This is a genomic window from Mesorhizobium sp. G2-6-1 (genome assembly GCF_055809095.1).
Map to the genome: position 1 here is coordinate 403027 of NZ_CM147896.1, position 57671 is coordinate 460697.

50 protein-coding genes, 7 pseudogenes and 1 riboswitch (2 of these 58 only partly in view) are annotated in these 57671 nt (G+C 56.3%); of the genes and pseudogenes, 17 read left to right on the plus strand and 40 right to left on the minus strand.

Annotation, left to right across the window (positions count from 1 at the left end; all coding sequences use genetic code 11):
- The 4 genes from AC0L7S_RS01900 to AC0L7S_RS01915 form a co-directional block, all read right to left on the minus strand.
- Window positions 1-688 carry the 5' portion of a hypothetical protein gene (locus tag AC0L7S_RS01900; RefSeq protein WP_473472821.1) on the minus strand. 542 nt of this gene lie to the left of the window's left edge, so 688 of the gene's 1230 nt are visible here — the first part of the coding sequence; the start codon lies at window positions 686-688; its stop codon lies beyond the left edge, outside the window.
- 40 nt (window positions 689-728) lie between these two features.
- Window positions 729-935, minus strand: a complete 207-nt coding sequence (locus AC0L7S_RS01905) for a helix-turn-helix transcriptional regulator (RefSeq protein ID WP_473472822.1) — start codon at window positions 933-935, stop codon at window positions 729-731.
- Window positions 936-1034: 99 nt separating this feature from the next.
- On the minus strand, window positions 1035-1535 hold the full coding sequence (locus AC0L7S_RS01910) for a hypothetical protein (RefSeq protein ID WP_473472823.1): 501 nt from the start codon (window positions 1533-1535) through the stop codon (window positions 1035-1037).
- A complete protein-coding gene (locus AC0L7S_RS01915; RefSeq protein WP_473472824.1) occupies window positions 1532-2590 on the minus strand; it encodes a tyrosine-type recombinase/integrase in 1059 nt (352 codons plus the stop codon). Before AC0L7S_RS01915 ends, AC0L7S_RS01910 begins: the two co-directional genes overlap by 4 nt.
- A gap of 563 nt (window positions 2591-3153) precedes the next feature.
- On the opposite strand from AC0L7S_RS01915, the gene AC0L7S_RS01920 reads away from it, so the two are divergent.
- Complete coding sequence (locus AC0L7S_RS01920; RefSeq protein ID WP_473472825.1) at window positions 3154-4263, plus strand: pyridoxal phosphate-dependent aminotransferase; 1110 nt, start codon at window positions 3154-3156, stop codon at window positions 4261-4263.
- On the opposite strand, the gene AC0L7S_RS01925 is transcribed toward AC0L7S_RS01920, so the two are convergent.
- The gene (locus tag AC0L7S_RS01925; RefSeq protein ID WP_473472826.1) at window positions 4203-4856 is read right to left on the minus strand and encodes a histidine phosphatase family protein; all 654 of its coding nucleotides are present in this window, start codon (window positions 4854-4856) and stop codon (window positions 4203-4205) included. The genes AC0L7S_RS01920 and AC0L7S_RS01925 overlap by 61 nt on opposite strands.
- Before the next feature lie 299 nt (window positions 4857-5155).
- Window positions 5156-5304, plus strand: a riboswitch (adenosylcobalamin (AdoCbl) riboswitch).
- 4 nt (window positions 5305-5308) lie between these two features.
- Between AC0L7S_RS01925 and AC0L7S_RS01930 the strand changes: the two genes are divergently transcribed.
- The 7 genes and pseudogenes from AC0L7S_RS01930 to AC0L7S_RS01960 all read left to right on the plus strand — a co-directional run bounded on the left by AC0L7S_RS01930 (window position 5309) and on the right by AC0L7S_RS01960 (window position 12480).
- Complete coding sequence (locus AC0L7S_RS01930) at window positions 5309-5518, plus strand: CbtB domain-containing protein (protein WP_473472827.1); 210 nt, start codon at window positions 5309-5311, stop codon at window positions 5516-5518.
- A gap of 114 nt (window positions 5519-5632) precedes the next feature.
- The gene (locus AC0L7S_RS01935) at window positions 5633-6373 is read left to right on the plus strand and encodes a CbtA family protein (RefSeq protein ID WP_473472828.1); all 741 of its coding nucleotides are present in this window, start codon (window positions 5633-5635) and stop codon (window positions 6371-6373) included.
- 2 nt (window positions 6374-6375) lie between these two features.
- Window positions 6376-6981: a hypothetical protein gene (locus AC0L7S_RS01940; RefSeq protein ID WP_473472829.1), complete on the plus strand. Its 606-nt coding sequence runs from the start codon at window positions 6376-6378 to the stop codon at window positions 6979-6981.
- Between the two features lie 149 nt (window positions 6982-7130).
- Window positions 7131-7772 carry a TetR/AcrR family transcriptional regulator gene (locus AC0L7S_RS01945; protein ID WP_473472830.1) on the plus strand — a complete coding sequence of 214 codons (642 nt, stop codon included), beginning with the start codon at window positions 7131-7133 and terminating at the stop codon, window positions 7770-7772.
- Window positions 7741-8903, plus strand: a pseudogene (locus tag AC0L7S_RS01950) (isovaleryl-CoA dehydrogenase). Before AC0L7S_RS01945 ends, AC0L7S_RS01950 begins: the two are co-directional and overlap by 32 nt.
- A gap of 1 nt (window position 8904) precedes the next feature.
- Complete coding sequence (locus AC0L7S_RS01955) at window positions 8905-10512, plus strand: carboxyl transferase domain-containing protein (RefSeq protein WP_473472831.1); 1608 nt, start codon at window positions 8905-8907, stop codon at window positions 10510-10512.
- A 14-nt stretch (window positions 10513-10526) separates the two neighbouring features.
- Window positions 10527-12480 (plus strand): annotated as a pseudogene (locus AC0L7S_RS01960) (acetyl/propionyl/methylcrotonyl-CoA carboxylase subunit alpha).
- A 64-nt stretch (window positions 12481-12544) separates the two neighbouring features.
- Here AC0L7S_RS01960 and AC0L7S_RS01965 read toward each other — a convergent pair.
- The 3 genes from AC0L7S_RS01965 to AC0L7S_RS01975 form a co-directional block, all read right to left on the minus strand.
- A complete protein-coding gene (locus AC0L7S_RS01965; protein WP_473472832.1) occupies window positions 12545-13621 on the minus strand; it encodes a D-alanine--D-alanine ligase family protein in 1077 nt (358 codons plus the stop codon).
- A gap of 174 nt (window positions 13622-13795) precedes the next feature.
- The gene (locus AC0L7S_RS01970; protein WP_473472833.1) at window positions 13796-14920 is read right to left on the minus strand and encodes an ABC transporter substrate-binding protein; all 1125 of its coding nucleotides are present in this window, start codon (window positions 14918-14920) and stop codon (window positions 13796-13798) included.
- A 400-nt stretch (window positions 14921-15320) separates the two neighbouring features.
- Complete coding sequence (locus AC0L7S_RS01975) at window positions 15321-15587, minus strand: sel1 repeat family protein (RefSeq protein WP_473472834.1); 267 nt, start codon at window positions 15585-15587, stop codon at window positions 15321-15323.
- A 700-nt stretch (window positions 15588-16287) separates the two neighbouring features.
- On the opposite strand from AC0L7S_RS01975, the gene AC0L7S_RS01980 reads away from it, so the two are divergent.
- Window positions 16288-16629, plus strand: coding sequence for a DUF2147 domain-containing protein (locus tag AC0L7S_RS01980; protein ID WP_473472835.1), 342 nt, complete (start codon window positions 16288-16290; stop codon window positions 16627-16629).
- Between the two features lie 70 nt (window positions 16630-16699).
- Here the strand turns inward: AC0L7S_RS01980 and AC0L7S_RS01985 are convergent, their stop codons facing one another.
- The gene (locus AC0L7S_RS01985; RefSeq protein WP_473472836.1) at window positions 16700-17422 is read right to left on the minus strand and encodes a glutathione S-transferase family protein; all 723 of its coding nucleotides are present in this window, start codon (window positions 17420-17422) and stop codon (window positions 16700-16702) included.
- Window positions 17423-17594: 172 nt separating this feature from the next.
- Here AC0L7S_RS01985 and AC0L7S_RS01990 point away from each other — a divergent pair, with 172 nt between their 5' ends.
- From AC0L7S_RS01990 to AC0L7S_RS02005, 4 genes are all read left to right on the plus strand, one after another.
- On the plus strand, window positions 17595-17753 hold the full coding sequence (locus tag AC0L7S_RS01990) for a hypothetical protein (protein WP_473472837.1): 159 nt from the start codon (window positions 17595-17597) through the stop codon (window positions 17751-17753).
- A gap of 27 nt (window positions 17754-17780) precedes the next feature.
- Window positions 17781-17975 (plus strand): hypothetical protein, encoded by a 195-nt coding sequence (locus AC0L7S_RS01995; RefSeq protein ID WP_473472838.1) that lies wholly within the window; start codon window positions 17781-17783, stop codon window positions 17973-17975.
- Between the two features lie 78 nt (window positions 17976-18053).
- Window positions 18054-19556, plus strand: a complete 1503-nt coding sequence (locus AC0L7S_RS02000) for an AMP nucleosidase (protein ID WP_473472839.1) — start codon at window positions 18054-18056, stop codon at window positions 19554-19556.
- A gap of 113 nt (window positions 19557-19669) precedes the next feature.
- Window positions 19670-20761: an endonuclease/exonuclease/phosphatase family protein gene (locus AC0L7S_RS02005; protein WP_473472840.1), complete on the plus strand. Its 1092-nt coding sequence runs from the start codon at window positions 19670-19672 to the stop codon at window positions 20759-20761.
- Window positions 20762-20788: 27 nt separating this feature from the next.
- Here AC0L7S_RS02005 and AC0L7S_RS02010 read toward each other — a convergent pair whose 3' ends face one another.
- The gene (locus AC0L7S_RS02010) at window positions 20789-22468 is read right to left on the minus strand and encodes an electron transfer flavoprotein-ubiquinone oxidoreductase (protein ID WP_473472841.1); all 1680 of its coding nucleotides are present in this window, start codon (window positions 22466-22468) and stop codon (window positions 20789-20791) included.
- A gap of 192 nt (window positions 22469-22660) precedes the next feature.
- Here AC0L7S_RS02010 and AC0L7S_RS02015 point away from each other — a divergent pair, with 192 nt between their 5' ends.
- Both AC0L7S_RS02015 and AC0L7S_RS02020 read left to right on the plus strand, forming a co-directional pair.
- On the plus strand, window positions 22661-23362 hold the full coding sequence (locus AC0L7S_RS02015; RefSeq protein WP_473472842.1) for a hypothetical protein: 702 nt from the start codon (window positions 22661-22663) through the stop codon (window positions 23360-23362).
- 37 nt (window positions 23363-23399) lie between these two features.
- Window positions 23400-24242: a uracil-DNA glycosylase gene (locus AC0L7S_RS02020; protein ID WP_473472843.1), complete on the plus strand. Its 843-nt coding sequence runs from the start codon at window positions 23400-23402 to the stop codon at window positions 24240-24242.
- 62 nt (window positions 24243-24304) lie between these two features.
- Here the strand turns inward: AC0L7S_RS02020 and AC0L7S_RS02025 are convergent.
- Window positions 24305-25196, minus strand: a pseudogene (locus AC0L7S_RS02025) (DMT family transporter).
- A gap of 211 nt (window positions 25197-25407) precedes the next feature.
- On the opposite strand from AC0L7S_RS02025, the gene pepN reads away from it, so the two are divergent.
- Together pepN and AC0L7S_RS02035 are read left to right on the plus strand one after the other, a co-directional pair.
- Window positions 25408-28053, plus strand: coding sequence for an aminopeptidase N (gene pepN / locus AC0L7S_RS02030; RefSeq protein WP_473472844.1), 2646 nt, complete (start codon window positions 25408-25410; stop codon window positions 28051-28053).
- Between the two features lie 222 nt (window positions 28054-28275).
- Window positions 28276-30588, plus strand: a complete 2313-nt coding sequence (locus AC0L7S_RS02035; protein WP_473472845.1) for a PAS domain-containing sensor histidine kinase — start codon at window positions 28276-28278, stop codon at window positions 30586-30588.
- A 205-nt stretch (window positions 30589-30793) separates the two neighbouring features.
- Here AC0L7S_RS02035 and AC0L7S_RS02040 read toward each other — a convergent pair.
- The 29 genes and pseudogenes from AC0L7S_RS02040 to AC0L7S_RS02180 form a co-directional block, all read right to left on the minus strand.
- Window positions 30794-33759, minus strand: a pseudogene (locus tag AC0L7S_RS02040) (bifunctional [glutamine synthetase] adenylyltransferase/[glutamine synthetase]-adenylyl-L-tyrosine phosphorylase).
- A pseudogene (locus AC0L7S_RS02045) lies at window positions 33760-35213 on the minus strand (sensor histidine kinase). It lies immediately after the preceding pseudogene.
- Between the two features lie 6 nt (window positions 35214-35219).
- The gene (locus AC0L7S_RS02050) at window positions 35220-35894 is read right to left on the minus strand and encodes a response regulator transcription factor (protein WP_473472846.1); all 675 of its coding nucleotides are present in this window, start codon (window positions 35892-35894) and stop codon (window positions 35220-35222) included.
- 190 nt (window positions 35895-36084) lie between these two features.
- The gene (locus AC0L7S_RS02055) at window positions 36085-37620 is read right to left on the minus strand and encodes a DegQ family serine endoprotease (RefSeq protein ID WP_473472847.1); all 1536 of its coding nucleotides are present in this window, start codon (window positions 37618-37620) and stop codon (window positions 36085-36087) included.
- Between the two features lie 237 nt (window positions 37621-37857).
- The gene (locus AC0L7S_RS02060) at window positions 37858-38325 is read right to left on the minus strand and encodes a cytochrome c-type biogenesis protein (protein WP_473472848.1); all 468 of its coding nucleotides are present in this window, start codon (window positions 38323-38325) and stop codon (window positions 37858-37860) included.
- Window positions 38322-40312, minus strand: a pseudogene (locus AC0L7S_RS02065) (heme lyase CcmF/NrfE family subunit). The gene AC0L7S_RS02060 and the pseudogene AC0L7S_RS02065 overlap by 4 nt, the downstream one beginning before the upstream one ends.
- Before the next feature lie 14 nt (window positions 40313-40326).
- A complete protein-coding gene (ccmE, locus tag AC0L7S_RS02070) occupies window positions 40327-40770 on the minus strand; it encodes a cytochrome c maturation protein CcmE (protein ID WP_473472849.1) in 444 nt (147 codons plus the stop codon).
- Window positions 40771-40773: 3 nt separating this feature from the next.
- Window positions 40774-41910, minus strand: coding sequence for a c-type cytochrome biogenesis protein CcmI (gene ccmI, locus AC0L7S_RS02075; RefSeq protein WP_473472850.1), 1137 nt, complete (start codon window positions 41908-41910; stop codon window positions 40774-40776).
- A 92-nt stretch (window positions 41911-42002) separates the two neighbouring features.
- On the minus strand, window positions 42003-42434 hold the full coding sequence (locus AC0L7S_RS02080; protein ID WP_473472851.1) for a hypothetical protein: 432 nt from the start codon (window positions 42432-42434) through the stop codon (window positions 42003-42005).
- Window positions 42435-42533: 99 nt separating this feature from the next.
- Complete coding sequence (locus AC0L7S_RS02085; protein ID WP_473472852.1) at window positions 42534-43910, minus strand: ATP-binding protein; 1377 nt, start codon at window positions 43908-43910, stop codon at window positions 42534-42536.
- Between the two features lie 46 nt (window positions 43911-43956).
- The gene (locus AC0L7S_RS02090) at window positions 43957-44622 is read right to left on the minus strand and encodes a response regulator transcription factor (RefSeq protein ID WP_473472853.1); all 666 of its coding nucleotides are present in this window, start codon (window positions 44620-44622) and stop codon (window positions 43957-43959) included.
- 75 nt (window positions 44623-44697) lie between these two features.
- Window positions 44698-44997 (minus strand): hypothetical protein, encoded by a 300-nt coding sequence (locus tag AC0L7S_RS02095; protein ID WP_473472854.1) that lies wholly within the window; start codon window positions 44995-44997, stop codon window positions 44698-44700.
- A gap of 291 nt (window positions 44998-45288) precedes the next feature.
- Complete coding sequence (locus tag AC0L7S_RS02100; RefSeq protein ID WP_473472855.1) at window positions 45289-45495, minus strand: hypothetical protein; 207 nt, start codon at window positions 45493-45495, stop codon at window positions 45289-45291.
- Window positions 45496-45532: 37 nt separating this feature from the next.
- Window positions 45533-49429, minus strand: coding sequence for a baseplate multidomain protein megatron (locus tag AC0L7S_RS02105; protein ID WP_473472856.1), 3897 nt, complete (start codon window positions 49427-49429; stop codon window positions 45533-45535).
- A 60-nt stretch (window positions 49430-49489) separates the two neighbouring features.
- A pseudogene (locus AC0L7S_RS02110) lies at window positions 49490-49944 on the minus strand (NlpC/P60 family protein).
- Window positions 49944-50834 carry a DUF2163 domain-containing protein gene (locus AC0L7S_RS02115; RefSeq protein ID WP_473472857.1) on the minus strand — a complete coding sequence of 297 codons (891 nt, stop codon included), beginning with the start codon at window positions 50832-50834 and terminating at the stop codon, window positions 49944-49946. The pseudogene AC0L7S_RS02110 and the gene AC0L7S_RS02115 overlap by 1 nt, the downstream one beginning before the upstream one ends.
- A complete protein-coding gene (locus AC0L7S_RS02120) occupies window positions 50831-51481 on the minus strand; it encodes a phage distal tail protein, Rcc01695 family (protein WP_473472858.1) in 651 nt (216 codons plus the stop codon). Before AC0L7S_RS02120 ends, AC0L7S_RS02115 begins: the two co-directional genes overlap by 4 nt.
- 8 nt (window positions 51482-51489) lie before the next feature.
- Window positions 51490-52065, minus strand: coding sequence for a phage tail tape measure protein (locus tag AC0L7S_RS02125; protein WP_473472859.1), 576 nt, complete (start codon window positions 52063-52065; stop codon window positions 51490-51492).
- Window positions 52058-52249, minus strand: coding sequence for a phage tail assembly chaperone (locus AC0L7S_RS02130; protein ID WP_473472860.1), 192 nt, complete (start codon window positions 52247-52249; stop codon window positions 52058-52060). The genes AC0L7S_RS02125 and AC0L7S_RS02130 overlap by 8 nt, the downstream gene beginning before the upstream one ends.
- A 44-nt stretch (window positions 52250-52293) precedes the next feature.
- Window positions 52294-52422, minus strand: coding sequence for a hypothetical protein (locus tag AC0L7S_RS02135; protein WP_473472861.1), 129 nt, complete (start codon window positions 52420-52422; stop codon window positions 52294-52296).
- The gene (locus AC0L7S_RS02140; RefSeq protein WP_473472862.1) at window positions 52395-52634 is read right to left on the minus strand and encodes a gene transfer agent family protein; all 240 of its coding nucleotides are present in this window, start codon (window positions 52632-52634) and stop codon (window positions 52395-52397) included. Before AC0L7S_RS02140 ends, AC0L7S_RS02135 begins: the two co-directional genes overlap by 28 nt.
- Entirely contained in the window at window positions 52631-53047 is a 417-nt protein-coding gene (locus AC0L7S_RS02145; RefSeq protein WP_473472863.1) for a phage major tail protein, TP901-1 family, read from the minus strand. The genes AC0L7S_RS02140 and AC0L7S_RS02145 overlap by 4 nt, the downstream gene beginning before the upstream one ends.
- Before the next feature lie 50 nt (window positions 53048-53097).
- Window positions 53098-53508 (minus strand): DUF3168 domain-containing protein, encoded by a 411-nt coding sequence (locus AC0L7S_RS02150; protein WP_473472864.1) that lies wholly within the window; start codon window positions 53506-53508, stop codon window positions 53098-53100.
- Window positions 53509-53676: 168 nt separating this feature from the next.
- Window positions 53677-54012: a phage head closure protein gene (locus AC0L7S_RS02155; protein ID WP_473472865.1), complete on the minus strand. Its 336-nt coding sequence runs from the start codon at window positions 54010-54012 to the stop codon at window positions 53677-53679.
- Entirely contained in the window at window positions 54012-54581 is a 570-nt protein-coding gene (locus AC0L7S_RS02160) for a head-tail connector protein (protein WP_473472866.1), read from the minus strand. Before AC0L7S_RS02160 ends, AC0L7S_RS02155 begins: the two co-directional genes overlap by 1 nt.
- A 104-nt stretch (window positions 54582-54685) precedes the next feature.
- Window positions 54686-55942: a phage major capsid protein gene (locus tag AC0L7S_RS02165; RefSeq protein WP_473472867.1), complete on the minus strand. Its 1257-nt coding sequence runs from the start codon at window positions 55940-55942 to the stop codon at window positions 54686-54688.
- A complete protein-coding gene (locus AC0L7S_RS02170; RefSeq protein ID WP_473472868.1) occupies window positions 55939-56634 on the minus strand; it encodes an HK97 family phage prohead protease in 696 nt (231 codons plus the stop codon). The genes AC0L7S_RS02165 and AC0L7S_RS02170 overlap by 4 nt, the downstream gene beginning before the upstream one ends.
- On the minus strand, window positions 56624-56977 hold the full coding sequence (locus AC0L7S_RS02175; protein WP_473472869.1) for a DUF6107 family protein: 354 nt from the start codon (window positions 56975-56977) through the stop codon (window positions 56624-56626). Before AC0L7S_RS02175 ends, AC0L7S_RS02170 begins: the two co-directional genes overlap by 11 nt.
- Before the next feature lie 107 nt (window positions 56978-57084).
- A protein-coding gene (locus AC0L7S_RS02180) for a phage portal protein (RefSeq protein ID WP_473472870.1) crosses the window boundary here: on the minus strand, window positions 57085-57671 show its final stretch. It continues 592 nt past the right edge of the window; only the last 587 of its 1179 coding nucleotides appear in the window; the start codon falls outside the window, past its right edge; its stop codon occupies window positions 57085-57087.

The following is a 57671-nucleotide window of genomic DNA, read 5'->3' on the forward strand; positions in this document are numbered from 1 at the left end:
GGCACCTCATTGCGAATTGTTGCAGTTGTTTCCGGTTGGCCAGCGTTAGCGTGACATGCCGATCAAAGCGTGTCCCCACTTCGTTCTTCCAAGTCTCTTCTATAATATTTCTTCCTCGAAATCCTTGTGTAGAGCTTTCGGGATCGAATGCGGTATCGCTCAGCGAACCGCTTTGCTTTTCCTTGTTTCTTTCCTTGTTATCTTCTCTCTTTTCACAGAGATGCGCAGATTTGCGCATCGGTGCTGCGCGTTCCGACCCATCGCCTAGTTGCGCATCTCTGCTTGGCAAAGGTGCGCTTATCGGAGGCGCGCGCCTCCTGTCGCGTACCCGATTTGACCCGACAGCGCCTGCGTAAACGGCCATCACCCCAGTACGGATGAGGTCAATGGCTTTGTCGGTAAGACGCAGATGGGTGATGCGGTGGCGGCCAAAATGGGCCTGCGTTGTCTCAATCAGGTCGCTCCGACGCAGACTGGTAATGGCACGCCGGTATTGATCGGTTGACAGGCCGGTTTCCTGACACCACACGTCAGCCCTTTTGGCGATCCAAATGCGACCATCATCGAAAACGTCGATGCTGGCCTTCTCCATCCAATAATTCGCTCGATAGAGAACAGCACCAGCCGCTATGGTGCTTGCCATTCGATTGCACACACCTTGCAACGGATTTTGTTTCGGCGTTTTCATTTCCTGACCTCCTGTCGATGGTTTGCCGTGGCGATAGCGATCATTGTGCCGTTGACAGCCGCTCTCGCTCGTCCATCCACGCTGACAGTTCGGCGAGCCTGTAGATGACGATCCGACGACCAAGCTTCACATAAGGTGGCCCGTCGCCCCTCATCCGCATTTTCGCCAGCGCCGAAACAGATAGTCCGAGGTATCTGGCGGCAGCGGTAGTGCGCAGGTTCTGTGCAATTGAAGTTTGGTAATTCATTTGAGGGCATCCTCGCTGTTGATGATGCCGTGGAGGTCACCAGAGGTTCCGCCACATATCTATCGCAATCGCGGGACTAATTTTGCGAAAGATCGCCCGTCAGCTCCTGCATGTAATCGAGTTCGACAATTGAAGAAGGGGAGGAGCCTCATCGCCGTAGAGGGCGATCTGGAAGTTATATTCGAGGCCCCAGCAGAACATCTCCATTCCGGGCTGCATGAGCAGCTTCTTAACAGCGTAGTACGAGCGTCGGACGGTGGTCCAATCAGCATGGTTGTCGCCGACGAGATATTCGCTGGCCATATGGAAGGGGACCAAGCCTTTGTGTCCTGCGGCACGATACCGGCGAACAAGGACGTAGCGGACGTAATCGCGCTGCAACGAGATGAGATTGTGCCACGCGCCATCTGGTCCCCCGACGGGTTTCGAGCGAAACCGATCACGTAGGGCATCGTATGTTTCTTTCGCCATCTGGCTCGCGTTCTTCGGCATGGCTGCCATCATTGCATGCAGGAGGATGTCCGCCGGGGAGCCGCTGCCCTTCGCGATCTTTGCGAGAGATCGGGTAATGTCTGCGTAGTTTTTGAAGGGGCTGGTCATTGGGTCGTGCTTCCGGCCTCGGCGTTGGCCCTATCACTGCTGAACACATACGCCGCCCACTTTGTCATCAATTCCCGCCGCCGTTCCAGCAGGTCGGATCGCGCGTAGGCCAGCTCGGTCTTGTCACCCACCTTGTGCGCCAGCGCCATCTCTGCAATCTCGCGTGGCGCAGCGTTGTTCTCGGAGCACCAATCGCGGAACGATGACCGAAAGCCATGAGGCGTGAAGCCTGACCGGCCCATGCGCTCGATCAGCTTGGCAAACGCCATGTTCGACAACGGCCTGTCGGTCTTATCGCCGGGAAAAATAAACGGCCCTACATATTCCCTGCAATTTTCCAGAACGGCCATTGCCTCCGGGGCGAGCGGTACGCGATGCTCGCGCTTCATCTTCATACGTGCCGCTGGCACAGTCCACACGCCGCTGGTCCAGTCAATTTCAGCCCATGTGGCGAGCCGTACCTCGCTGGACCGTAATGCCGTCAAGATCACGAACTGGAGCGCCTTGGCTGACACCGCACCGTCCTCGCGATCTCGAAGGGCGCAAACGAATTCGGGCACAGCCTGCCACGGCAGCGCTTCGTGATGCTTGACGCCGTGCGATTGTCTCGGGAGCGCCTTGTCGACCCCCTCCATCGGGCTATCACCGGAACGGTGACCGGCGGCCTTTGCCCAGTCGAACACCATGCGCATACGCTGCTTCAGCCGCCGCGCGGTCTCCTCCTTCACCAACCAGATGGGCATGAGCACGTCGAGGACATGGCGGCTGCTGATCTGATCAACGCGGAGGTTCCCGATGGTCGAGAAGGCATAGGTGGTCTGCGTGTTGATCCACTGATCGGCGTGCTTCGGGTTCCGCCATGTCTTGCGGTTCGCCTCCCAGACCTGCTGGGCCGCCTCCCGGTAGGTCGGGATTGTCTTGTTGCGTCGGCGCTCATGCAGCGGGTCCACGCCCTCACGTGCTGCCTTCCGCATCGCGTGGGCTAGATCACGCGCCTCGGCGAGCGTCACGACGGATGCGGAGCCAAGGCCGATGTCCTTTCGCCTACCTTGCACGGTGACGCGGAGAAGCCATTGACGAGACCCCCTTCCCGTACATGCAGGTAGAGCCCTCCGCCGTCCGCGTATCGTCCGGGCGTAATCAACTCCCGTAATTTCTTAATGCTCAGACCTGCCATGCCCCACAGTTTGCCCCACGATTGGCCGTCCATCAAGGGGAATATTGTGAAACGCAATTGCTTTCAACATGCAGCTAACTGCATGTAAATACTGATACTTACGGCTTCGTGTGGTATCTTGTGGAAAGTAGGTTGAGATGCCATCCTCTCCGCCACCAAGATAGCGTTCGCCATAATTTTAATATAACATATTGTTTATAAATAGTTTTTTAGTTTAGACATAGAGATTCACCAACTGTATGCCAACCCTATCCAATTGTGGTTGGCGTTCTCAACCTGTCTATCCGGGTCACGTTGCACGACGAACGCCCACGCAATCGCCCAGCGATCAACCCCTTTGCCAACGCTCTATTTCTTTGATCGAGCGTCGGGTATTAGCGAAAATCGGATTCCACTTTTCATTCCGATGTTCTAGAACCGCGATAAATCAGGCTTCTACCCATGCGCAAACGCCCTGCCCTTACACCGATTGTCGGCTTGCTGCCCGCCACCGTTCCGTTTGTCGGGCCGGAAGCGCAGGAGCGGGCGAGCGGGCGTGCCTTTCGGGCGCGCATGGGTGCCAATGAAAGCAGCTTTGGGCCTTCTCCGCATGTGATCGCCAAAATGGCAGATGCTGGGCGCGACATGTGGATGTATTGCGACCCCGACAATCACGATCTCAAAGCGGCATTGGCGGCGCATCTTGGCGTGGCCACGCAAAATGTCGTGATTGGTGAAGGCATTGACGGCCTGCTTGGCCTGATAGCCCACATGTATGTTGCACCAGGCGACGCCGTCGTGACTTCGCTCGGCGCATATCCCACCTTCAATTTCCACATTGCGGGCGTTGGCGGCAGGCTTGTCGCCGTACCTTATGAGGACGATCGCGAAAGCCTCGATGGCCTGCTGGCGGCTGTGCGCCGGGAAAATGCACCGCTGGTCTATCTGTCCAACCCGGACAATCCGATGGGGAGTTGGTGGGATCACTCGGAATTGGATCTCTTTATCGCAGCCCTGCCCGAAACCACGTTGCTGGTGCTCGACGAGGCTTATGGCGAATTGGGACCGGCCTCGGCGCTGCCCGCACTCGATGTTACGCGACCGAACATCCTGCGGATGCGCACATTCTCAAAAGCGTATGGCCTTGCCGGTATTCGCTGCGGCTATGCCATTGGCGAAGCGCGGTCAATTGCCGATTTCGAGAAAATCCGCAATCATTACGGCGTCAGCCGCATGGCGCAAATCGCCGGCGAAGCCGCCCTTGGCGATCAACCCTATCTGCAAAGCGTCGTTGCGCGTGTCGCAACCGGCCGAAAGCGAATTGCCGAGATCGCCACCGGGAACGGCCTTGTTCCTCTGTCTTCGGCGACCAATTTCGTAACAATCGACTGCGGACGCGATGGTGCATTCGCCCTCAAGCTGCTCCAGGCGCTGCTTGCACGCGACGTTTTCATTCGCAAGCCAATGGCGCCCGGCCTCGACCGCTGCATAAGGGTCAGTGTCGGCCTCGATCACGAACTCGATATTCTTGCCGAAGAACTTCCCGGCGCATTGGCCGCAGTAGCTGGCTGAACTTCGTCACGGCCTGCACGTTTCGATACGAATTGGTTGACCGCTCGAAAGGTCCAGCGATTTCCGTTGTTTGAGAATGCGATCATGCTGAAGGGTTCGATGTCGATGTTCCAGAAAGCTTGCAGCGGCGCCTCCAGCACGTGAAGCATGGCAGCGCGCATCACCGCCGCATGGGTGATTGCAACTGTATGGCCACGCTCACCCAGCAAACCATCCATCAAAGCTGCGACGCGCTGCGAAAGATCGGCAAGTGATTCGCCGCCATGCGGTGCAGCGGAACTATCCGCGCGCCATTGCACAATGGCGTGGGGCTGCGCTTTTTCGACTTCGGCAAGGCTCTTGCCCGCCCAAATGCCGAAATCCTGATCGCGCAGGGAGCCATTGTCGATCCCATCCAGCGACAATGCCTGCGTAGTCTGGCGCGCCCGACGTGTCGGGCTGGTCCATACCCGTTCGATGTGTCGCAAGCGCAAACCCAAGCCGTCCAACGGCGGCGCCGCACGCGAATTCTCCAAAGGTTCATCCAGCGGAAACGAACCATTGCGCGTTGCCGCTGTTGCACCACAGCAAATCATCGACAGGCGTGCGCTCATGAAAAATGCCTCAATGGATTCGAGCGAATTCGGTGGCACATTATAGCAATTTCAGGAAGAGCGACCTCCGATTTTCCGCCCATGATTGCCTGAAAACAAATAGTTGGAACGGCTCATTGATTTCATCAAAAGCTGAAGCGCACCAGGACCACCTCTTTTCAAGGAAATCATTGCGGTGGTGCGGGCATGGTTTGATCGTCAACATCTCACCAATTGAGGTGGCCTTATGTTCCCCAGTGGTCCAGCAAAGATCATGCGGTGTATCATCTGCAATCCGTTGACAGCCTCATAAGTGCCGGATACGGTTGTTTACGTTACGAGATTGGAAGCTGGTGAAATTCCAGCACGGTCGCGCCACTGTGATCGGCAAAATTACATTTTGCCGGAAGTCAGGCCTTCTCTCGTTGCGTACGCTTTCTATTAACGGGACGCAGCATCCCAGGAGACGCACCATGTCCGACACGACCCTCGCACCTGTCATTCACACTGCTCCGATTCCCGTCCGGGAAATTTTGCCATGGGCGATTTTTGGCGGCCTTTTGTTGATGCTTGCCATCTATTTCATTGGTGCGGAAGAAGGCGCGACGACGCTTATCAGTGGTCTGAATACGCATGAATTCGTTCATGATGCCCGCCATCTGCTCGGCTTCCCCTGCCATTAATGCAGTTTCGATTTTGATTGAGCCGGTAATCCGCCCCAATCTTTTATTTTCACGCGATTTTGGATGAGAAACGGGTTTTCGCTTTTCCTGAAATTGCTCGAAAGGCTGTAAGTCATGGTTGGCAATCTTCTCCTTCGCGGGATGCTTGTTGGCATCCTTGCCGGTTTGTTTGCGTTCGGCTTTGCCCGTATTTTCGGCGAACCACAGGTTGAACGCGCCATTGCCTATGAAGAACAGATGGCGGTGGCAGACGGCGCGCAAGCCGAGGCAGAACCCGAAGCAATCAGCAGAAGCACGCAGGCTGGTATCGGTCTGCTGGTAGGCTCGGTCATCTATGGCGCGGCCATCGGCGGCCTTTTCGCGCTCGTTTTCGCCTATGTTCAAGGACGGATCAGCACGCTGGAACCACGCGCCACGGCGGCGTTGCTTGCGCTGGCAGCATTTGTTGCCGTGGTTCTTGCGCCTGCAATAAAATATCCTGCAACACCTCCAGCAGTCGGCAGCGGCGACACGATTGCGGCGCGTACCGAGCTGTTCTTCGTCATGCTGGTGTTTTCCGTGGCTGCGGCTACCGCATCAATTGCCTTGGCGCGCCGCCTTTGGGCACAGCATGGCGCATGGAACGCCGGGTTAATCGGCGCGGCGGCCTTCGTTGGTTCGATCGCGGCGGCGCAATATGCCTTGCCGACGATCAACGAGGTGCCAGATGGCTATTCGGCTGATCTTCTATGGCGTTTTCGTACATCATCACTCGGCATGCATGCCGTCTTGTGGACTGTGATCGGGCTTGGCTTCGGTGTCGTGGCTGAGCGCAGTTTTGCAGGCCGCCGGTCCGTCAGCCGGTCAACGCGCTGACAATGATGCGGCTGCGGCGGGCCAGTTTCCTCGTTTGCACTTTAACACTGTCGTGTTTCGTCTCTGCCTCGGCCTTTGCGCATCGCTCCAGCACGGGCGGAAATGAAAGCGGGCTTGCCATTCCCGGCCTTTCGCACGGTCAAATGGCGGTGATCGCGACTTATAGAGGCGATATACTGGAGTTGGCAGAACGCCAAAACGTCACAGACGAAACCTTCAGACGATTGCTCAATTTTGGCAATATCCAGTTCACCTACTGCCTATGGGGACTGGTCCCGGCCAGCCTGCGCGACGAAAGCAGCCCATTCAATGAGTGCAGCCACGCCTATCTTTCGGCGGTCCATGCGCTTCTGCTTCATATGCGCGGCATGGAAACCAACACGGGGGCGGTCGAAGCGCTGATCTCGCGTATCGATGCCGATATGGTGCGCAAGCGTGCGTCATTCGTGCAATGCCAATTCAGCGGCGAAGCGTTCAATACCGCCGAGATCGTTTCGCCGATGTGGCGCGATGTACCATCCCACCCGCCTAGCCTCATCGCTTTTGGGCTCGTGGCCCTGTCGTTGACAGCCGGCGGCATCGGTTTGACGGGAAAGCGCCCGGCATAGAGCGGCGAAAGCGTCTGCCCCTCCCCAGCCAAGCCAAGTCGGCTTCAGGCCAACAGCCATGCTATTTATAAAACGAACTTGTGCGCGCCGATTTCCATATCTTGAATTAATTGAACGTTTGTTTTATTATTTTGCAATGTGAGGGGAAAATGGCGCGAACAACCGGTTCCGATGGCGAAAAGACTGAAGCGGCCATCCGCAATGCGGCAGTCGAACTGATTGCGCGCCACGGCTATGAAGCCGTCTCGATGCGGCAACTGGCAGCAGAGGTTGGTGTGCAGGCAGCAGCGCTTTATCGCTACTTCCCAACCAAGGAAGATCTTCTGTTCATCTTGATGCGTGAACATATGGATGCACTACTGAAGGCATGGAATGCAACGCGTCCTGCCTCGGCGGAGGCCGGTGCCCGGCTCGTTGCCTATGTCACCAATCACATCGCTTTCCATATTGAGCGGCGTTCCGCTACCCACATATCCAACATGGAATTGCGCAGCCTGTCGCACGAGCGGCTGACACAGATACTCAAGCTGCGCGCGACTTATGAAAAAGAGTTGCGTGCGATCCTGCGTGACGGCGTCGATGCCGGTGCTTTCCTCATCGAGGACACCGGGCTGACCGCCATGGCACTCATCCAGATGATGACCGGCGTCATTGTCTGGTTCCGCCCCGGCGAGCGGCTTACCGTTACCGGGGTAACAGAAACATATCTTTCAATGACAATGCGCCTCGTTGGCGCAACAATGGGCCGGGAGCAAAACCATGTACACGCACGCGCTCAACTTCGGGCTTGATGAAGACACCACAGCGTTGCGCGACCTCGTTCAGCGTTTCGCCACTGAACAGATAGCGCCACTGGCAGGTGACATCGACCGCAGCAATGAATTTCCGCCGCATCTGTGGCGAGAACTCGGGGCGCTTGGCCTTCTCGGCATCACAGCCGATCCCGATTTCGGGGGAACCGGCATGGGTTATCTCGCCCATGTCGTTGCGATGGAGGAAATCAGCCGGGCTTCAGCCTCCGTCGGTCTTTCCTTTGGCGCGCATTCCAATTTGTGCGTCAACCAGATCAACCGTTGGGCGACACCTGCGCAGAAGGAGAAATACCTGCCTGCGCTGTGTTCGGAGAGAAAATCGGCGCACTTGCGATGTCCGAGCCCGGATCCGGTTCCGATGTCGTATCAATGCGTCTGCGCGCCGAGAAGAAAAACGACCGCTTTGTACTCAATGGTACCAAAATGTGGATTACCAACGGCCCGGATGCCGAAACAATGGTCGTTTACGCCAAAACCGATCTCGACCTGAAATCACGCGGCATCACCGCTTTCATCGTTGAAAAGGCGTTCAAGGGCTTTTCGGTAGCGCAGAAACTGGACAAGCTTGGAATGCGCGGTTCCAATACGGGCGAACTGGTATTCGACAATGTCGAGGTGCCATTCGAAAATATACTGCATGAAGAGGACCGCGGCATCGAGGTTTTGATGTCGGGCCTTGATTATGAGCGCACTGTGTTGGCTGGTGGCCCACTTGGCATTATGGCGGCTTGTCTCGATGTAACGGTGCCCTACGTTCATGAGCGCAAACAGTTTGACAGACCGATTGGCGATTTCCAGCTCGTGCAAGGCAAACTCGCGGATATGTATACGACGATGAATGCCTGCCGCGCCTATGTCTATGCGGTGGCTTCGGCCTGCGACCGGGGCGAAACGACCCGCAAGGACGCTGCGGGTTGCATCCTCTTTGCGGCTGAAAAGGCGACGCAGATGGCATTGGACGCCATCCAGTTGCTAGGTGGCAATGGCTATATCAACGACTATCCGACAGGCCGGCTCCTGCGCGACGCCAAGCTTTACGAAATCGGTGCCGGCACCAGTGAAATCAGGCGTTGGCTGATCGGGCGCGAAATCATGGCTGAAGAGATATAATATGGCCGTTTTGCAATCCAAATTGTCCCCGGCAACCGAAACTTTCACGGCAAATGCGGACAAAATGCACGCCCTTGTGGCGGAAATTTCCGAAAATGCGGAAATCGTGCAGCGGGGAGGCTCGGAAGAGGCCCGCCAGCGCCACATTTCGCGCGGTAAATTATTGCCACGCGAGCGGCTGGCGCAACTGCTGGACGTTGGCTCGCCGTTTCTTGAAATCGGCCAGTTCGCTGCGTGGGAGATGTATAACGATGCAATCTCGGCAGCTGGAATGATTGCCGGAATTGGCCGCGTCGAAGGTCATGAGGTCATGATCGTTATCAATGATGCTACCGTGAAAGGCGGCACCTATTATCCGGTGACTGTGAAAAAGCATCTGCGTGCGCAAGAGATTGCGCTGCAAAACAATTTGCCTTGCATTTATCTTGTCGATTCCGGCGGTGCAAACCTGCCCAATCAAGACGAGGTTTTTCCAGATCGTGACCATTTCGGACGGATTTTCTACAATCAGGCAAATATGTCGGCAGCAGGAATCCCGCAAATAGCCTGCGTGATGGGATCGTGCACGGCTGGCGGCGCATATGTGCCTGCGATGGCCGATGAATCGATCATGGTGCGCAAGCAGGCCACCATATTCCTGGGTGGTCCCCCCTTGGTGAAGGCTGCGACCGGAGAGAATGTCACGGCTGAAGACCTCGGCGGCGCGGACCTGCACACGCGTGAATCCGGCGTTGCCGATCATTACGCGCTCGACGACAATCACGCCTTGGCGATCACAAGGCGGATCGTGAAGAACCTGAATCGAAACAAGAGCGTAGGCTTGAGTTTACAGAAACCGATTCCGCCAGTTTATCCAGCACATGACCTCTATGGCATCGTACCTGCGGATGTGCGCCAACCTTACGATGTCCGCGAGGTGATTGCCCGCATCGTCGACGGTTCCGAGTTCGACGAATTCAAGCAGAATTACGGAACAACACTGGTGACCGGCTTCGCCCATCTTTACGGTATGCCGGTCGGCATTATTGCAAACAATGGCGTTCTGTTTTCCGAATCCGCGCTCAAGGGTACGCATTTCATCGAACTTTGCTGCCAGCGCAAAATTCCACTGATCTTCCTGCAAAACATCACCGGCTTCATGGTCGGGCGCAAATACGAAGCAGGCGGCATCGCCAAGGATGGTGCAAAGCTGGTCACGGCTGTGGCCACCGCGCAGGTGCCGAAAGTGACAATGATTATCGGCGGCTCATTTGGCGCAGGCAATTACGGCATGTGCGGGCGCGCCTATTCACCGCGCTTCCTGTGGATGTGGCCGAACGCGCGTATCTCGGTAATGGGTGGCGAACAGGCTGCAACGGTGCTCGCGCTAGTCAAGCGCGAGGGCATTGAACGCAAGGGCGAAACGTGGAGCGCCGAGGACGAGGCCAAATTCAAGAAGCCGATCCTGATGAAATACGAGTATGAAGGTCATCCGCTCTATTCTTCGGCGCGCCTTTGGGACGATGGCATCATTGATCCGGCAAAATCGCGCGAAGTGCTGGGCCTCTCGCTATCTGCCGCACTCAACGCGCCGATATCCGAGACGAAATTCGGCCTGTTGAGGATGTAATGGCGATGAGCGCAATGTTCTCCAAAATCCTCATCGCCAATCGCGGCGAGATTGCCTGCCGGATCATCCGTACCGCCCGCAAACTGGGCGTCAGAACTGTCGCGGTTTTCTCCGATGCAGATGCCAAGGCCCTGCATGTGGTACTGGCAGACGAAGCGGTGCATATCGGCCCCTCTCCCGTTGGCGAGAGCTATCTGCGCGGCGACAAGATCATTGCTGCGGCAAAGATAAGCGGCGCAGAAGCCATTCATCCCGGATACGGGTTCCTGTCTGAAAACCCCGAATTTGTCGATCAAGTGATCACTGCGGGTCTGATCTTCATTGGTCCGTCGGCATCCGCGATCCGCGCCATGGGGCTCAAAGACGCGGCCAAGCGGCTGATGGAGCAGGCTGGCGTGCCTGTTGTTCCGGGCTATCACGGCGAGGCACAAGACATCGTCATTCTCGCCTCCAAGGCGAACGAAATCGGTTATCCCGTTTTGATCAAGGCGCGGGCTGGCGGCGGCGGCAAGGGCATGCGGCGTGTCGATAATCCTGACGATTTCACTGATGCTTTGTCCGGCGCACGACGTGAAGCAAAAGCTTCATTCGGGGACGACCGCGTTCTCGTGGAAAAATATGTCGACAAGCCCCGGCATATCGAAGTGCAGGTTTTCGGCGACAATTACGGCAATGCCGTTCACCTGTTCGAGCGCGATTGCTCGGCGCAGAGCGTCATCAAAAGGTGATTGAAGAGGCTCCCGCGCCTGGCATGACACCGGAACTGCGCAAGGCGATGACCGAGGCGGCGGTCAAGGCTGCAAAAGCCATCAGCTATTCGGGGGCCGGCACCATCGAATTTATCGTCGATGCCTCGCAAGGTCTCAAGACGGACCGCTTCTGGTTCATGGAAATGAACACACGTTTGCAAGTCGAGCATCCGGTAACGGAAATGGTCACAGGCATCGACCTTGTCGAATGGCAATTGCGGGTGGCTTCAGGCGAAACCTTGCCGAAACGACAGGACGAGATTGCCTTGAATGGTCATGCCTTCGAAGCACGCCTCTATGCGGAAGATGCGGCGAAAGGTTTTTTGCCGGCGACCGGTACGCTGCATCACCTTGCGTATCCCGCTTCATCACCTGATGGCACGAGCCTGCGCATCGAAACTGGCGTTTCCGCTGGCGATGCCATCTCCCCCTTTACGACCCGATGATTGCCAAGATCGTCGTGCATGGCGCAGACCGCTCCTCCGCATTAGCTGGCCTCGCAAATGTACTGGCACGGACGGAAGTCGCTGGTTCAACGGTCAATACAGCATTTCTGGCTGCACTCGTTGGCGACCCTGATTTTGCCTCGGGAGATGTGGATACAGGTCTGATCGGGCGCCATCAGGAAGCGTTGACAGCCACACCGCCTCCCTCGCGTGACATGATCGCGACCGCAGCACTTGCCGCCTCGGGTATAATCGAGCGGGAGCGTTCGGACGATCCATGGTCAACTCTTGCGGGCTACGCTCATTTCCACGGCATGGGGCGGCAACTGGACCTGAAACTGGGTGAGCGTGAAATCGACACACGCGTATCGGTGCGCCCGTCCGGGCGATATGACGTTGAGGTCGATGGCAATACGGCCTCCCTTTCGCCCGAAAGTACCGCGCGCACAGTTTATTGGCCTAGTCATGTGACTGTCTTCGAAGGCGCTGTCAGCCATACATTTGCTGTGCCCGATCCTCTTTCGCAAGCTGACGATTTCCTTACCGGGTCAGGCAGTCTGCGCGCGCCGATGCCGGGGCTTGTCAAGATCGTCTACGCGGCGAAAGGAGCGGCTGTCATCAAAGGCCAGCCATTGCTCGTCCTTGAAGCAATGAAGATGGAACACACCATATCGGCACCGCATGACGGTGTGATTGCGAACATCTCGGTGGAAGGTGCGCAAGTTACCGACAGAACCGTTCTCGTTGAATTTTCGGATGAAACGGATGGCTAGCAGGACAAAGCCCCTATGACAACCTGCACTGCCAATGCCAGGATTTTGGCCGGATGGTTCGCTGTCAAGCTGATTGGCTGCCACGGGCCAATCCGTGAGCAACCAGCCTGTCTATAACCTCGGAATAGCTGACGCCGCTGGCCTCCATCACCTTGGAATACATGCTGATGTCAGTGAAGCCGGGAATGGTGTTGAGTTCGTTGATAAGAACGCGCATGTCCGTCGTCACGAAGAAATCGACACGCGCCATGCTGTCGCAACCGAGTGTCCGAAAGGCCTTTGCGGCCATCTCACGCATTCCACTTTCAATCTCTTCCGGCAATTTCGCAGGCACTTTCAACGCCGCTCCACTCTCGTCGAGATATTTGGCGTCGTAACTGTAGAAACCGTGACTTTCGGCTGGCACGATTTCACCTGGGCGTGAAACGAAGAGATTACCTTGCGCATCCTCGATCACGCCGCACTCCACTTCGCGACCGCGAATGAACTCTTCAGCCAATAGCTTTTTATCGTAGGTAAAACCTGCTGCAAGTGCGATTTCGTAGTCTCGCTCTGTCGAGACTTTGCTCACACCTACAGAAGAACCCTGTCGCGCCGGTTTGATGAAAAGTGGAAGCCCAAGCGCACTTTGCAATTCTGCAAACACTGGCGATGTGTCGCGGTGAATTGTGACAGATCGCGCAACCGGCAAGCCAGCCTCGTTCAACAGGCGTTTGGCAATGTCCTTGTCCAAGGCAACTGCGGAACCGAGAATACCACAGCCCGCAAGAGGTACGCACGCGACTTCTGCTAACCCTTGGACAGCACCGTCTTCACCATGAAGGCCGTGCAAAACCGGAAACAAGATGTTGATCTTCGGCAATTCGTAAGGCGTTCCAACGGTCGGGATCGCGATTACTCGCCCGTGCCCACCCGACACAAGGCAAACTTGCGTACCATTGGATGGCAGCAACAATTTGCCATCCTCGAAACCGCTTAACAGCCATTGGCCTTCGCGGGTAATGAATACGGGAACAATGTCGTACTTGTCCGACGCAAGAGCACGCACGACATTGGTTGCCGATAAGATAGAGACGTCATGCTCAGCGGAGCGCCCGCCAAACAGCACGCCTATCCGCAGTCTTTTCGACGACCTAGCCATAAACCTCTCCAATGATCTCAAGAATCAAAATGGCCCGAAATTATGCAACGGGCCACCCTGCTTCGTGAGGAACTGACGATTTCATATTTTTGTCGAAGGCAAACTCACAGCACATATTGCGAAGAATTTGCCTGAAAGTGCCGTGCGTCGGGTTGGACGCACGGCACTCCAATCTCAATCCTGTGGGATCGGTGCGTATTTGCCGTCGTGCCACTGGTTGATATCGTAGCTCGCATTCTTGAGATCGCCTTTTTCGTCAAAGGTAACCGTACCGACGACCGTGTTGATCGCCTCGCCATCTTTCAGAGCCGCTGCGACTTTCATCGGATCGTCAGTGCCGGCGCGCTCGATGCCTTGCGCGATTGCCTGAATGACCGCGTATGAGAACAGGGTAAAGCCCTCCGGCGTGAAACCGCCCGCCTTGATCTTTGCGACGGCTTCCTTGGCTTCAGGTTTTGCCTGCGGGTCGGACGGGAAGACAAACATGGTGCCCTCACCTGCTGGACCGGCGATCTGCCAGAACTCAGGTGAAGCAATGCTGTCTGGCATAATCAGCTGGAACTTGAAATTCTGCTCGGCCGACTGGCGCAAGATAAGTCCGGCTTCGGGGTGATAGCCGCCGAAATAAACGACATCAGCTTTCAGATTCTTGAGCTTGGTGACCAGCGCTGCATAGTCCTTTTCACCAGCGTTGATGCCTTCATACATGACCTCTTTCAGGCCATTTTCATTCATTGAGGCCTTCACCGCATCGGCGATACCTTGTCCGTAGGCGCTCTTGTCATGAAGAATGACAACATTCTTGCCAGCATATTTCTTGGCAATCCAGGGACCGATGAACTTTCCCTGTGCATCGTCACGCGTATAAAGACGCATGATTGTCGACCAACCCTTGGCGGCTGCGTCGTCCGTCATCACAGGATTGGACGAAGCCGGGCTCATCATCAACGCGCCGGATTCCGCATAGACGGCAGATGCCGGAATGCTGGAGCCGGAACAGGCATGACCGTCGATAAATTTAATGCCGTTTGCAACGATGCGGTTCGCCACCGACACCGCCTGCTTGGGATCGCATACGTCGTCTTCGATCGCGATCTTGATTTGGTTACCATTGACACCACCCGCCGCATTGATGGCATCGGCAGCGGCCTGAGCACCCTGTTTGAATTGGTCGCCGATGGTGGCAAGCTGACCCGTCATCGGGCCAACGACGGCAATCGTTATGTCTTCGGCATGGGCTGCCGAGGTGCCTATGGCGAGGCCAAATATCGCCGCAGCCAACAATCTGGTTCTATTCATTGGAAAACTAACTCCCTTAACCCCTGCGCAGCCACTTCGGCAGCGCTTCGATTGACGTATCGGCAACATTTCATTGTTCGCAAAATCTGTCTAGGCGCATGATCAATGGGGCCGTTGGGCCTGCATTGCGTGCACGCGCAAAGAAAAAAGCCACGCCGGTCTTATCATGACCGGTCGTGGCTTTTTTCCTGGCTCAAGACTTCCCCAACGCCCCCGCGCCACGAAATCCCGATCGCCTTCCCTGTCCCGTGCAGCTTACCCGTCCAGATGCCGCATTCTCGTTCGTCTATCTAATTCTTGGTGAGCATCGATGTTTCCGAAAACCGGAAACCACTTTTCGATCCGATGCTCCAGCCGTCTCCGCGGCCTTGTGGTCGTATTTGCCCGTCAAACGTTATTTTTAGTGCATTGTCATCCATTCGCGCGCTTCGCGCAGCGCCTGGGCGATCTCCGGTTTCGACATGGTGGCCGAAAGCTCGGAGCGCAGTTCGGCGGCACGAGCTGAACCCTTGATCGCGGCAATATTGAACCATTTATGGGCAGCAACCGTATCAAGCTCGCAATCGCGGCCTGTTGCGTACATCATACCCAGTTCAAAAAGAATGTCGGCCTGTGCAGTTGCGCCCATTGTTCCAACGTCGGCTTCAAGCATTTCAAAACGTGCCATTTTAATCCCCTGTCTTGTTCCTGTGAGCCGCCTGTTCTGTTGCTGGTGGGCTGCTCTTTCGATGTTTGAGAGAATGGCGCAGTCGCTTGAATCCACCGTTAAATGACGTGCTTAACTCGAAGAAAACAAAGATAAAACAAGAGGTAAACGCAAAATTTTGTTAAGGATAGGAATGCCGGATTCGCGGGAAAGCGTCACCAATTTGACGAAAATTCCGCGCCGTCAATTCAAGACTTCGCTAACCACACCAGAACAAGCTGAAATCGCGGCGCGCATCTTTCGATGATAAAACGGGGCAAATTGGAGCAGAAAAACTCGCAATCTTCCTCTGCGGCACCGCTTCCACCGCGCACCGGACTGCACTAACTTGCAGGCGTGCATGGAATTAGGGCCTGCTGACTATCAGGATTTGGAGCGTGGTATGAGCAAAAATCGTCTGGGTTCAGGAGTGGAGTCGATGGAAGGGTTGCCCCCTTTCGAGACTCCGCGACGCCAAATCGGGCGATTTAGGCCATATCCTTATCGGACGCGGCGGATTTTGCCACTGAATGCGTTGAAAAGCTCTTGTGGTGGTAGACACCACGGCGGTCTTTTCGCCTGTTCAGAAACACAATCCGGCTCGCGCCACGCCCGAAACCTAATAGTCAACAGGCCCTAAGGAATGCACGCGAAGACCATACAGCCAAAAGGGAGGTCATTAATGCTTCGCACAGCCAGCATGATAGTCGCAGCAACATTGATCATGGCCGGTGCGGCATTTGCCGATCCGATCGAGGGCAACTGGAAAACGGAAGCCGGGCCAACCGCCGGAATTACGAACTGTGGCGGCAGCTTCTGCATCAAAATGAAAACAGGCAAACATGCGGGGAAAAGTATCGGCAAGCTAAGCCTGAAAAGCGGGAAATATGCGGGCAAAATCACCGACCCCGCGACCGACAAGACTTATTCAGGGAAGGCTTCGCTGTCGGGGAATTCGCTCAAACTGAGCGGTTGTGTACTCGGTGGCTTGATCTGCAAGAGCCAGACCTGGACCAAATTATAGGTGCTTCAAAGTGCGATAATAAAGAAAGGCGGTTTGTTCCGCCTTTCTTGTCCACGCACGTCAAGCTAGATCATGCGCGCGCCTTCTGGCCGAACAGGACTTTTTGCGCATCCTTATCGTCGGCCAGATTGCGGCGGTGCTCCTGTCCTATTTCCACACCACGCTGGACGGCGGGACGCGCCGCGATCGCATCGAACCAGCGGTTCAGATTTGGGAAATCGTCGAGCTTCTGGCCCTGGTTCTTATATGGCCGCACCCAAGGGAATGCTGCCATATCGGCGATCGAATAGTCTCCAGCCAGATAGCTGCGGTCCGCAAGGCGTTTGTTCATCACCCCATAAAGCCGGTTGACCTCATTGGTGTAGCGATCAATGGCATAAGGAACTTGCTCAGGCGCATATTGGCGAAAATGATGAGCCTGACCGGCCATCGGCCCAAGCCCACCCATCTGCCAGAAAAGCCATTGATCTATATCGGCCCGTTGGCGCTCGTCTGAGGAATAGAATTTCTCAAACTTGCGGCCAAGATATTGCAGGATCGCACCGGATTCAAAAACGGAAATCGGCGTGGTTCCATATTTTCCGCCAGCATCGGGCCCTTCCGGGTCAACGATTGCGGGCATACGGTTGTTTGGCGAGATTTTCAGGAATGACGGCTCAAACTGCTCGCCTTTGCCGATATTGACATATTTGACCGTGTAGGGAACGCCCAGTTCCTCAAGCAAGATCGAAATCTTGTGGCCGTTTGGCGTTGGCCAATAGTAAAGTTCGATCGGCATGGTCTGTAAGGTCATTCCTTTTAACTCCTGTTCTTTCGCGTTTCTAGGACATAGGCCGCTCATGAGGTGGCGCAAGTCTACGAACGGTTAAACACCGTCAATAAATTTGAACCTTGGATGAACGGGCACCTCAGAGCCGGTTCAGGCCGCCTCATGCATTCTTGATCTCAGGACAAGGGGAACAAGAATGTTTGCACGCCGCTTTACCATCGTTTGCCTGCTGACAACGCTGTTCGGCATGGGCTTTGCCTTTCTCGTCGCAGAAGCCGGCCGCGAACCTCGCCAGTGGGACAATGCCAGGTCCAGCACGTGCCTGTTTGGTTGCCGCGAGACTACCAGCCGCTAAGCGGCCACGCGAAAGAAGGACACACACATGACCAATTACGTTTCCAACGCCACCACAATTCTTCGCCTGTTGCCGCGCACAATGGCGCTCCTGTTGATGCTGGCAGCCCCGGTGCTGGCACTTCCGAGCATTCGCGCCGACTCAGGCTCGACCATCGAGGCGCCTGCGTTGAAAAAGAACGGCATGGGGCTCGTCTTGTTGGTCAGCTTGCAACGCGGCTGACCAACGTCATTTACGATAGAAACAAAGCTTTGTCTCCGGCCCCCTCCCAAGTGCGCATTCTTGTCTCTATAGTGGGCCATGGAAACACGAATCTACCCCCAAGCTATTGAAACTGTCGTCCTGCCGGAACCGTTCGAGCAGCAAATGTTCGAAGATGCCGGTGAAGCCGTAGCGGCGCTGCGTGCGCTCTATGAACGCAATACCGCATTTCTACGCGATTCCTTCGCGGCGCTTGCCGGAGGTGGCGATATCAACCGGCGATATCGCGCATTTTATCCCGAGGTCGGGGTTATCACCAACTCGTTCACGCAGATCGATTCCCGTCAGGCTTATGGGCATATGCCAACGCCTGGCCATTTCTCCACAACCATTACCCGCCCGGACCTGTTTGAACCCTATCTGACAGAGCAACTCCAGATCATCATGCGCAACCATGGCGTTCCGGTCATGGTGTCGGAATCGCAAACCCCCATTCCGTTGCACTTTGCCTTCCTTGAAGGCACGCATGTCGATGGTGCAGCAGCCGAACAGATCAAACGACCAATCCGTGACCTGTTCGACGTTCCAGATCTCGACGGAACCGATGACCAGATTGCCAATGGTACGTTTGAGGTGACGATGGGCGAAGCGCGACCGCTTGCGCCGTTTACCGCGCAACGTATCGACTATTCGCTGCACCGGCTGTCGCATTATACCGCGACCAGCCCCAACCATTTCCAGAACTTCGTTCTATTCACGAACTACCAGTTCTACATTGACGAATTCGTGGCCCTCGCACGCGGCTTGATGGAGAATGGCGGAGGCGGATACAGCGAATTCGTTGAGCCGGGAAACATCATCACCCTGGCTGGAGACGCTCCGTCCAATGCTGGCGCGCCACCGTTTCGCCTGCCGCAAATGCCAGCCTATCACCTGAAAAAACCCAATCACGGCGGCATTACCATGATCAATATCGGCGTTGGCCCGTCGAATGCGAAAACGATCACCGACCATGTTGCCGTGTTGCGTCCGCATGCCTGGGTAATGCTCGGCCATTGTGCGGGGCTTCGCAATACGCAGGCACTGGGCGACTATGTTCTGGCTCATGCCTATGTGCGCGACGATCATGTTCTGGATGACGATCTCCCCGTCTGGGTGCCGATTCCGCCGCTCGCGGAAATTCAGGTGGCGCTACAAGAGGCGGTGCAGGAAATAACGGGCCTGTCCGGCTATGATCTCAAGCGCATCATGCGCACGGGCACGGTTGCGACAATCGACAACCGCAACTGGGAATTGCGAGACCAACGCGGCCCGGTTCAACGCCTTTCCCAGTCACGCGCGATAGCGCTCGACATGGAATCTGCCACCATCGCGGCCAACGGTTTCCGTTTTCGCGTTCCTTATGGGACCTTGCTCTGCGTTTCGGATAAACCCTTGCACGGCGAATTGAAACTTCCTGGCATGGCGACCGAATTCTATAAGCGTCAGGTTGCGCAACACCTGACCATCGGCATCAAGGCGATGGAAAAGCTGGCGGAAATGCCAATGGAAAGGCTGCATTCGCGCAAGCTCAGAAGCTTTTCGGAAACGGCGTTCCAATAGATGTCTGCCAATGTGCTACCATGAATGAGCCGCATTTGTGCCGATAACCACCGGCATGAGCAAAAAACACATGCCAGATCACGATGATTTAGGACCAGAATCGATCCAAAATCATGAACGTGATCGATTCCAATAAGTCAGAGCGGGATGCGGGCGGAAAACCGGTATCCACTTTTCCTCATCCCGCTCTGGAGAGAGGGGCACAAGTGGCGCAGGCCGCCATGGTAATCGTCTCATTGATGCTGTTTGCCGGTTTTTTCGGTGCGCTGCATCCGGCATTTGATTCACTTAGCCATTTCCGCGTCTATCTTGCGATTCTGCTCGGGGTTTTGGCTGTGCCGCTTCTGTTTACGCCGGAGCGCGTACTGGCACTGTCGGCGCTGGTATTTGCGCTGGTGGCATTCTCAACAACCTTGAACGCACAAAGGCCCTTCTTTTTTGGGCAAGTCCAAGCCGGTGTTGAGCCGAGAGAGGCTGAAGGCGCGGTCTATCGGCTCTTGCAGATGAACCTGCGTTTCAACAACCCGACGCCAGAACAGGTTCTTTCTCTTATCGGGCGAACCAAGCCTGATGTCGTCACGCTCGACGAAGTGTCGACCATGTGGGACGGGAAACTTGACCTGCTCGCCAGCGCCTATCCATACAGGATCGTCTGCCCGCGCCGCAAAAATGCCTTCAGCGTGGCGATCCTGTCGCGGCGGCCGTTCTCGGATAGCGAAGACGCCCAGTGTTATGAGCGCGGATCAATGGCAGTTGCGACCGTCGACTTTAGCGGCTCAACGGTCGATATCGCTGCCATCCACCTTGGCTGGCCGTGGCCATTCGAGCAGGCGCAGCAGATCGACATTCTTTCCGATCCGCTTGCTTTGCTTGGCGAAACCGCACTGATAGCCGGTGATCTGAATGCGACGCCCTGGAGTTTTGCAGCCCGCCGCGTCGCGAATGCCGGCAAGCTAAAGCTGATGCCATCGGTCGGGGTGACATGGCATTATATCAAGCTGCCCGATTTCCTGAAATTTGCCGGGTTGCCGCTCGACCACGTTTTCAGCAAAGGCAATATTGTCATCCACTCGGCAAAACGCCTTGAAAGTACGGGATCGGACCATCTTCCGGTTCTGGTGGAATTCTCAATTGCCCCCAGATCGAAACGGCCCGACGACAATCATAGCACCGCGACCGTTTCAGCCGAGCATGGCCGTGGCTGATACGCATCTGTACGATAGCGGTCCGTGTCACATGTCCTGATAGACCGGACCTTCTCCACCCTGTGGCGGCACCCAGTTGATATTCTGGTTCGGGTCTTTGATATCGCATGTTTTGCAGTGCACGCAGTTCTGCGCATTGATGACGAATGTGACATCCTTCGCCGACGGATCGGCAGCCGCGTTTCCATCTGCGTCGACCCATTCATAGACGCCTGCGGGACAATAGCGCGTCGATGGGCCAGCGAACCGGTCATGCTCGGAGCTGACCTGTAGCGCCATATCCTTGACATGAAGGTGAACCGGCTGATCCTCTTCATGATTGGTGTTCGACAGGAATACCGAAGACAGGCGATCGAAGGTCAGAACACCGTCTGGCTTCGGATAGGCGATCTTTGTGTGCTTTGACGCTGGCTCAAGTGCGGCATAATCGGGCTTGCCGTGCTTCATCGTGCCAAACGGCGAGAAGCCGAAAAGCGTGTTCAACCACATGTCCAGCCCACCAACGCCGACGCCGACAATCGTGCCAAAACGTGACCATAGCGGTTTGACGTTACGCACCCTCTTCAGATCCTTGCCAATGGCCGTGCCACGCCACGCATCTTCATATGCCGTCAATTCATCGTTGGAGCGGCCAGCGGCGATTGCTTCTGCCACATGTTCGGCGGCCTGCATTCCCGACAAGACGGCGTTATGCGAGCCTTTAATACGGGGCACGTTGACCAGACCGGCCGAGCAACCCATCAACACGCCGCCGGGAAAAGACAGCTTCGGCACAGACTGGTAACCGCCTTCGGTGATTGCGCGCGCGCCATAGCCAATGCGCTTGGCACCCTCAAACGTTGCGGCAATTGCCGGATGAGTCTTGAAACGCTGGAATTCCTCAAAGGGCGAAAGATACGGGTTCTTGTAATTCAGATGCACGACAAACCCGACAGCCACCTGATTGTCCTCCAGATGATAGAGGAACGATCCGCCGCCTGTCTTCATGTCCAGCGGCCAGCCGAAGGAATGCTGCACCAGACCCGGCTTATGATTTTGCGGCTTTACCTGCCACAATTCCTTGAGGCCAATGCCGAACTTGGCCGGTTCGCGCCCGTCTGACAGGCCATATCTGGCGATGAGTTGCTTGGCGAGCGAGCCGCGCGCGCCTTCGCCTATCAGCACATATTTTCCCATCAATGCCATGCCCGGCGCATAAGCCGCACCGTGCGAGCCGTCCTTTTCAATACCCATGTCACCGGTGAAGACACCAGTGACGGCTCCCTCTTCGCTGAACAGGAGGCCGGCGGCTGCGAAACCCGGATAAATCTCGACACCCAGCGCTTCGGCCTTTGTGGCAAGCCAGCGACAGACATTGCCAAGCGAAACGATGTAATTGCCGTGGTTGTTCATCAAGGGTGGCATCAGGAAATTTGGCAGGCGCACCGAGCCTGCCGGGCCAAGCACCACAAAATGATCAGCCGTGACCGGCGTTTTGAAGGGATGTCCTTCTTCTTCGCGCCAGCCGGGCAACAGCCGGTCGATGCCGACAGGATCAACCACGGCACCGGACAGAATGTGGGCACCGACTTCGCCACCCTTTTCGAGAACGACCACGGAAAGCTCTGGATTGACCTGCTTGATACGGATTGCCGCCGAAAGGCCCGCAGGTCCAGCACCGACGATCACCACGTCGAATTCCATGCTTTCGCGTTCAATACCGCTCATAAATGCCTCCGCACTTGCTCGCCAGCATCTTGCTGGCCTACGCGCTCCATAGCGCATCAAAACGCGACGCGAAACCGGTGAGAACGGGACATTTGCGATTTCACACTGCCATCGTCTGTCGCAGCGCTAACGCATCTGGCGCATTGGTGCAAACATCAACAGGTTTGGCATGGGTGGTAGTGGCTGCGTGCCTTGTTGCTTTTTTGGGTGTGCCTTGGCGCGCTTATCGGTCATACTTCGCGGATGCACACCTCGGTCCTAGCCGAATTGTCATTGAAGCGCGGTTTTCCCCGGTCCAGTCGGGCCTGCGTGCTGGGGGTATGTGGGCTTGTACTTGCGTCAGGATTATCCAGTCCTACCATTGCCGCCGAGCGAAAAGTATGGCTGGCGGGAGCCTATTCTTTCTCAGATGAGCTGGGCGGCTTCCAGATTACAGGCGTTTCGGGGAAAGGCACCCGCCAGGATCCCCTCGTCATCGTGGAAGAATTGAATTCGGCGTCACCTGTCACGCTAACCATTCGCACGACCAAACCGATCAGGCCGTTCGATGTGTCCGGCAACTATGCCAATGGCATCATGTATATGCGCATCGACGCATTGAACAATAGCGGCCAGACGTGGATCGAGTTCGAATTCGAGTTGCAGGAAATTCTCGAACAACCGAGCGTTTTTGGCGATGGATTGTCGTTCGACCAGCGCACCAAGACCCCTGAAAACATCGTGTCGAGCAATTTCCGCAAGTTTGACCGTGATTCCGAGCCTTATGATCGACTTTTGTTCACACAGGGACAGGTCAATCCGATACGATCGGTGTCGTTCGATTTTCTCGTTACCGACTATACGCCACGCTGGACCTTCTATCTTGTCCAGGACCCGCGTATTCCTTCGTCGTGAACTTGCAAAGTGCCATCGTTTTGGCGAATGTGGCGCAATGACTGGACCCTCCCCGCAGACCCGGTTCGACGTGCATGACCTGCTGGCTTTCTATGCCGAGGCAGGCGTCGATGAGCCGATGAATGACGAGCCCGTGAACCGGTTTGCGCAACCAGTTGCGCCGACAGCTGTAGAGCCGCAAATCAAATCCCGATCACGAGGCGAAGCGCCACGAAGCCAAACGCGTAGCGAAGCTATACGCCCGTCAGCCGCGAAAGCCTCGATTCCCGACGAACAACAGGTATTGCTGGCGCGCGAACTGGCTGCAAAATCGGCCACTCTGGATGAACTTCGTGAACATATGCAGGCATTTGACGGATGTAATTTGAAGCATACCGCCAAGAGCCTTGTCTTTGCCGATGGCAATCCGAATGCAAGCCTCATGCTGGTGGGGGAGGCACCGGGGCGTGACGAGGATATGGAAGGCAGGCCATTCGTTGGCAGATCGGGACAACTTCTCGACCGAATCCTAAGTGCTATCGGACTGGATCGCACATCGGTCTATATCGCCAATGTCATTGCGTGGAGGCCACCGGGTAACCGTACCCCAACGCCGCACGAAATCGAAATCTGCCGGCCATTTATCGAAAGGCAGATTGAACTGGTCAATCCCAAAATTCTGGTGAATGTCGGCGGTGCCTCAGCAAAAGCCTTGCTCGCAACGAATGAGGGTATTTTGCGGTTAAGGGGAAACTGGCGCACCTACACACCGGCATCCGGAGCGGCTATCCCGGCCATGCCGACGCTGCATCCAGCCTATCTGCTCAGGACGCCGGCTCACAAAGCACTTGTCTGGCGCGATTTCCTCGAAGTGAAGATGAAGCTTCGTTCACTTGAATGAAGTGATTTTCGAAAGTGCGCGCTAAAGCACATCGCGTCTAAAGGGATTCATGCGCGCGACACTCACCCTTGCGACGGGGTGACCCTGCGGGCGCGAGTATGTTCGATACCAAGTTGGCGTTCGCGGAAAATGATGAAAATTCCGGCGGACACGACGATCAGGCCGCCGATCAGCATATAGGCAGTTGGAACATCGCCAAACACCACGTAACCAACCGCAATGGCCAGAATCATCGACGTATATTCAAACGGTGCCACCACGGAAACTTCGGCATGGCGGTAGGCTGCCGTCAGCAGGATTTGCCCTATTCCGCCGCAGAAGCCCGCCGAAATCAGCAACACGGCTTGGGTCGCCGTCATCGCCTGCCAGCCGAACGGCAGGGTGAGAAGCGCCATAAGGCTTGCCGTCATCGAAAACCAAAGGACAATCGTTGCTGTGCGTTCGCTATGTACGAGATTTCGAATGAGAATCGCAGCAACGGCAGAGGCCGACGCTCCAGCCAAGGCTGCCATTACGCCAACAACTTCCGCATCAGCCATCGCCGAACCTGACGTCAGCAGCGTCAATTCCGGCCATGAGATGATGACCACGCCGACTAGGCCAACCGCGACCGCGCTCCATCGATAAAATCGAGATCGCTTCGCTGAGAAAAACAGAGCTGAAAACGACCACCAGCAAGGGTTGCGCGTAATTCAAAGTGATCGCATCGGGCAAAGGCAGACGCGTCAATGCGAAAAATGTCATGCCCATCGAGCAGACACCGACCACACCACGGGCAATGTGTGCCAATGGCCGCTTGGTGACGAAGGCTGTGCGCAGTTCGTTCTTGAAGGCGAGGAAAATCAGGATAGGTATGATCGCGAAAAAGGATCGGAAAAAAACGAGTTGGCCCGCAGGAAGCGTGCCTGTGGCTTTGATCAATGACGACATTGCCACGAAAATCGTCACCGACATGATTTTCAGTGTTATCGCGGTGAGAGCACCGCGGGAACCAGGAATGATGGGCGATGTCACTTGACTTCGAAATCCTGCAGCGCTGTGCAATTGAGGAATAGTGTCGCCGGCATTTTGACGACAGGCTGTTTGGTGTAAAGAGCGCGGACATCGAACTTCTTGGGCCAGCGAACCCGCCTTGCCTAACTGAAACTAAAAGGAAAGCAACCGGATGCGCACCGACACTGGCCAAATATTCAAGCTTGAGAACTATCGAGCCAGCGCCTATCTCATTCCCGAAACCGCGCTGACATTTCGCCTGACACCTACTTCCACCATTGTGGTTGCGCGGTTGACGATAGAACGGCGCGCTGGCGCGGCCGCCTCGACGCCGCTCGTCCTTGATGGTGACGGACTGAAGCTTCGGCGTCTCGAAATTGACGGCAACGCAGTTGCTCCATCCGCCTTTAGTGCGGATCCCGATCAGTTGATCCTGTCTTCACCGCCAGAAGCGCACCGTTTCCAACTGTTGATCGAAACCGAACTGGCCCCCGCCTACAACCAGGCACTCATGGGGCTTTATCGCTCCAACAATGTCTATTGCACACAGTGTGAGGCAGAGGGGTTCCGGCGCATTACCTATTTTCTGGACCGGCCGGACATATTGTCCGTCTACACGGTTCGCATCGAAGCCAAACACAGCGAAGCGCCGCTGCTGTTGTCCAATGGCAATCCCGCAGAAAGCGGCGATCTCGGGGATGGGTGGCATTTTGCGGTGTGGCACGACCCGTTCCCCAAACCGTCCTACCTGTTCGCATTGGTCGCTGGTGATCTGGGCAAGGTCATCGACCGTTTTGTCACCTCGTCGGGGCGCGTGGTCGAACTCGGCATTTTTGTCGAACACGGGAAGGAAAACCGGGCCGGCTATGCAATGGATGCGCTCAAGCGATCCATGAAATGGGATGAGGAGGTTTTCGGGCGCGAATACGACCTCGATGTTTTCAACATCGTTGCCGTTTCGGACTTCAACATGGGTGCCATGGAAAACAAGGGCCTCAATATCTTCAATGACAAATATGTCCTTGCCGATCCCGAAACTGCGACCGATGTCGACTTCGCCAATATTGAGGCGATTATCGCGCATGAATATTTCCACAATTGGACTGGTAACAGAATCACTTGCCGCGACTGGTTCCAGCTATGCCTGAAGGAAGGGCTGACTGTTTTCCGCGATCATGAGTTCAGCGCCGATCAACGTTCCCGCGCCGTCAAACGCATTGCCGAAGTGCGTACCTTGCGCGCCCTTCAGTTTCCCGAAGATCAGGGACCGCTGGCGCATCCCGTGCGTCCGCGTCGCTATCGGGAGATCAACAATTTCTACACGGCCACCGTTTACGAAAAAGGCTCGGAAGTCGTGCGCATGATCCACACAATTCTGGGCGCAAAGATGTTTCGAGCCGGGATGGATCTATATTTCGAACGACATGACGGCGACGCTGCGACAATCGAGGATTTCGTCAAAGTTTTCGAAGACGTGTCGGGACGCGATCTGTCACAATTTGCGCTTTGGTATCATCAGGCAGGGACGCCGCATCTGGCGGTCAGTGCGACTTATGATGCAAAGGCGCAGGACTTCACGCTGTCAATCGAGCAATCCGTGCCGCCAACGCCTTCCGAAAGCCGGAAGCGGCTGATGCATATACCACTGGCATTCGGGCTGGTTGGACAAGATGGCAGCGACCTCTCCTATGAGAGCGTCGACGGTGCCACTGTGACAGGTGACATCATCCACCTGCGCAAACGCCGGCACATTGTGCGCTTTGCGGGGGTCAAGCAGCGTCCGACCGTATCGCTCAATCGCGGATTCTGCGCACCGGTAACACTGTCGGTCGAGCAGAAGGCTGACGATCGGTTCTTTCTCGCAGGCCATGACAGCGACACGTTCTCGCGCTGGCAGGCATTCAACGGCTTGCTGACAGACGCGCTTATCGCAGCTTATCGCCACACACTTGGCGGTAAACAGACGAAGCTCCCGGCGCGCCTGATCAAGCTGGCTGGCAACATTGCCGCCGACGATAGCCTGGAAACAGCCTATCGCGCCCTGGCGCTCACACTTCCCAGCGAAGCCGACATCGCTCGCGACATCGGCAAGGATATCGATCCTGACGCAATCTTTCGCGCACGCGAAGCATTGGCTGGTGCAATAGCCTCGGCCAACCATCAGGAATTCCTCGAGCTTTACGGCTCACTGCGTGATAGCGGCGAATTCAAACCCGACGCGGCAAGTGCGGGCCAACGCGCCTTGCGCAGCGTCTTGCTCGACTATCTTGCGCGCTTGCCCGATGGCGCGGAGCTTGCCTCACGCCATTTCAAATCTGCAACCAACATGACTGATCGCGTGGCAGCGATGACAGTTCTTGCCCACCGTCATCCCGGCATGGGGCAGACCGGCGAAGCGCTCGCTGCATTCGAAGCCAGATACGCGTCCGACCCCCTGGTGATGGATAAATGGTTCCAGATTCAAGCCGGCACGCCGGGGCCGCAGGCTGTCGAAACAGTGCGCACACTGACTGAACACGGCGCATTTTCAATGTCCAACCCAAATCGCCTGCGTGCTTTGCTCGGCACATTCGCCAATGCCAATCAAAGCGGCTTCCACCGTGCCGACGGTGCCGGGTACAAACTTTTTGTGGAATTTGTTTTGCAGATCGAGAAAAGCAATCCGCAGGTTGCGGCAAGACTTGCGACTGCGCTGCGCTCATGGCGCTCGTTGGAACCTGAGCGCCAAACCAAAGCAAGAGAGGCGCTGGTTTCGATCGCCGGCACTCAAAACCTGTCCGCCGATCTACGCGACATCGTGGAGCGAACGCTGGCATAGGCACCGGAAAAAGTCGGCGCTGCGTGAATGCAAAAACACCTGATCACCATCTATTTAGGTAATATTTGGCGACCGGGTGGGCTACGATCATTTGCCGATTTTCGATCTTTTTTCTCCCTGGCTATGGACAATGCAGATCACCTTTGATTCTTTAGTGACGATTCGGGCGTGCAGTGTAGCCGAGATCATCAAGCAGAACAGAGCTTCGGGGAGAGCCATTTCATGGCCAAGGCGGACGCGTGGGGCGCGCCTGGGGAGACCGCATTTGAGCGACGTAGTGCGATGCGCTGCGGCGGTCTTGCTGGCAATACAAGGCTGATCGCGCAACCTGCCTACCAGAAACTGCTCGCTGCCGAACCGTTTCTACGCAAATTGATCCCGACCCTGATTGTTGTTTTTCTGGTAGTCGTTGCAGCTTTGCGCTGCCTTTCGCTGATGAACTGGCACGATGATGTCGATCGCAACACAAGAGCCCTGCTTGCACTGGCGGCGGGCCAGTTGGTTGCGGTCGATGTTGCCGCTTCGGGCGAAACGCCGCAAGACTTGATCGGTCGTGTCGGCCGTTCAGGCGCCATGGGGTCCAGTTTTGTGCTGGCGATCACCGACGATGCATTCAAGATTTCAGCAGTGACACCGCGATCCACGGTCTGGCAGGGCCGGCTGCTCAACGATATCGTCAGAGGCGGCCAGCCGCTTTTCATGTTCGGTAATCGCGCCGGCGTCATGGATGTCAAGATCGGTGGTCAGGACTGGTTTGCCGCATTGGACATCAATCAAGACAGGAGTGTCGCGGCCGCTGCCCTTGTGCCCAAAAGAGCGGTCTTTGCCGAATGGCGCAAGACCGTTTCACTCAATGTCACATTGTTCGTGCTCACCGCCGGTGTGCTCATCATCATACTCTACGCATATTTCAGCCAGGCAGCGCGTGCCCAGGCTGCGGACCGAATCTATTTCGAAGGACACCAGCGCATCGACATGGCACTGGTGCGTGGACGCTGTGGCCTTTGGGACTGGGATATCATGCGCGGTAAGATGTATTGGTCGCGCTCCATCTATGACATGCTTGGCTACAAACCATGCGAGACGATGCTGTCTTTCGGTGAAGTGGAGGAGATCATACATCCCGAAGATGGCGGCTTGTTCGAAATTGCCAATCGGATCGTGGCCCGCGAAATCGACCATATCGACCAGGTTTTTCGCATGCGCCATGCCGACGGCCAATGGATATGGATGCGGGCCAGAGCACAGGTCATGGACCCTGAAGCACCTGAAATTCAACTGATCGGCATCGCTGTCGACATCACCGAACAGAAGCATCTCGCGCTCCTTTCCGAGGCGGCGGACCTGCGGCTGCGAACCGCGATCGAGAACATCAACGAGTCCTTCGTTCTCTGGGATTCAGCCAATTGTCTTGTCATGTGCAATTCCAAATACCAGCAGGACAACGGCCTCTCCGACCGCGACGTCAAGCCGAGTGTGCCAAGAAGCGATGTAGAAAAACGGATGGTTGCCTTCGCGTCAGAACGGCGGCTTGCCAATACAAACGGGCCAAACGGTGCCACATACGAGCGCCAGTTGGCAGATGGCCGCTGGCTGCAGGTCAACGAGTTGAAAACCCGAGATGGCGGAACCGTCTCGGTGGGTTCGGACATCACCCAGATCAAGCAGCATCAAGACAAGTTGGTCGACAGCGAAAGACGGCTCATGGCCACCATCCACGATTTGAGCCTCGCGCGCAAAGCCGAAGAAGAACGGTCACGCGAACTGGTCGATCTGAATCGGAACTACGTCAAGGAGAAGGAACGGGCAGAGGCCGCCAATCAGGCCAAATCCGAATTCCTGGCCAACATGTCGCACGAATTGCGTACGCCGCTGAACGCCATCATCGGGTTTTCGGAACTTATGGAACAGGGCCTGTTCGGACCTCTCGGCTCCGATCGCTACGAGGAATATGCCACCGACATCAACGATAGCGGTAAATACCTTCTGGGCGTCATCAACGACATACTCGATATGTCGAAGATCGAGGCTGGGCAATTCTCGATGGAGAGCGAAGAAATCGATCTGTGTCCGCTTATCAAGGAAACGGTACGGGTCGTCTCGCTGCAAGCGGCAGAAAAGTCAATCACCGTCGAAACGCGTATCGCCGACACCATGACGCTTCTTGGCGATCGCCGCGCCATCAAGCAGATCCTCATCAATCTGCTTTCGAATGCGGTGAAATTTACGGGTCAGGGTGGGCATATTTCCGTCAGAGCGCGCAACGCGTCCGGGGCGCTGATCCTGAGCATCGAAGATAGTGGCTGCGGCATTCCGAAAAACGCACTCAGCAAACTTGGACGCCCATTCGAGCAGGTGCAAAATCAATTCTCCAAGAACCATGCCGGTTCGGGGCTTGGCCTTGCGATTTCACGGTCTCTTGCCGAGCTTCACGGCGGCGCGTTGAAAATACGCTCGACGGAAGGCGTCGGCACCATCGTGTCGGTACGCATTCCGTACAAAAAAACACCTCAGCCGATCAGAATTGCCGCATAGCTCAAGCTTTTCACAGCACTTCGGGATCATCTGTTTCCTGCTTGGCGTGCCGCTCCATCTGCTCGCACTTTGTCAAACGCCTTGATGTTGACTAAAGCACATCGCGTCTAATGGGATTCATGCAAGTGCTTTAAGCCCTTGTTTTCGTGCATGTCGTTGTCCCAAAACCGCTGCACACTTTTGGGCGACATGCACTAAATTTCCTCTACTTGCGCTTTGCGCCGAGCAAGGCGGTGAAATGTTTACGCACAATGGTAGCTGTTTCCTTGAGATGCGCCTCCAGAACACCAAAATCCGGCAAGTCGGTCACCGCCAGCAGCAGGTCTGAAAGCCCGGGCGGCACATCGGACTTGTCGAACGGGCCAGTCAAACAAAGACGTGTAATCTGCGCTAGAGCCAGATAAAGCGCATAAGCTTCGCACAACTCCTGCTTCACCTGGGCGTCGGCAAAATCGAGGGAGAGACCCGCCAGAATTTCAGCGGTCCCTGTTATGCCGTGAGGTGCACCTGATCGTCCCGTTATCACCGCGACCTGGGCAATGAACTCGAGATCAATCAACCCGCCCGGAATAAGCTTGATATCCCAATCGTCGCGTGGCGATTTTTCTTCCTCTATCATCTTGCGCATTTCGCATGCTTCACGCGCAACTTTGGCACCATCACGCGGCATCGCAAGAATGGACGACACTTCCACATCAATCTCGGCGCAAAGTTGCTCATTTCCGGCAATTGTCCGGGCTCGTACAAGCGCCATCTGTTCCCAGGTCCAGGCGTCCTGCCGTTGGTATTTGCGAAAGGCATCTATGTGGGTTGCCACCGGCCCCTTGTTGCCTGATGGACGCAAGCGAAGGTCCAGTTCATACAACACGCCTTCCGCAGTCGGCGCCGCCACTGCAGCGATGAGGCGCTGGGTCATGCGGCTGAAATAGTGTGCTGGCGCAAGCGGTTTTACGCCGTCCGATTCTTCGGCTTCCGGGTCGTGATCGTACAGAAGGATAAGGTCAACATCAGACCCCGCCGTCAGTTCCTCACTGCCCAACTTGCCCATGCCAAGGAGTGCCACCTTGCCGCCGGCAATCCGGCCATGGCGTGTCGCAAATTCCTCGCTCACTGCATCGAGAGCGGCCCCAATCGTGAGGTCGGCCAAATCCGAGAACGCCCTGCCCGCGCGCGCTGGATCAATCGATCCGGCAAGGAGGCGAACGCCGATCAGAAACTTTTGTTCAGAAGCAAAAATGCGCAAGCGATCAAGAACTTCTTCATATGGCCTGTCGCCATCAAGAAATGCAGCAAGCCGCGCGGAAAGATAGGCGCGATCCGGCAACTCACTGAGCAAGGCCGGATCAAGAAGTCCGTCGAAGACATGTGGGCGACGGGTAATAATCGCGGCAAGGCGCGGTGCAGCTCCCATGATTGTCGCCAGCAATTTCAGCAAAGCGGGTTTGGATTGAAGCAGCGAAAACAGCTGGATGCCTGCCGGGAGGCCTGCCAGAAACTCATCGAAGCGTAACAAGGCTTCATCCGCTCGGCGCGTTTTGCCAAACGCTTCGAGAAGGGCCGGCGTGAGTTCCGTCAAGCGCTCACGCGCCTCGGCCGATTGAGTTGCGCGGTAGCGCCCGAAATGCCAGCTTCGAATAACACGGCAAATATCGCTCGTTCGTTCAAAGCCAAGTTGCTGCATGGTCTGCAAGGTATCAGGATCGTCCAGATCGCCGGTGAACACCAGATTGCCAATGCCGGCCGACAATTCCGGAGCCGTTTCGAAAAGCGCCGCATAATGACCCTCCACCTGCTGCAATGCCGAACGAACAGCCGTTGAGAACGACGTAACGTCAGTAAAAGCCAGCATGTATGCAATGCGAGTCAAACCTTCATCGTCATCGGGAAGTGTGTGGGTCTGCTCGTCGGCGACCATCTGGATTGCGTTCTCGATACGGCGCAGAAACCAATATTGCATTGCCAACGTATCGCGCGCCTCGCCGGTGATCCATCCCCGTTCGGCAAGTTGCGCCAGCATCGCGACCGTCTCACGTCCCCGCAATTCCGGAAAGCGCCCTCCGGCAATCAATTGCTGAGTCTGAACGAAGAATTCGATCTCACGAATCCCACCCCGACCGAGCTTCACATTGTGGCCTTTCACAGCAATCTCGCCGTGCCCCTTGTGGGCGTGAATCTGCCGCTTGATGGAATGAACATCGGCGATTGCCGCGTAATCCATATATTTTCGCCAGATATATGGCTGAAGTTCCTTGAGGAAAGCAGCACCTGCCTCCATGTCGCCTGCAACCGGGCGCGCCTTGATCATGGCTGCACGCTCCCAATTCTGGCCGCGCCCTTCATAGTAGTTGAGGGCCGCTTCGACAGGAATGGCCAGCGGCGTCGAACCCGGGTCGGGCCGCAATCGCAAATCGGTGCGGAACACATAGCCATGTTCGGTGCGGTCTTGCAGGATGCGCGCCAGCCTGCGGGTAAGGCGCACGAAAATATCGATTGCATCGAGAGGATCGACAATTGCCGGGGCTTCAAGATCGAAAAACACGACAAGGTCTATATCGGACGAAAAATTCAATTCTCGTGCACCGAGTTTACCCATGCCGAGCACGATCCAGCCGGAACCCTGCGCCGGGTTCTCGGGATCGCCAAGACGTATTTTCCCTTTCTGATGGGTTTCGCGCAGGAGAAAATCAACACCGGCGCAGATGCAGCAATCAGCGAGGATGCTCAACCGCCGTACTGTCAGTTCGGTATCGGCCTCGCCCGCCAGATCGGCCAACGCGATCAGGAAGTGCGCCTCAGCTTTCAACTGACGCAGCTTCATCATCAATATCGATTCGCTCACATCGTCAGCACGCGCTGCCTTTGCAATCTCGGCTGCAATGGCCTGCAACCGCTCATTTATTGTCTGATCGAACAGACCATCCAGCATCTCGGGTCGACGCTGCGCCAGATCACGCATGAATGGCGAAAGCCCAACCACGGCTGTGAGAAATTCATGGGCCGCATTTTCTTTGAAAACAACCCGGCGACACGCGCCAAACCTTGGTCCTTCGCGGCGGCTACGACGTCAGACACTTCTTGTTCGGCGCGATCACGATCAAGCGGCACAATTTGCCGAGCCAGTTGCAACCGCCAATCGTGTTTATCTGGGCCTTTGGTCACAGATGGTGCCATCTAGGATTCTTCTCGTTCGGGGAATTTCATCTCGACCGATAATCCCGGATTAGAAGGCAAAAGATCAAGGTGCCCCTTGTGGAACTTCATGATCGCCTTGGCCAGGCTCAGGCCGAGGCCTGACCCAGGCTGCGACCGGCTCTTTTCCAATCGCACGAAACGTTCGGTGGCACGCGCTCTGTCATCTTCGTCGGGGATGCCTGCGCCATTATCAGTGACCGTCAGCTTCACCCCGCCATCGGAGCGCGTCAATTTCACCCGCACCAAGGGGGCTTTGGCCGCGCCGGCTGAATATTTGATGGCATTGTCGATAATGTTGGAAAGAGCCTGCCCAATCAATTCCCTATTGCCATCCACAATGAAGGCACCATCAACAGTTGCCTCTAATTTGACACCTGTTTCATCTGCGGCTGGCTCATAGAGTTCAACCACATCGCGAACCGCGTCTGCCATGTCCACCGGTTCGGTGTTTTCTGAGGAGTAGCCTGCTTCCAACCGGGATATCATCAGGATTGCGTTGAAGGTCTTGATTAGGTGGTCCGATTCGGCAATCGTTCCTTCCAGTGCTTCGCGATAGGCTGCGGACTTGTGATTGCCGGAAAGCATTGCCTCGGCCCGATTACGCAATCGTGTAAGTGGAGTCTTCAGGTCGTGAGCAATATTGTCCGAAACCTGTTTAAGACCTTCATTGAGCGCAGCGATCTTTGAAAGCATGGCATTGAGGTTTTCCGAAAGCCGGTCAAACTCATCGCCCGCCCCCGTCATCGGCAAACGACCGGATAGATCGCCACCCATGATGCGTCGGCTCGCTTGCGAGACACCATCTATGCGCTTGAGTGCGGTTCGCCCGACAAAGAACCAGATAAGCAGCCCTCCAAGACCCATCATGCCGAGCGCAAGCATCAGCGCCCGGCGGACCACCGCGCGCATGCGTTCTGGTTCGCCAAGATCGCGGCCAACCAACATGATCATCTGGTTTGGCAAACGCAGGACAACCGCAATCGCGTCATGTCCCGGATCGCCTTCCGCCTCCACACCGGTCTGTTCAGACCCGGAAGCTCGTTGACGTTCAAGCTCGGCTTCACCAAAGCGCCGATAATAAAAGGCTTGGTCGTCCAGCCCTCGTTTCCAAGCACACCGGGCTCTAGACTGCGAACATTGCCGGTCAATATCTGTCCGTTGGCATCGGCGATCAGGTAAAGATTTGCACCAGGTTGGCGCGAGCGCTGTTCTACGACTCGAACGAGTATAGGCAAACCGCCGCGTTGATAGGCACGAGCAAGACCAAGAACTTCGCTATTGATCGTTTCCTGTGTTTGCGCCGTCAGCATTCGCACCGACAACGACGTAATGTAGAAAACCAGCAGAATTGCGCAAAGTGCGAAAAGCAGCAGAAAGAGCGCGGAAAGCCGTGCCGCTGTCGTCCTCATGATTGCCGGCATGGATAGCGCCATGTCTGCCTAGTCGCTCTTCAGCATGTAACCAGCGCCTCGAACCGTGTGAAGGATCGGTTTGTCGAATTCCTTTTCTATCTTGCCCCGCAGGCGCGACACATGAACGTCAATGACATTGGTTTGCGGATCGAAATGATAATCCCAGACGTTTTCCAGCAACATCGTCCGTGTCACCACCTGGCCAGCGTGGCGCATCAGATATTCAAGAAGGCGAAATTCCCGCGGCTGAAGGATAATGGGGCGTGCATCGCGGCTCACGGAGTGCGAAAGCCTGTCGAGTTCGAGATCGCCAACCCGGTACACGGTGTCCGCTTCCTTGGCACTCGCCCGGCGGTTCAGGACTTCAACCCGTGCAAGAAGCTCTGAAAAAGCATAGGGCTTGGTCAGATAGTCGTCACCGCCAGCGCGCAGGCCTGTGACCCGGTCATTGACCTCGCCAAGTGCCGACAAAATCAGTACCGGCGTTGTGTTGCCGCGTGAGCGCAATCCGGCGATGACCGACAGGCCATCGCGGCGTGGCATCATCCGGTCAACCACCATGACGTCATAATCACCGGAATCCGCCAATGCAAAACCGGTTTCGCCGTCTCCGGCAACATGGGCAGTGTGCCCTGCTTCTGCGAACGCCTTTTCTAGATAGTCAGCGGCTTCACGATCATCTTCAATGACGAGAATCTTCATGGCGCCACCATACCCGCTTTTTTCGGATCGCATGGGTATCATGTTCAGTTCCCTTCAACAAAACAACAGCGGGTCACAAGACCCGCTGTTGTCGCAATGATGGTCGTCGCCTGTCGTTTGGCCTCGCCACCATATTGGCACTTGAGGCGTTTGCGGAAACTGGAAGGACCACTTCCGCAACCGGGAAACCTCAACCTTTTTCGACGGGTAACGCCACGAAACGATTGTTGTCATTGCGCGATATCTGCACCAGAACAGATTTGCGTCCAGCTTTCGCGGCATCGTCAATGGCCTTGGTCATGTCGCCGGTTTCGTTGACCTCCTGCGAGTTCACCGCTGTGATGATATCGCCCGCCTGTATGCCACGGTCTGCCGCATCACCGCTGGGATCGACATCGGTAACCACCAGACCTTTGCCGTCATCGGCCCTTGTGACGGTCAGGCCAAGGTTATCAAGCGCATCAGCCGTCTGATTTGACGTTGACGGTGTATCCGCAGAAGCCTGCTTGTTGGACTTGGGAAGTTCCCCAAGATCGACCGTTATATTTTCAAACTTGCCATCCCTCCAAACTGTGACATCGACCGTCTTGCCGGGAGAATAACCACCGATCAGGCGCGCAAGTTCCTTGGTGGAAGCCACATCCTTGCCATCGACTTGCGTGATCACATCACCGGGAACGATGCCGGCTTTCTTGGCCGGGCTGTGATCTTGGTCGCTCGAGACCAGAGCCCCCTTGTCGGATTTCAGACCCAGTGATTCCGCAATGTCGGCACTGACAGGCTGGATTTCGACGCCCAACCATCCGCGCTGAACCGTTCCGTTCTTCATCAGATCCTGTACGACAAGTTTCGCAGTAGAGGCAGGAATTGCAAAAGCGATGCCGACATTACCGCCCGAGGGCGAGAAGATTGCCGTGTTGATGCCAACCACCTGACCGTCAAGATCGAAGGCGGGACCACCCGAATTGCCGCGATTGACCGCTGCGTCGATCTGAATGAAATCGTCATAGGGGCCTGCGCCGATATCACGGCCACGCGCCGAAATGATACCGGCAGTCACGGTCCCGCCCAATCCAAACGGGTTGCCAACTGCGACAACCCAGTCACCCACCCTGACTTTTGAATCGTCAGCAAAGTCCACATAGGTGAATTTGCTATCGCTATCGACCTTCAATACAGCCAAGTCCGTGCGCGGGTCGGTGCCGATCAGCTTGGCGTCAAGTTCCTTTCCGTCATTGGTGACAACAGTAAATGCCGTGCCTTCCTCAACGACATGGTTGTTCGTCACGACATATCCGTCTTCAGAAATGAAGAAGCCTGATCCCTGTGCTACCGGACGTGGCTTGTCACCATTGTGATTGCGGTACTTGAAGTGGCGATTCCTGCGCTCGCCATTTTGTTGGTCATAACCACGGAACTGCTTGAAAAAGCGACGAAGTTGCGGATTATCGTAAAACATGTCCGGTCCGCCGAAACCGCTGCCGTCGTCGGCGGCGGGCTGGATTTTTGCCTTGACGCGAACGCTGACCACGGCTGGCGACACATGGTCCACGACATCGGCAAAACTCGGAACCTGCGGTGCTTCAACTCGAACAGCTTCCGCAAAAACAGGGGCTGTCCCAGCAGTTACCGCGCCAAAGCCGACTGCACCGACAATTGCGAGGGTTGCAACTGCAGCGGTCAAAGACTTGCGATGGCTGGAAATGAAATTCGGAGCGTTTTTCATTGATCTCGTATCCTCTTGAAACGGGTGCAAGCAGCATCCTGTGGGTCAAGAGATAGAGCGACCTACATTACCGGGTTATTTCCGATAAATGAAACTTTGGTAATGTTGCACAAAGAACCATGCACGCGGCTAAAGCACCTCGCGTCTAAAGGGATTCATGCAGGGTGTTTTTAGCCTTTGTTTAGCGCATGCAGTGGTCTGAAAAACCGCTGCACACTTTTGGACGACATGTACCAGTCAGTCCCGCTTCAAGACGGCGTCGAGGGCATCCTGCTCTTCAACTGTCAGTTTCCGCGCTTCAGACACGGTTTTGGCTCGCGATGATCTGAAGATGAAAATTCCACCAGCCAAAAGCAACAGGAATGGTGCGCCCCACAAGAAGGCGTTGCGCCATTCAAACCGCGGCTTGAGCAGGACGAACTCGCCGTAGCGAGAAACGATATAGTCGAGCACCTGTGCATCACTATCGCCCGCCCTGATCCGGTCGCGCACCAGAATACGCAAGTCGCGGGCGAGATCGGCGTCCGACTCGTCAATCGACTGATTTTGACAAACCAGACACCGCAGTCCTTCCGAGAGGGAGCGTGCGCGCGCCTCAAGTGCAGGATTTGCCAGCATCTCGTCAGGCGTTACCGCTTGAGCAGCGCCACCACACATCAACATCAACAGGATAGTGATCGTCGCTAGTGACGGTTTCGACATCATGCCGCGCCTGAACTCGGCGCAGCATTTGATCGCTTTGGACGGCGCGACGGTGCGCCGATACGCAGGCGGCGGTCCATCAACGACAGGGTTCCGCCAGCCATCATCACCAATCCGCCGAGCCAGATCAACGTCACGAACGGCTTCCACCACAACCTGACCACAACGGCACCACCTTCAGCATCATCGCCAAGCGATATGTAGAGTTGGCTGAAACCGATTGTTTTGATACCGGCCTCGGTCGTCGTGGTTTTGCGCACCGGAAAAAGCCGTTTCGACGAGATGACATTCGCCTCGGTTTGACCGTCGGAATCGATCAACGCGAAATGCGCTTGCTCTTCTTCATAGTTCGGCCCCTGTCGTGTCGAGAGGCCATCGAAGCGCACCATTCGCCCCGAGATTTCGACCACTTGTCCTGGCCGCATCGTCAAGATTTGTTCCGCGCCGAAGCACAGGGTTCCGACCATCCCAAGGACCGTCAGGCCAAGCCCGAAATGCGCAAACGTAGTCCCAAACACCGAACGTGGCAGGCCGTAGACGCGCCGGAGCATGGCACCGATTGCCACCTTTCCAACGCCGGTTTTCGTCGCAAGGTCAGTCAGCGCGCCACCCATCAACCAGAACGCCAGACCTGTTCCAAATGCTGCCAGCGCCGATGAGCCATCTATCAGGAATGCGGTAATAAGTGCGGCGATGAGTGCGGCGCCGAATGCAAACATCAAACGCTGCGCGGCAGCAAACACATCACCCCGCTTCCAGGCGAGCAGAGGACCAAACGGTACGGCGACAAGCAATGGCACCATCAAAGGCATAAAGGTCAAATTGAAGAACGGGGCACCGACCGAAATCTTGTCCGTTGAAACGGCCTCGATGAACAGTGGATATAACGTGCCGACGAGGACCGTGGCCGCGGCAGTCGTAAGGAATAGATTATTGAGAACCAATGCGCCCTCCCGCGAGATCGGCTGGAAAAGACCGCCTTGCGAAAGAGTGGTCGCGCGAAAGGCGAAAAGGGCCAGCGAACCGCCGATGAACAACATCAGGATGCACAGGATAAAAACACCGCGCGTCGGGTCGGTCGCAAAAGCATGGACAGAGGTGAGAACCCCAGAGCGAACGATGAAAGTCCCCAGCAAGGACAGCGAAAATGTCAGGATCGCCAAAAGCAGCGTCCAGATTTTCAAAGCGGACCGTTTCTCCATGACAATTGCGGAGTGCAGCAAGGCCGTTCCGGCAAGCCAGGGCATGAACGAGGCGTTCTCGACCGGATCCCAAAACCAGAACCCGCCCCAACCAAGCTCGTAGTAGGCCCAGTACGATCCCATCGCGATCCCGCCGGTGAGAAATATCCAGGCAACCAGGGTCCAGGGCCGCACCCAACGGGCCCATGCGGCGTCAATGCGACCGTCAATTAGGGCAGCAACGGAAAAGAAAAGCAGATCGAGAACCCGACGTAACCGAGATACAGCAATGGCGGGTGTATTGCGAGGCCGATATCTTGAAGCACCGGATTGAGATCGCGGCCTTCGATAGGGGCTGGCGAAATCCGGGTAAACGGGTTCGACGTTGCAAGAATGAACAGGAAGAACGCCGACCCAATGGCACCTTGGACGGCCAGAACATTGGCTTTCAGCGTTGGTGGAAGATTGGTGCCGAACACCGCAACGAGAGCGCCGAAGAATGTCAGGATCAAGACCCATAGAAGCATCGAGCCTTCATGGTTGCCCCAAGTGCCTGTGATCTTGAACAAGAGCGGCTGCAGGGAATGCGAATTTTCCCAGACAGACAGCACTGAGAAGTCAGAACGGGCGTAGGCGGCGGCAAGTGCGACAAAAGACAGTGCCGTAAGCGCAAATCCAGTCAGTGCTACCGGCGCGGCCACGGCCATCATGCGCTCGTTCTTCGCTTGCGTGCCGATCAGCGGGACGACCGTTTGCACAAGCGCTAGGGCCAATGCGAGAACCAGTGCGAAATGTCCGATCTCAACCATTGCTGCGGTGCCCACTATTCATTTTTACTATCCTGCCATAGCCCCTTGGCTTTCATGGATTCGGCGACTTCTTTCGGCATATATCTTTCATCATGCTTGGCGAGCACACTATCAGCAACAAAGGTCCCATCAGAGCCAAATGTCCCTTCCGTGATGACACCTTGGTCTTCCCGGAAAAGATCCGGCAAGATACCAGTATATGTCACCTTGACCGATTTTTCCGTGTCCGTCACCGAGAAGGCAACGGTCGCACCCTGCCCGCGCCTGACCGTGCCTTTTTCGACCAAGCCTCCCAAACGTATGCGCTGGCCTGGTTGAAGGGTCGTCGCGGTTAGCTCTCCCGGCGTATAAAAATAAGACGCTTTTTGTCCCAGCGCGTAAAATGTCAGCGTGGTTGCACCGCCCAGAAAAATCAGGCCGGCGGCAATTACGGACAGTCTTTTCTGCTTGCGCGTCATCGCCTAGTCCTTTGCCACAATGCCAAGAGTGGATGCAAAGGCCGTAAATTTCCTTGCCTGTTCACTGTCACGTCCGAATACAGCAATTGCGCGGCTCAATGCATCGCGCGCCTGCACTGGCTTGCCCAGCACCTGATAGGAGCGAACAAGCTGCATCCACCCTTCTTCGTCACGTGGGTTGTCTTGCAATTTCTCATCCAGGCGGGCCACCATTGCGCCGATCATGGCGCTCCTGTCCTGGCTAGACATGGAGGCTGCGGCGTCCATGTCTTGTTTGCTCGGACCTTTAATCGCGGGGGCCTCGGCTATCTTTCGGCCAGCTTGCTCCAATGCCTGCGTGGCTGCGCGATGCCATCGCGACCCTTGCGGCAGACTCGAAAGCATCACCTGCCATTTCGCCGCCGCATCATCGATGCGCCCATCCTGCGCCAATGCCATCGCGCTAAAGAAAGTTGCCTTCGCATCATTGGGATCGAGTTTCAGGGCCTTCCCAAATGCGTTTCTCGCTTCATTTCCAATCGTTCCGCCATCGACATTGACGATCGCTTCTCCCAAGCCCGCCTGGCGCTTGGCACTTTCGCCCAGCAAATCAAGAGCATTGCGGTAGGCACTTACAGCTTCTGGAAAGCGCCCAAGCCTGACATAGATGGGTGCCAGTACATCCCAACCCTTGCCATCGGAAGGGTTTGCGGCAAGGTGCGCCTCTGCTCGTGCGACCAACTCGTCGACCGAACTTTGCGCCGGGTTTTTCGCCATTCGTTCGCTTAACGGTTGCGAAGGCAGGTCGGGCGAACCGATGGCAGCATAGATGCTCCAGCTGACGAGCGGCACTGCAAGCACCGCAGCTGCCGAAACAAGCCGCAAACCCATTGACGACGATAGCGACGCAGACGCGCCAAGATTGTCCTTCTCGCCCAGCCGGATAATGCGACGGGCCACTTCGGCATGTGCTTGTTCTGCTTCGGCAGGCTGGATCAGGCCACGCGCCAGATCACGATCCAGTTCGGATAGCTGGTCGCGATAGACCTCGAGGTCGTGATCGCCATCACCGGCAACCGCGCGCGCCCTTCCAGCGAGCGGCAGCAACACTGCCAAGCTCGCACCCAGTGTAAGAACAGCGGCGATGACCCAAAACAACATACCGTATTAGATAGCGGTACTGTGGTTCGCTGCCAACAAGGCTTGCTGCGACCCTTTGACGAATGTCGGCGATGAGCGATCTGACACAATGCTCATGCCAACGGCGTCCAACTGCCATCGGCGTTGCGACATGCCGTGCCGCGCGCCGTCGCTTTCGCGCCTCCACTGAACACGGTATGCGAATATTGTCGGCAATCCTGAGATCCGACGCGATAAGGCTGAGCTGCCACAACCTCTCCATACCGGTTTGATTGTTCGCTCTTCCAGGTCACTGGTTGACCGCTGGGCGTGTACTCCAACGCCTTGTATTCTGCCGCCAGGGCGCTGCGCTTTTCACTCCCGCTCAATCCCGCACCAATCTTTCCGCTCACCAACCCTCCGCCCATTGCCGAGCCGCCTCCCACGCCAATTTGCGCCGCGGACGCTATATTCAGACCAGTAGAAGTGGCCGTTGTGGCTTGATCGCCATTTGATAGGCTCGTGGCGCAGCCGGAAAGGGCAAGCAGTCCAACAATGAGTGTCACGCAAATTTTCATTCGAAATCCGATTTTCCTAGCTCGTTCCCAAGAGGCGTCCGATATACCGAAAATTGTCTACAGCCAGATTATGACTTGTTCTGCATCCTATCGAACACACCGGAGCTGAACGGTCGCCTTCAGTCCACCCATACTCGAGCGCGCCAATGAAAGCCTGCCTCCATATTCGTTGACGAGATCCGCTACAATTGCGAGACCAAGCCCTGTGCCCGGTTTGCTTTCATCCAGGCGCCGACCCCGCTCGATCGCATCACGTGCCTTGTCTTCCGGAATACCTGGTCCGTCATCTTCGATGCTGATCTCGAAAAAATCGGCTGTATCTGTTTTGTCCGTCGTCGGTTGAACCGTCAAGGCGACCTTGGCTACGGCCCATTTCATCGCATTTTCCAATAGATTGCCAAGAACCTCCTCAAGGTCTTCGCGTTCGCCCGCAAAGACAATATCCGTGTCGGGCAAGGAAAGCGACAGTTGTGTATCCCGATTGAGCTTCGCGACCACTCGTGCCATGCGTTGCACGAGCGTGTTTACCGGAGTTCGATAGACAACGCTGTCTCGCTGTGCCGCGACGCGCGCACGTTGCAAATAATGCTCGACCTGCTTTTGCATCGAGCCTGCCTGCTCGACGATCAAATTTCCCTTCGTTCCACCAAGTATCCGTCCTTCATTAAGCAGAACAGCAAGCGGTGTTTTCAACGAATGGGCCAGATTTCCTACCTGTGTGCGTGACCGCTCGACGATGCGCTTATTGTTTTCTATCAGTGCGTTTGTTTCATTGGCGAGCGGTTCAATCTCGGTCGGGAATCGACCATCGAGGCGCTTTGCGGTTCCTTCGCGAACGAGCGCGAGCGCGTTCCTGACCCGGCGCAGAGGTTGAAGGCCGAATAAGATTACAATGGCATTGATGGCAATCATACCCACACCAAACAGCGCGAGATAAGTCGCCAGCTGGCGCTGAAACGAACTGATTTCCTGTTCCAGTTCGGTCTCGTTGCCCATGACGCGAAAACGCGCGATCCTGTTTTTTGTGTCGAGCACGAATTCGCTTTCGATCACTCGCAGTTGCTCGCCATCGATGCCGTCAGCCACATAGCTGCGCTGAAATTCCGAATTGAATGGAACATCAGCGACACTGGGCGATGGAATAGGCGAGGTCATCGACGACGAATGCAGTTCGCCGGTCAAGCTCTTGGAAGCAGGTTCTACCGACCAGTACCAACCCGACCCAGGCTCGGAAAACCGCAGATCTCCCAAATCAGGCACACCTTCCAGAGCGCCTGAACCTGAAACGCCGACCGATCCGATGAGATTGAAGATATGCGCCGATAAAAGGCTTTCGAAGCCATGTTCGCTGGCTTGCCGATAGAGCGTCGTGATCAGGGTAAAGATGACGATAAGGGTAATAACCGCCCAAACAGTCGACAATGCGATAACCCGAAATGTGAGCGAACGCAGCCACGAACGCATCGAAGCCAATCTCTTGTCACCATGTCTGGCTGGCAGCGGTTCCGACTTACGCCTCCGGTTCTCGCATGCGATAGCCCATACCACGCACGGTTTCGATCATATCGACACTCATCTTCTTGCGAAGACGTCCGACAAAAACCTCTATCGTATTGGAATCACGATCAAAATCTTGATCATAGAGATGCTCGACCAGCTCGGTTCTGGATACGACCTCTCCCATGTGGTGCATGAGATAAGCCAGAAGACGGAACTCAAGTGACGTCAATTTCAACGGCACGCCATCGATATCGGCCTTCGAGGCCTTGGTGTCGAGACGAAGTGGACCGCAGTTCAATTCCGATGACGCATGACCCGCTGCACGGCGAATGAGCGCCCTAACCCTGGCCAGAACTTCCTCGATATGAAACGGCTTCGTTACATAATCGTCGGCACCGGCATCTATGCCTGCCACCTTGTCGCTCCAGCGATCGCGTGCTGTGAGAATGAGGACCGGTATCTTTCGGCCATCACGGCGCCATCTCTCGATCACGCTGATTCCGTCCATCTGCGGCAAGCCGATGTCCAGCACCACTGCATCATAAGGTTCTGTATCTCCCAAGAAATGGCCTTCTTCGCCATCGAATGCCTTGTCAACGACATAGCCGGCACCCATCAGCGCCTCGCAGATTTGCCTGTTCAGATCCTTATCATCTTCAACGACGAGTACGCGCATGCGAAGCCTATGCCTGTTTGCGATAGTGCGAGAGATATAGGCCGATTCCATTTGCCATGGGAACGCCTGTTCCTATCATCCCAATGGTACGACAACCTCGGTGCGGCGTGGCCGTTGTCCATCTTTGCCGGGAACCAGAACCACGATCACGCAAACCGCCTTCCCTCCGCGCTGAGCTTCAGATGCCTTGGCAAGCGTGCCGCCGTTCTGCGCAGCTACCTGCTGTCCAATCGAATAGCAGTCCGACGCAATAGTGTGAACAAGTCGGCTCGATTGCGGTTTGGCAACTGGCCATGCAAACGCCTGCGACACACTCAATATGGCAGCGCAAAATGCAAGAGCTATCGCTCGACTGTTGAAACGACATTTGTTCATGATCCCGGTTCTAGCGCATGTCTTGTGAACGTGAAATGAACACAGGCTGCGCCGAACATATCCCCCCATTTGTTCGGCAATTTCGGCAGCTTCGCTTCGATTTAACGCGAAGCTGCAGAAACTCACTCTAGTGGAACGAATTTGACATTTCAGCCCCACTTCCGTCAGCCTCTCGTTCAAATGTCAAATTCAAAAGTTCCACGAGAGACAGTAAGTTGCTAGTGGTTTGTTTGATTCAGACATTTGCTCGGGCGTGTCCACAAGACGGATGCAAATGTCGGAATCGAACCACTAGCCTATTCGTTGCTTCGCAGACAACCGGCCGAATATGGCAACCAGACCGGAGATCGCGCTTATGGCCTGCAACAGTGTGTCTGTCAGAGCCGAACCGTCGAGACCGTCCAGCGGGATGCCTGTAAGACCGGCCGTGCCGGTCAATATTGTGATGAGCGAAGCCCAGATGGTGCGGGAGAGATACCACGGCTTTGAAGCGGTCATGTTCCAATTCCTTTCAATGGTGATGTTGGTTCGGTTTTCATGAAACTGTGACGCGGGACGTGGCCGGAACACCCCAACCGACCGCCATGCTTAATTGGCGCACAGTGATGTCGAATTGCGTCGGCGTTGCCCCAAAATCCATGGCGATATCGCTTGATGAATAAAGCCACCCAGGTTCGGAAGTCGTTAGCGTGCGCAGCATGGCCCCTGCGGTCGAGGCAATTTGAAGTTGATATTCTTCCGTCTCCTCACTGATCGGGATTTCGCTGCCTTCCCACTTGTCCGCATCCACACGCCCACGCCTTATCCACGACAACGCTAAATCGGCACCTACCCGTTTCACTCTCAAATGCACTGGCGCAAGCGGTAGTAGAGCGCGACGGCCACCTGTCTGGCTGCTCGTTATGAAATTGGCCTCGGACAGATCGGAACCGGTGGCCCCGATCCGCCAATTGAGCGTCAAACCCGCTTCACTTGGCTGTAAGCCCGCAGGTTCTACGGCACTGTCGAGGATAACGAAATCGGCTCCAGCCGGTGCTCCAGCCGCCATGGCATCGCTGGTCCCAAGTTGACCGCGAAGCAGATGCGAAAGCTGCCATATCTGTGGTGCAATCTCCTGCGCCGACTGAAATTGCAGGATTTCCCAGATACCTGAGGCAGACTTCACTGCCGCTGCATTGGCCCCGTTCAGCAATTGAAGCGTGCTGACGCTTGCGACTTCCGCATCGAACAATTCAACCTTTAACGAGCCAAGCCTGTCGCGCCGGCCTTCAAACCCCGGCGCAAGCACTTCAGTCAAACGACCAAGGCGGGCGGGCTTCAAAATAAGTTCACGCAATACGAAGCCGGTATCTTCCGGCGAAACGTAGAGTGCCTGTCCGCGCCACGGTTTTTGCCAAACGGCCACGCGGAACTGATCCTGGAATGGACCAATTCCCAATCCCGTCGGCAGATCGAGAAACAGGGCGTGAGGTTGCCCGGCAGCAATCAAAGTCGACGTGGGCGCTGGCGATACGAGTTCTCGCCACGGGGTCGGAGCAACACGTGCTACCTGACGGGCAGACACTTTTCGCACCAGCCCATCTTCTATGCCGGTAACCAGAAAATCGGAGCCATTGCCGGTCGCAGGCAATCTGACGATTGAACCTGGAACAATATCTGTTCGGGGTTGAGCCACGGAAAAGGTGACGGCTTCACGCTGGAACCATGTTCTTTTCAACCAATCATCGAGCAAAGCAACGGCCTGCCCTTTGTCCAGCACCCCTGGAAACGAGATCGTCTTTTGCCTGCGTCCCATCGCTTCTTGTCGCGTCGTCCTTACCGAACCCGACTGGTATTGCGTAAGCGGGTCGACAAATGCCAACATCGCTTCGACAGGAAGTTCGTGGTCGGGCGAGCGAACCGCCTCGACGATTGGCGCGTCCTCTTCCATTGCCAGTTCCGTGATCTCGGTGGCTGACGACCTGCGGGCACTTGTCTGTCTGAAAATCAGGTGGTCGGCATCTTCAATCACATTCAAATCGAAGACATCCAGCAAAGGCTCAAGGGCGGCTCGTGGTGTCGTCGGGTCCGCTATGACATAGCCGTGGACCGTTCCATCCACGTCATCGACCAGTGCTTGCGGCTGACCATGATCGGCCAGAATAGCGTTTATCAAAGCTGACACGTCCGGATTTGCCAGCCGGCCGTTCAACCAATGGCCCCTGCTCCAGTTGGCCCCATCCGTCCACAGATCGCTATGTTGGGGAAACGCGGGAAATGGCCTCGCATCCCATGCCCATAGGTAGATGCGCGACACATCGACCATGCGGCCACCATAGACAGAGGATACCGGGTTCCACACGTCGTCGAAATCGGGCACGGCGTCATCCCAATATCCGAGATGGGATTCCAGAAAGCGGTGCTGTGCAATGTCCGAGCGGCCACCGTGCGAAAAATACGGAGATGCGTTCTCCGCCGATTTCGGATCGGGGAAAACATTGGGCTGGTTCGGACCTTTGTCGACGGCCGGACAACCCAATTCCGTGAACCATATCGGCTTACCGGCCGGAACCCACGCCGTGGGTGTCGTCAATTCGACGCCGCCGACCCGTTCATGATGCGAATTTGCCCACCAATTCACAATATCCTTGTATCTGTAGACCCACGGCTTTCCGGCCATTCCGTCGGTAATCGGGGCCCGTGTCCGTTCCGCTCGTGCTTCGGTGCTCGGATAATACCAGTCGAAGCCTTCGCCACCGGCAATTGACGCCTTGAGCCCTGCCGGATCATAGGGACCGGCAAAACCGTCTGGATTGTCACCTGAATAATCAGCATCGCGCCAATCGGCGAGCGGCATGTAATTGTCGATCCCGACAGCATCCATGGACGGGTGCGCCCAAAGGGCATCGAGGTGAAAATAGACATCGCCGCTGCCGTCAGCCGGGTGAAATCCGAAATACTCGCTCCAGTCCGCGCCATAGGTAATATGCGTTGCGGAACCCATCACGGTGCGAACATGAGTGCAAAGGTCAGACAGTTGCTCAACGAAAGGGAATGCGGCAGCCTCATCGCGCAACGTCGTCAGCCCCGGCAACTCGCTGCCTATCAGAAACGTATCGACCCCTCCTGCGGCGACCGCCAGATGTGCGTAGTGCAGGATGAAGCGCCGATAGCCCCAATCATCAGCCGATCCGGTAAATTCAACCGTATTGCCAGCTGGCGAAAACTGCGGGTAAAGCGCATCACCGCAAAATGACGCTATTTGCGAACGCGCCTGCGCCGTCTGGTCTGCCGAACCGGTTTGGTAGGGGGCCGGATCAGACGTAATTCGCCCGCGCCACGGATAGTCCGGCTGGGCAGAGCCGCCATAAGGATTTGGCAGACCATTGCCATCGGCAATGTCCATCATGATGAACGGATATAACGTCACGCCGAGACCACGCGCCTTTATCTCGGAAATAGCGTCGAGCACGCTCTGGTCGGACGGCGTCCCACCATAGGCGGCAGCGCCATCATGTTGCGAAACGACGTGCGCGGCATTTCTTGCAATACCGGACACGACCCATTCGCTGGAAAGACCCGCACCATTTGAGTCGGTCACGGCAGGCCTGATCTTGCAGTGCCCCGCTCTAAGATCATCCCCAAACCAGGCAATGATCAGCGCGACATGGCGCAAGTCCGGGCTGGTCGCCTGCAGTTCGTCGAGAGAGGCCGCAATGTCGGTTCCCGCAAACAAAACGTTGCGATTGAGCGCCTGGCGCTCGCCTGGCCGGGTCTGGCGGGTCACAGCCACCGGCGAAAGGCCATATTCGGTCGAACCCGGAAGCAAGGAAACCGCCTTGACGGCTTTGCTCAGCTTACCGACGGGCCGGATAACCTCGAACTGCAATTGCGGGACGCGGTTGCCGAATGGCCCGATATCCAGACGATCAATTACGACATAGGCGCTACCACGATAGGCGGGCGTATTGCCTGTGCCTTGCTTTGCCTCGATCAGCGGGTCCGCTGATTGTGCCTCATTGCCGCGATAGATTCTGAGTTCGATATTCTCCTGGTCGAGTTCCTGTCCATCAGCCCACACGCGCCGAATGCTCGCAATCTCGCCTTCGCAAAGCAGGAATGCAGCGTTGGCGTAGTATGAATACTCCGTGACCTTGGGACCCATCTTCCCTTGTCGCCTCGTCGTCCTGCTCTCTTCGAAGCGTGTCGCCCAAATCAGCACACCGCCAAGACGCGCTGTGCCGTAAAGGCGCGGAATCGCAACGCCTTCCTCCGCTGAGAACGGGCGGGAGCTCGCCAGCCGCGGTCCTTCGATATGCTGCGTGCTATTGATAAGGGCTCGATCGAACGTGTAGCCGGCAAGCGCACCGACAGCCGAACCGATCGCGCCGCCAACTGATCCGAAAAACCCGCCCAGATAGGCGCCCGCTGCCTGCAGGAGAATTGTGGCCATGAAAGACTCCGGCGCTGGATTGAAGGGAGTAGAGTGATTGTGCGGAAAATGGAGACCGGCTTATTGCCGAGGAAATGCAAAGACGCCGGCAATGCGGCGACGCCATTGCGGCACGAGCGTCGACATGACGACTTCGCCACCGCCTTGATAAGCGTGAATGAAGCGTGTTTCTTCAATCAGGATACCGGCGTGCTTTGCTGGTGCGTGCGCACGCCATCGAAAAGCACCATATCCCCCGGGGTTAGCGTCGAGACGTGCTTCTCATGGAAATAGCGGCGCGCTCCGGCAAGCATATTTTCGCCGGTGCGCACTTCGGCCCAATCCGGCGAATAATCATCGCGAACCTCGATTTCCGTGCCATAGAGCGCCCGCCAGACGCCTCGGATCAGCCCGAGGCAATCGCAGCCAACACCCTTGCAATCGCCCTGATGGCGATATGGCGTCCCAACCCAGGACAATGCCTCGGTGACAATTGCGCCAGTGGCCCCAATGTCAGTTCCAACAGGATGCGTCATTACGAAACGACTGGGCCTCCGTCAAAATTTCCACCATCGGTCACATATGCGTATGCGGAATCATTTCCGGGTAGATGTGGAAATCCTCGAAAATTCAATGCGTTGTTGAACTTTTCCTTACATGTCGCGAAGGTCTTGTCGCAACCTGCGGACACGCTGAACAGATCACCAACTTCAAATGCGGCGCCAACAGAAGGCTGAAGAACGAGCAACACGCCAGTACCATCGACACGGTGATCGACAATCTGTTCAGTGCGCCCGTTTCTTGCACCACTCGTCCAGGTGAGCCTGCCATGCGAGAACCAGCCTGTCTCGAAGGCAGCGAGCCCTGAAACACGGATCGCGTCCAATGATGCCTGTCCAACGACACCCCCTGATGCCTTAACAGTCGATTGATCAAGTGAAACGCCGCAGCGGCCATCGCCAAGCCCAGCATCGCAAGTGCGCATCACATAGCGTCCATTGGGCTGGTCGAGTTTGTGCACCAAACTTTCAAGTTCCGCCACGAAATGATTGTCGCTGCGAGTCATCTTGCCAATGGTTGCGGTGCGCACGAGTACGAAATCCTGCGGCTTGCGCCAATTGACGAGGTAGGTTTCCACCTTGGCGTCATCATACAGGCCCGCCGCAATGTCTTCATCACGGATACGCTCGGAAGACAGCGCACCTTCCACATCGACAGTATCGACAGTAAGCCCGAGCGATTGACGTGCCTCGCTGGGGCTGAACCCTGCTTCCGGCTCAAACGCCGTCTCGTCGATGACAAGCGTTCGGTCATGATTGGTGTAGGCTGTCACTACGCCGTCTTTTCTGGTCAAGCGCCAACATTGGCACACGCTCGTTACGTCACGTGCGAAATGGTCGGCAAGCGCTTGCGGATAATTCGTCACAACTGCACCTCGATAAGTGGTATCGAAGATATCTGGCCCGCCTTGAATGCTTTCAGGCTGACCGCGATCCGTTCTGCGTCGAAGCGCACCGGAACATCGAATTCGTAACCGGCAGTGACTGCCTGCCCCACGCCGGGGACTGAACCGGGTGCAAAGACGATCTCGCCAGTTGATGCGTCAAATTCAAAGTCCGCCGGCGAGGACAGTTCCACACCTGCTACCGCAACAAGCAAGCTCGGCAAAACCGGCGTAGCAATCGACCGGCGATAGGCATCGGCACCCGTCCCGTAAACTTTTACCAGCACGAATCGGTCGGTTTCACCGTCACCAACACCCAGAAGCTGGTCCTCAGCCGATGGTGTTTCGTCCGGCGAGCAAGACTTCATGTCAAAGGGGTCTCTGAAGCGAAAAGCATGTAGGGAACCGCGACGCGCTTCAAAGAAGGCAATTACCTCGTGAAGATCGTTAATCGAACGCAAGCCGGTGCCGACATCGTAGTGACGACGCGATTGCGAAACGCGCGCGTTACGCTTTTCGCGCCCCGACGTCAGTGAAACGATCTCGTTGCGGCGCTCCGGTCCACCGGTCGCGCCGAATGAAACGGGGAGCGGAAATCGTACGTCGTGAAAACTTTCCAGATCCGACATTTCTATCCTTAAAAGGTTCGGGTTCCGCGCGAGACGGCACGCGCCAGCATGCCGGTGATCTGTGCTTCCGATTTTCGGAAGGATGCGGCGTCATGGGCCGTTACGTTGAACACCACATTGACCGGGCTGCTCCCCGCCGCTGCCGCGACGCCAAGACTGCCGTCAGCGCCGCGTCGCAATGGCAGGATCGCCTCACTCCCGGCCTCCCCCATCAGGCCGACCTGATCGCCCATCGGGAAATAGGTGGGCGAAGACACCACCCCTCCGGCGGCGAAAGGCGTGGCATGTCCCGGCACGCCGCCTTTTGCGAAAGGCTTTAGGCCCGGCAGGCCACCCAGAAGGTTTGAAAACATGGAACCGGTCAGATTTTCCAATGGTTTCAAGCCTTGCGTCAACGCCATGCCGGCAAGGTTCATACCGACCCGACGCAAGACATCGTCAAGCTGCTTGCCATTGACCGCAGCCCCCTTTAAGGCACCCGCCAATTGAGTGCCAAAGCCGCCTGATAATTTCTGCAAATTCTCCAGCGCCTCCTGAAATGGGGTCGTGTCGGCCTTGATGGCCACTGTTACGTCTTCAGCCAATTCCAGTCTCCTTGCAGGCAGGCGCAGCGTCGGGAAATGCACGCATCAATGTGGCAAGCGCGCCCCGCCCTGGCGGCACATTTCTACGAGGCGAAAGCGTGCTCATCGCGCGTTCGAATTCACGTGGAGTCATTGTCCAGAACGTCTTTGGGGTAAGCCGCAACAAACCGAAGCCAATCGCCATGATATCGTCCCATGGAAAGGTCGGCTTCGTGTCCGTTGCGGCGTCTAGGGGTTTGCGGGCGAAGGTGTCCCCGGTGCCGCACCAAACGTCACGGTCAACAGTTCGGAGACCGTCTCGGCAAAACCGGTCGCGCCCTTTTCGCTGCTCATCGCGCCAACGGCATTGTCATCCATATCGACACCGCCCCCCGCAATCCGGCACCAATGATGCGGATCATGTCGAGCGCCGAGAGCCGTCCGCCGGAAAAGCGCTCGACCAGTGCCGCCAAATCATCAGCGGCATATGTTGCTTCCAGTTCGGCCAACGCGCCGAGCGTCAGGCAAAGCCGGTACGTCTTGCCGTCGAGTTCCGCGCAAATCTCGCCCCGGCGATGGTTGGCGCTCATGTTGTCACCGCAAACTCGATCGGTCCCGCCGATTCGAGTGCCATCTCGAAGGTCACTTCGCCATCATGCACGCCGGTATATTCCAACGATGTGATCTGGAATGCACCAGAGATAACGCCAAAATCTGGAACGGCAAGCTGCCAATCAACGATTTCGCCGGCAAAAAAGTGCGCGCGGATCAGGGCATCGGATTGCGCATCCTTGAAAATTCCAGAGCCGCTGATTGCGGTACGCTGTACGCCGCTCCCGGCCAGCAATTGACGCCAGCGTCCGGCTGAATCGGCGTCTGTGACGTCAACCGTCTCGCTGTTGAAAGCGATCCGTTTTGACCGCAACCCGGCAACGGATACAAATGTTCCGGCACCATCGGAATCGATCTTGAGAAGAAGGTCCTTGCCCTTCTGTGCGCCCATTTCGGACCTCCTGATTTATGATGATTGAATTGATTTGGGACCCGGCGCGATCAGATCGCGGGTTCGGTAACCGCGCGAAAGCGCAAAAGGCCGTGGTTCACGGATTGATCGTCGTCATAGCGAATATCTGCAAACTCAAATCGCAGATTGACCAAGCGGTGCTCATCAAGGTCAAGCGGCACCTGGTCGAGACTTTTTTGCACCGCGTCCATAATATTGAGCACTTCCTTCCTGCCTCTGGCTTTCGACCAGATATGCAGTGTGAACAGTTGCTCGGCTCCATTTTCAGTTGCCGTACTCCAATCAAAAATGCTGCTCCGGCCGTAGGCGATGTAGGGAAATGCAGCATTTGCCGGAACTGAATCGAAAACTTTCGCTCCACCCAGTAGCGCCAACAGAGCACCATCGCCCGACAGCACCTCGAATAGCGCCTTTTGCAGATCAGCGGCTACCGCGATCATCGCTCGACCTCCTCGTTTGGATGCTCTCCGCATCCCGTGATGCAGCCATTTGCCTTGGCGACAATCCGTCTTTAACGATACTCTCGCGCTCCACTTCTTCTGCAACGTCGTGAGCCTTCCAGCGCAACGCCCGCACGAGACCGTCCAGTGTCAATGTCATCGTCACATTCACTGCACCACCTCCCGTGCCCTGCACACCAGATAGCGTCCGGTTTCATCCGGATCGTGTACCGTCACAATGTCGAAGGCGCGGTCTTGACGGCGCGCGCGCATGCCACCGGCGATGTCATCGCGGGCGCGCAATGTGATGCGATGCGAAAGTGTTTCCTGCGCTTTGTCCGCGCCATAACTGCGTTCAGCCGAAAGCGGCTCTATCCGCGCAAAAACAACCGCAATTTCCGACCAGCTTTCCGTGAATCCACCAAGTCCATCAGGTGCGCTGACAGGTGCTTCAAAGATCAGTTCGCTTCGCAATGATCCCGGATCGATAAAGGTAACCCGCATCACAATCTCCCGGCCCGATAGCCGGCGACAATCCGCTCGTAGCCGAAAGGGTAGGAAACAGGCTGATCGCCCGGCCCGAAACTCGTGCGGAATTCATACCAATGTGCAACCAGCAATAGTATGGCTCGGTGTAGCAAATCGGGAACATCCGTCCCGGCTTCGCCGAAGCCCGCGGTAAAATCGATCTCGATCCCGTTCATTGCGCGCAATGGCTGTATGGGCGTGGCAATGCGAACCCGCGCAGGCCGCGAGATGCTATCGACCTGATAAGTGGAAGGGTCAATCAGCGAAGCTTCCCCTTCGGTCCCGAAGGCGGTTATCGAGGTGATGGTTCGCACCGGATGAACCTTGATCTTGGCCAGGCCGCCAATTGGCCATCTGTCTAATGTCAAACGCCAGCTTTGGTCGATCAAGGCCATTGCCGTGGTGCGTTCTACTTCCTCACGGGCAGCGCGGATCAACCCGTTCAGCAGGTCGTCTTCAGTGGTATGATCGAGGCGCAGATGACCCTTCACTTCGGCAAGCGTCACAGGCTCCGCCGTTGGATCGACCGTTCGGATGAGCGTCATTCAAGTACCTTTGTTTGGGAGTGTGAACGGCTCCGGCTGATCAGCCGGAGCCGTATCGGCAGGCAAATTGGCAGGGGAGGAGTGGCCCGCTGCCAAACTGTTATTTACGCCGTGCCGAATTTCAGGAGCTTGATGGCGTCGAAATCCTGGACGCCGCCGCCCACGCGCTTGGTGGTGTAGAACAAGACATATGGCTTGGCGGAGTACGGATCACGCAGCACTCGCACGCCTGCCCGGTCAACGATCAGATAGCCACGCGCAAAATCGCCAAAAGCAATCGGCGTTGCGTCACTGCCAATATCGGGCATGTCCTCGGCTTCGACCACGGGGAAACCCATCAAAAGAGCCCGCTGGCCGGGCGCTGACGGCGGTTGCCACAAATAATTACCGTCACCATCCTTGATCTTGCGCATGGCGGCTTGCGTCTTGCGGTTCATCACCCAGTCGGCGTTCTGGCGATAGCCAGCCTTCAGCGCATAGATGGTATCAATCAGAACATCCGCAGGATCTGAAGCTGGAAGGTCACCCGACACACCGGTCAAAGTGTAGCCCAGGCTACCCCACGCCCATGCGCTCTCGGCAACCTTGGTGTAATCGAGAAACCCTTTCGGTTTGCTGGTCCCGTCACCTGTGACGAAGGCAGCACCTTCCTGTTCGGCAAAGGCTGCTTCAACCTCGCTCGATATCCATTGATCGAGGTCGACGACAGCATCCTCGAGAAGCGAAGGCGTCGCCGCCGGCATGGCGTAAAGCTCCATGGTCGGAAACTGCAATTCGGCGAGCGTGGCGGTATTCGTTTGCGGTCGGGCTGCCGTCTCCGAGACCCAACCAACGGCTGGGCCGCTCACCGAGAACGGCTTTTTCAAGACCGAAGCCGAGACCTGCCTGACCGACGCAATCGAGCGGATCGGTGACAGCGCGGATAGCCGTTTGCCAATCTCCGTTTCGGTTTGCGCAGGCACCAGATACCCGCCGTCCTGACCTGAGCCGTAAGACATTGCCTTGGTATCGAGCGAACGCAGCAAGCGATCATCGCCATTGCGCATATAGGCATCGAAGGCATTCTTGTGTTCGCATGGCATCGTCTGGCTATCACGCCCCAGCGCCGGCCTGATCTTCTTCAGTGACAGATTATCGATGGCACGTTTCTGCTCATCAAGCGCATGCGAAATACGCTCCACCTTCTCGCTGGTCAGCACATCGGGGCTCAAACGCTCCTCAAGTTGAGCAAGTTTCTCGTCATTGCTTTCCTTGAATGCCTCGAACGTGTTCATGAATTCGCCAAAGGCATCTTTCAGATCGAGATATTCACCGGTCGCCGATTTCGTCTCGATCGGCCCGGCCAGTTGCCTTGCATTCATATGGAGTTTCCTCTTGGGTTGATGATGCGTGTTGCCTCGCGGATACGCGCCGCAAGGCTTTGTGATGATCCCGGCGCAGCGTCTCGCTTGCGCACGAGGCTGGTGAAACCTTTCGCAATGACGGTTCGGGCATCGCGTTTCGACAGCCCGGCATCGCGGGTCAGCCACAGTTCAAATTCGCTGGCAGTCGGCAGGGGTCGGGCAATTTGTCCCTTGACCGTCTGGATGCGTGCGCCCGGAAGCATCGGGAATGTAACAACTGAAATTTCCCATAGATCGGCCTCGAATATGCGCCGAACCCCGCTTGCCGGATCGCGTTTCACCTTGACGGGACGAAAGCCGATTGAAAGCCCATCAAGAGCGCCACTGCGCAAGAGGCTCAACACCTCGCTGGCACGCACCACGTTCGGGGTAAGCTGGCCGCGCACGAACAGGCCGCGGGCATCTTCCCTGATCTCGTTCCACACCCCGATCGGCTCGTTCGGATCATGCTGAAAAAGCATACGGATGCCGGATGCCTTGCGTGTGCGCAGCGCGTTTGCAAAGGCACCGCGCTCTACCACGTCCTTGCCGAGATCCAGCCGTCCAAACAGGCTCGCATAGCCGGAAAAACTGCCATCCTGATCGACCTTGTCGAGCACCAGATCGACAAATTTGCGCTCGCATGCCCGCGCCAAAGCTTCAGCGCTCATCGCCATTCTCCACATTCTTGTCTTGAGTTTTGCCCACGAGCCAGTTCTGCTCGAATGCACGCATGATGAGGCCCAGCGCCCACCAGGCGCAGAGGCTCGCAGCGGCCGATCCCATCAGCATCAGCTCAATGGGACCAATGATCCTTTCGATGCCGAAATCCGACGCTATTTTCAGACCAGCTGTTCCACCGAATACCAGGCCACAGACCACGCCGATGGCAAAGCGCGAGGCAGCTTCACGTCGTCCGTGGGGAAGAAGATAGACCAGCGATATCGCAGATCCTGCGACAGCGCCCGCGCCTCTGGCAATCCAAAGCCAGTTCGTCTGGGACATGTCAGTCATGGCAAATTGCACCTCCTCGCGTGAGCGTCCAGAGCACGTCGTTTCTGAAGGGATTCATGCGTGTCGTTGTCCCGGACAACCGCCGCGCAATCGTAAGCAACAGGGATTTAGAGCGAGCGGGGCTGATAGCCGACGGCATCGCGCTTTTCGTCCTCACTCAGGAAGGAAGCAGCATCGACGCGCGCCCATAGCGCATCACGATCACCGCTCAGCCCTTCGATGCGGTCCGCGTCGTACCAGAGGCGAAGAGTGTCGCCGAAAGCACCGCCAAGCCACACCGACAATTCCTTCGCGGTACGCGCAACCAGAGGAAGGATCGTCATCCTGTAGAAAGCGCGGTTCGCTTCCTGATAATTTGCGTAAGTGTTGTCGCCCGGTATGCCGAGCAACATCGGAGGCACGCCGAATGCCAGTGCGATATCGCGGCTGGCCGAATGTTTGGCCTCTACGAAATCCATATCCTTGGGCGTCAGGCCCATCGCTTTCCAGTCCAGTCCGCCTTCCAGAAGCAGCGGCCTGCCTGCCCGCGTCGCGCCGGAATACCCCTCCTCCAGTTCCGCTTTCAAACGATCGAACTGGTCGTCGTTCAAATTTCCGCCTTCCTTCGGCGCATAGACCAGCGCACCTGAAGGGCGTGCCGAATTGTCGAGCAGCGCCTTGTTCCAACGCCCTGCGGCATTGTGGGTATCGAGGG

Coding starts and splice junctions, on each gene's coding strand:
- AC0L7S_RS01920 (WP_473472825.1), top strand. CDS start 3,154: ATGCGCAAACGCCCTGCCCTTACACCGATTGTCGGCTTGCTGCCCGCC.
- AC0L7S_RS01965 (WP_473472832.1), bottom strand. CDS start 13,621: ATGGCTAGGTCGTCGAAAAGACTGCGGATAGGCGTGCTGTTTGGCGGG.
- AC0L7S_RS02100 (WP_473472855.1), bottom strand. CDS start 45,495: ATGACCGCTTCAAAGCCGTGGTATCTCTCCCGCACCATCTGGGCTTCG.
- AC0L7S_RS02010 (WP_473472841.1), bottom strand. CDS start 22,468: ATGAGCGGTATTGAACGCGAAAGCATGGAATTCGACGTGGTGATCGTC.
- AC0L7S_RS01970 (WP_473472833.1), bottom strand. CDS start 14,920: ATGAATAGAACCAGATTGTTGGCTGCGGCGATATTTGGCCTCGCCATA.
- AC0L7S_RS02035 (WP_473472845.1), top strand. CDS start 28,276: ATGGCCAAGGCGGACGCGTGGGGCGCGCCTGGGGAGACCGCATTTGAG.
- AC0L7S_RS01940 (WP_473472829.1), top strand. CDS start 6,376: ATGATGCGGCTGCGGCGGGCCAGTTTCCTCGTTTGCACTTTAACACTG.
- AC0L7S_RS02170 (WP_473472868.1), bottom strand. CDS start 56,634: ATGAGCGCTGAAGCTTTGGCGCGGGCATGCGAGCGCAAATTTGTCGAT.
- AC0L7S_RS02105 (WP_473472856.1), bottom strand. CDS start 49,429: ATGGCCACAATTCTCCTGCAGGCAGCGGGCGCCTATCTGGGCGGGTTT.
- AC0L7S_RS01930 (WP_473472827.1), top strand. CDS start 5,309: ATGTCCGACACGACCCTCGCACCTGTCATTCACACTGCTCCGATTCCC.
- pepN (WP_473472844.1), top strand. CDS start 25,408: ATGCGCACCGACACTGGCCAAATATTCAAGCTTGAGAACTATCGAGCC.
- AC0L7S_RS02090 (WP_473472853.1), bottom strand. CDS start 44,622: ATGCGCGTACTCGTCGTTGAAGATGATAAGGATCTGAACAGGCAAATC.
- AC0L7S_RS02095 (WP_473472854.1), bottom strand. CDS start 44,997: ATGAACAAATGTCGTTTCAACAGTCGAGCGATAGCTCTTGCATTTTGC.
- AC0L7S_RS01910 (WP_473472823.1), bottom strand. CDS start 1,535: ATGACCAGCCCCTTCAAAAACTACGCAGACATTACCCGATCTCTCGCA.
- AC0L7S_RS01985 (WP_473472836.1), bottom strand. CDS start 17,422: ATGACCTTACAGACCATGCCGATCGAACTTTACTATTGGCCAACGCCA.
- AC0L7S_RS02055 (WP_473472847.1), bottom strand. CDS start 37,620: ATGAAAAACGCTCCGAATTTCATTTCCAGCCATCGCAAGTCTTTGACC.
- AC0L7S_RS02140 (WP_473472862.1), bottom strand. CDS start 52,634: ATGAGCGCCAACCATCGCCGGGGCGAGATTTGCGCGGAACTCGACGGC.
- AC0L7S_RS02175 (WP_473472869.1), bottom strand. CDS start 56,977: ATGACTGACATGTCCCAGACGAACTGGCTTTGGATTGCCAGAGGCGCG.
- AC0L7S_RS02085 (WP_473472852.1), bottom strand. CDS start 43,910: ATGCGTTCGTGGCTGCGTTCGCTCACATTTCGGGTTATCGCATTGTCG.
- AC0L7S_RS02150 (WP_473472864.1), bottom strand. CDS start 53,508: ATGATCGCGGTAGCCGCTGATCTGCAAAAGGCGCTATTCGAGGTGCTG.
- AC0L7S_RS01980 (WP_473472835.1), top strand. CDS start 16,288: ATGCTTCGCACAGCCAGCATGATAGTCGCAGCAACATTGATCATGGCC.
- AC0L7S_RS02050 (WP_473472846.1), bottom strand. CDS start 35,894: ATGAAGATTCTCGTCATTGAAGATGATCGTGAAGCCGCTGACTATCTA.
- AC0L7S_RS01975 (WP_473472834.1), bottom strand. CDS start 15,587: ATGGCACGTTTTGAAATGCTTGAAGCCGACGTTGGAACAATGGGCGCA.
- AC0L7S_RS01905 (WP_473472822.1), bottom strand. CDS start 935: ATGAATTACCAAACTTCAATTGCACAGAACCTGCGCACTACCGCTGCC.
- AC0L7S_RS01925 (WP_473472826.1), bottom strand. CDS start 4,856: ATGAGCGCACGCCTGTCGATGATTTGCTGTGGTGCAACAGCGGCAACG.
- AC0L7S_RS01990 (WP_473472837.1), top strand. CDS start 17,595: ATGTTTGCACGCCGCTTTACCATCGTTTGCCTGCTGACAACGCTGTTC.
- ccmE (WP_473472849.1), bottom strand. CDS start 40,770: ATGACGCGCAAGCAGAAAAGACTGTCCGTAATTGCCGCCGGCCTGATT.
- AC0L7S_RS02155 (WP_473472865.1), bottom strand. CDS start 54,012: ATGCGGGTTACCTTTATCGATCCGGGATCATTGCGAAGCGAACTGATC.
- AC0L7S_RS01945 (WP_473472830.1), top strand. CDS start 7,131: ATGGCGCGAACAACCGGTTCCGATGGCGAAAAGACTGAAGCGGCCATC.
- AC0L7S_RS02135 (WP_473472861.1), bottom strand. CDS start 52,422: ATGGATGACAATGCCGTTGGCGCGATGAGCAGCGAAAAGGGCGCGACC.
- AC0L7S_RS02165 (WP_473472867.1), bottom strand. CDS start 55,942: ATGAATGCAAGGCAACTGGCCGGGCCGATCGAGACGAAATCGGCGACC.
- AC0L7S_RS01955 (WP_473472831.1), top strand. CDS start 8,905: ATGGCCGTTTTGCAATCCAAATTGTCCCCGGCAACCGAAACTTTCACG.
- AC0L7S_RS01935 (WP_473472828.1), top strand. CDS start 5,633: ATGGTTGGCAATCTTCTCCTTCGCGGGATGCTTGTTGGCATCCTTGCC.
- AC0L7S_RS02160 (WP_473472866.1), bottom strand. CDS start 54,581: ATGACGCTCATCCGAACGGTCGATCCAACGGCGGAGCCTGTGACGCTT.
- AC0L7S_RS02120 (WP_473472858.1), bottom strand. CDS start 51,481: ATGTCGGATCTGGAAAGTTTTCACGACGTACGATTTCCGCTCCCCGTT.
- AC0L7S_RS02020 (WP_473472843.1), top strand. CDS start 23,400: ATGACTGGACCCTCCCCGCAGACCCGGTTCGACGTGCATGACCTGCTG.
- AC0L7S_RS01995 (WP_473472838.1), top strand. CDS start 17,781: ATGACCAATTACGTTTCCAACGCCACCACAATTCTTCGCCTGTTGCCG.
- AC0L7S_RS02000 (WP_473472839.1), top strand. CDS start 18,054: ATGGAAACACGAATCTACCCCCAAGCTATTGAAACTGTCGTCCTGCCG.
- AC0L7S_RS02005 (WP_473472840.1), top strand. CDS start 19,670: ATGAACGTGATCGATTCCAATAAGTCAGAGCGGGATGCGGGCGGAAAA.
- AC0L7S_RS02130 (WP_473472860.1), bottom strand. CDS start 52,249: ATGGCGATTGGCTTCGGTTTGTTGCGGCTTACCCCAAAGACGTTCTGG.
- AC0L7S_RS02060 (WP_473472848.1), bottom strand. CDS start 38,325: ATGATGTCGAAACCGTCACTAGCGACGATCACTATCCTGTTGATGTTG.
- AC0L7S_RS02145 (WP_473472863.1), bottom strand. CDS start 53,047: ATGGGCGCACAGAAGGGCAAGGACCTTCTTCTCAAGATCGATTCCGAT.
- ccmI (WP_473472850.1), bottom strand. CDS start 41,910: ATGTTGTTTTGGGTCATCGCCGCTGTTCTTACACTGGGTGCGAGCTTG.